Genomic DNA, 56357 nt, shown 5'->3' with positions numbered 1-56357 from the left:
GCTCTACGCGCAGGGCTGGCACATTCCGCGCCTGCCCGGCATGAAGGCGAGCGTGACGCAGACGGTGGAGGACTGGCGGGCGATCCTGGCCGGAGAGGGGCGCCATGCCCGCGTCCTGCCGCTGCCGCACCCCTCCTGGCGCAACAATGCGTGGATCAAGCGCCATCCGTGGTTTTCGCAGGAGTTGCTGCCGGAACTGAAGCGGCGCGTGGCCCGCCTCGTGGCATGAGAAGGCATGGCTGCTATAAGGGGCCGTGACGAGGGGCGCCGGAGGGTATCGGTGGACAGGCTGGACAAGAAGATCCTGAGACTTCTGCAGGAGGACGCGACGCTGGCGGTGGCCGACATCGCCAAGCGCGTGGGCCTGTCGACGACGCCCTGCTGGCGCCGCATCCAGAAGCTGGAGGAGGAGGGCGTCATCAAGCGCCGCGTCGCCATCCTCGACCCGGCCAAGGTGAACGCCCGCGTCACCGTCTTCGTGTCCATCCGCGTCGCCTCCCACTCCGCCGAGTGGCTGAGGCGCTTTTCCGAAGTGGTGGGGGAATTTCCCGAGGTGGTCGAGTTCTACCGCATGAGCGGCGACGTGGACTATCTCCTGCGCGTGGTGGTGCCCGACATCGCCGCCTATGACGCCGTCTACCAGCGGCTGATCCAGAAGATCGACATCCGCGACGTCTCCTCCTCCTTCGCGATGGAGCAGATCAAGTACACCACGCAGATGCCGCTGGACTATCTCGTGCTCGACAAGGATTCGCGCGAAAGCTGAACGGCTGGAATCGGTTCGCCCGGTTTCCTGCCGAACCGATTCCGCTGCCTCATGCGATGATTCAAGGCGTCGGCCCTGCCGGCGCGCTCAGCGCACCAGATGGCGCGTGATGCGCCGTTCCACGAAATCCGTCGCGCGGCGCAGCACTTCGACCAGCGCCAGATAGAGCACGGCCGCCCAGATATAGGTCTGGAAGTCGAAGGTGCGCCCGTAGGCACGGCGCGTCTCACCCATCAGGTCGAACACAGTGATGATGGCGACGATGGCCGAGGCCTTCACCAGAAGGATGATCTCGTTGGCATAGGGCCGCAGCGCCACGATCATCGCCTGCGGCAGGATGATCCTGCGGAAGGTCGCCGTGCGCGACAGGCCGAGCGAGCGCCCGCCCTCCCACTGGCCCCGGCCCACGCTTTCGATGGCGCCGCGCAGGATTTCGGCCTGGTAGGCGGCGGTGTTCAGCGAGATGGCGAAGATCGCGCAATACCAGGCCTCGCGGAAGAACCACCACAGGTTCACCGCCTCGAACTCGGCCCGGAAGATTCCGAAGCCGTAATAGACGAGGAAAATCTGCGCGATGAGCGGCGTGCCGCGAAAGAAGCTGACATAGGCGAAGGTCAGCGCCCGAGCGGCGCGGTTGCGCGACATGCGCCCGAAGGCGACCGGCACGGACAGGGCCGCGCCGATCATGAACGATATCGCCACCAATGAAACGGTCGTCCAGAGGCCGGACAGATAGACCGGCGCGAACCGCTCGATCAGCGCAGGATCGTACCGGCTGGCGAGATAGGCCACGAGCGCGAGGCCGGCGGCGAGCCAGAAGCCGAGGAAGATGAGGCCCGCAAGGCCGGGGCGCCGGGCTGCGGCGGGGGCGGGGGCCGGCGCCCCGGCGGTCATCGCGGCACCTCGCCGCGCTTGGTCCAGCGCTCGATCCGCCCGATCACGGCGACGGAGGCGAAGGTCAGGACGAGGAAGAGCACGCAAGCCAGAAGGTAGAAGAGGAAGGGCTCGCGCGTGACGCGCGCGGCTATGCCCGTCTGGCGCATGATATCCGCCAGCCCGATGACCGAGACGAGGGCCGTGTCCTTCAGGAGGTTCAGCCAGACATTCGACAGGCCGGGCAGGGCGATGCGGATGAGCTGGGGCAGGGTGATGAACCAGAGGATCTTGAAACGCGACATGCCGAGCGCACGCCCGGCCTCCTCCTGCCCGGGTGCGATGGCCCGGAAGGCGGAGAGGAAGACCTCCGATGAGAAGGCGGCAAAGACAAAGCCGAGCGCCAGCATTCCCGACAGGAAGGCCGAGAGCGAAAGCTGCGGCAGGCCCGCCGCCCCCGTTGCCGCGTTGATGAGCGCCTGCCCGCCGTAGAAGACGAGAAACAGCGTCAGAAGCTCCGGCAGGCCCCGGAAGATCGTGGTGTAGATGTCGGCAGAGAGGCGCAGCGCCCAATCGTGCGAGCGCTTGGCCAGCGCGAGGGCAAGGCCCGCCGCAAGGCCGAAGGGCAGGGTGGAGAGGGCGAGCGCGACCGTGACGAGGAACCCGCTTGCGAGCTCGTCGCCCCAGCCGGTATCGCCGAAGGACAGAAGGGTGAGATAATCGGTCATCGCTTCGCCGCGTTGCGCGGCCGGGGGCCGGCGGGCTGCCGATCAGCCCTCCGGCCCATCCGCGCGATCACTCGCCGTAGACGTCGAAGTCGAAATACTTGGCCTGGATCTCGGCATAGGTGCCGTTCTCGCGGATGGCCTGGATGGCGGTGTTGAAGCGCTCGGCCAGCTCCGTCTCGCCGAGCCGCAGCGCGATGCCGGCGCCCTCGCCGTAGATCGCCGGGTCGGGCGTCAGCGTGCCCAGAACCTGGCAGCAGTCGCCTTCGCCTTCCACCCATTGCGACAGGACGACCACGTCGTCCATCACCGCGTCCAGCCGCCCGTTCTCGATGTCGAGCTGATATTCCTCGGCCGTGGGGTAGATGCGCACGTCAGCGTCGGGGAAATAAGCCTGCGCGGCTTCCGAATGCGTGGTGGAGCCCTGCACGCCGATGGCCCGGCCGGCGAGCGCCTCGGGCGTGGCCTCCGCGATGTCGCTGTCGGTCGGCACGGCGATGGCGGGGGGCGTGTTGTAGTACTTGTCGGTGAACAGAACCTGCTGGGAGCGCTCGGCCGTGATCGACATGGAGGCGATGATCGCGTCGAAGCGGTTGTTCTGGAGGGCGGGGATGATGCCGTCCCAGTCGGAGGTCACGAACTCGCACGTCACCTCCATCTCCTCGCACAGGGCGCGCGCGATATCGATGTCGAAGCCGACCAGCTCGCCCGCCGCGTTGGTGTAGTTGAACGGGGCGTAGGCGCCTTCCGTGCCGATGCGGACGACCTCCTGCGCCAGCGACGCGCCGGTGAGGAAGACGGTGCCCGCGAGGGCGAGGGAAAGGGTCCGGATGGATGCCATGGGCTGCGGATTCTCCGTTGAAGGACAGAAAGGCGGGCGCCCCCGCGCAATTGGGAAGCAAGATGAAAGATGAGGCGATGTTGCCCGTTTCGTGGCAAATGGCAAGCCGGCGAACCGTTTATCCCAGAACGGTTCGTGCCTTTGCGAGATCATCGGGCGTGTTGACGTTGAAGAAGGGATCGCCTTCCGGCGCCGTCCGGGACGGCGGGAAAACGACCTCCTCGTGGCCCGATTTCGTCAGGAACTGGAAGAAGGAGCCTTTCGCGCCCGGCTCGTCCAGATAGGGGCCGAGCGCCGCCAGCGTGGCGCGCGGCCAGAGCGAGGCGGTGGGGTGGCGGCGGCCGAGGCATAAGGCGATGCGCGGCCGGTCCCCCGCGCCCTCGCAAAGGCGCGCGACGAGGTTCGCCGGCAGGAAGGGCGTGTCGCCGGCTAAGCAAAGAAGATGCGTGGCCGTGTCCCGGCGGGCGGACAGGAACGCCGCCGCTGCTTCCAGGCCGGCGAGGGGGCCCGCGCGCCCCGCCCGCAGGTCGGGCAGGATCGGCAGGCCGAGCCCGGCGAAGGGCGCGGGCTCGTTGGCGCTGAGGAGGAGGGGAGCGCAGAAGGGCCGCAGGCGCTCGATGACATGGGCCAGGATCGGCCGGCCGGCGAGATCGAGCAGGGGCTTGGGCACCGGCGCGCCCATGCGCGAGCCCGCGCCGCCGGCCAGGATGACGGCGGCCGGCCTCACTCGCTCCGCTCGCGCCGGACCGAAAGGGCCGCCAGAACCCCCGCCAGCCCCATGAACGCCATCAGCGCGGCGGCGGCCACGGGGGTGCCGGCAAGGCCGGCCGCCAGCACGGACATGACGGCGCCGAGGCCGATCTGAAGGGCGCCGAGAAGCCCGGCGGCCGCACCCGCGGCGTCCGGCCGCACGCTGACGCCGCCGGCCGTGGAGGTGGGAACCGAAAGGCCGCTGCCGAGGCCCACCAGCATCATCGGGCCGAACAGGGTGAGCGGCGTAACCCAGCCGATGGCGAAGAAGGCGAGGATCACGAGCCCCGCCAGGAAGGTGACGCCCGCGCCGGCGCGCATCAGCGGCCGCAGGCCGATGCGTTGCGACAGGCGGCCCGTGATGAAGTTGCCCGTGATGTAGCCGACCGAGCAGAGCATGAACCAGAGCCCGTAGCCGGCCGGCGACATGCCCAGCTCATCCACCGCGATGAACGGCGCGCTGCCGAGGAAGGCGAAGAACACGGCCGAGACGAAGGCCGCGACGCTCGCGTGCGACCAGAAGGCCCCGGCGCGCATGAGCTGCCCGTAAGCGCGGAACTGCGCCGCGAAGGGCGCGCCGCGCGTGCGGTTGGTCTCCGACAGGTCGAAGAACAGCAGCACGGTTGTCAGGACGCCGGCCATGCCGAGCATCCAGAAGACGGCGCGCCAGCCGAAGGCGGTGTCGATCGCCCCGCCGATGGCCGGCCCCAGCATGGGCGCGACGGCAAGGCCCATCGTCACATAGCCGAGCATCGAGGCGGCCTGGTCGCGCGCGTAGAGGTCGCGCACGATGGCGCGCGAAAGCACGATGCCGGTGGCGCTCGCCGCCTGGATCACCCGGCCGATGAGGAAGGTTTCGATGGACGAGGCCATGAGGCACAGCCCCGTGCCGAGGAGAAAGAGCACCATCCCGCCGAGGATGACAGGCCGGCGGCCGAACCGGTCGGAAAGCGGGCCCGCGATGAGCTGGATGGCGGCGGTCGCGGCGAGATAGAGCGACAGGCCGAGGCCCACCGCTGCCGGGCCGACCGCCAGGTCCCGCGCGATGGAGGTCATGGACGGCAGGAAGACGTTGATGGCGAGCGGCGAGAGCCCCGATGCGATCATCAGCGTCGCCAGCATGGGGCGGCGCGGAGCGCGCGGCAGCGTCGTCATCGGGGCGCCGGACATGGCTCAGTGCCCCTGCGTCGGCGCGAGTTTGACGCGCGAGACGCGCCGCTCGCGATAGATCATGTAGATTCCGCTCCCCACCACGATAGCCGAGCCCACCATATCCCAGAAGGCGGGCAGCTCTGCGAAGATGAGAAAGCCGAGCACGATGGCAAACAGCAGGATCGTGTAGCGGAAGGGCGCCACGAAGCCGACCTCGCCCACGCGCGTGGCCGCCACCACGCACACATAGCCGAACGCGATGGCCAGCGCCGCGCCGCAGAGCGCCGCCGTGGTTTCCACGCTCATCGCGCGCCACCCCACGAAGGGCAGCAGCGCGAGGCCGAACACCGTGATGCTCAGGGCACCAACGGCCGCCACCAGCACGGAGGGCAGGCCCCGCGACATCTTGCGGGTGAAGATGTCGCGCGCGGCCGAGCAGACGACGGAGGCGAGAACCGCGAGCGAATAGACGGTGAACCCTTCCGTGCCCGGCCGCACGATGATGACGACGCCCAGGAAGCCCACGAGGATGGCCAGCCAGCGGCGCCAGCCCACCTTCTCGCCCAAGAACAGGACCGCGCCGAGCGTGATGGCGAGCGGCAGGGCCTGGAAGATGGCGGACGCGTTGGCGAGCGGAAGCTGCGTCAGCGCGGTGATGTAGCTGATCGTCGCCAAGAGGTCGAAGACCGTGCGCCACGCCACGGGGGCGGAAAGGATGGGGCCGGCCGGGCGCAGCATCCCGCGCCACCAGGCGAGAGCGAACAGCAGCACGCTCGCCATGGCCCCGCGCACGGCCATGATCTGCGCCGGCTCGATCTCCTGCGTGGCCAACTTCACCATCGCGTCGTTGAGGGCGAACCCGCACATAGCCGCGACCATCAGGCCTGCTGCGCGCAGATTGTCCGAAAGGGGAACGGCACGGCGAAAGGCGAGGAAGGACACGGGGAACGCAATCGCTTGGCGTGATGTGGGCACCCGAACGGGCGATAAGCCTGCCTTACGCTTCCCGGCGGCGCATGGCGAGATGGGAAAAGGCGAGGAAACGAAAGAGGCCGCCGCGAGGAACGCGACGGCCCGGTCCGTGCCGTGAAGGAAGCGTCTGGCGCAAGGCGCCGACCGACCCTTGCGGGCCCGGCCCGCCCCGGCCTTAGCGCGTGTTGCGGCCGATCAGGGCGCCGGCCGTGCCGCCGGCGAGACCGCCGATCACCGCACCGCCCGAACCGCCCACGGCATCGCCGACCACCGCTCCGCCGACACCGCCGATGCCCGCGCCCGCAAGCGTGCGCTCCGTCTGCGTGCAGCCGGTCGCGATGAAGAGGGCAGCGGTCACGGCGAGAAGGGATTTGGCTGTCGTGTTCATTGCGCGAAAGTCTCCTGCAAGAGCCCGTTCCAAGGGCGGTCGTCATCAATGCCTGCTATCTGTGGCAGCGTCTGGGCAAGACAAGGCCGATGGCGAGCTTCGCGAATGGCCCATGCAACGGGGCGGCGACCGGCAGGAAGAGGCAGGGGGCCGTCGCGCAGGACGGCGGCTATCCGCCGGTCATGCTCATATGCCTTGCGACGGCCGGCTTCCTCGTCAGCCGGTCGATCACGAAATCATGGCCCTTCGGCTTACGGGCGATGGCCTCGTCGATGGCCTCGCGCAGCTTCTCGTCGCCTTCGGAGGCGCGCATCGCAGTGCGCAGGTCGGCGGCGTCCTCCTGGCCCAGGCACATGAAGAGCGTGCCGGTGCAGGTCACGCGAACGCGGTTGCAGCTCTCGCAGAAATTATGCGTCATCGGCGTGATGAAGCCGAGCCGCCCGCCGGTTTCCTCCACGCGGAAATAGCGCGCGGGCCCGCCGGTCTTGTAGGGGATGCCGGTCAGCGTGAAGCGCTCCGACAAATCCTGCCTCACCTGCGAAAGGGGCAGATACTGGTCCGTGCGGTCCTCGTCGATCTCCCCCATCGGCATGGTCTCGATGAGGGTGAGGTCCATGCCCTCCCCATGCGCCCAGCGCAGCATGGAAGGAATCTCGGCATCGTTGAAGCCCTTCAGCGCGACGGCATTCAGCTTGATGGCGATGCCGGCCCGCTGCGCGGCCCGGATACCGGCCATGACGACGGACAAATCCCCCCGCCGGGTGATGGCGCGGAACTTGTCGGCATCCAGCGTGTCGAGCGAGACGTTCAGCCGCTTCACCCCGCAATCGGCCAGATCGGCGGCGAAGCGCGAGAGCTGCGAGCCGTTGGTCGTAAGGGTCAGCTCCTCCAGCGCGCCGGACGACAAATGGCGCGAGAGCGAGCGCACGAGCGACATGACGTTGCGACGCACCAGCGGCTCGCCGCCCGTCAGCCGCAGGCGCTTGACGCCCTTTTCCACGAAGGCGCTCGCCAGGCGGTCGATCTCCTCCAGCGTCAGGAGGTCGCGCCGGGGCAGGAACGTCATGTCCTCGGCCATGCAATAGGTGCAGCGGAAGTCGCACCGGTCCGTCACGGACACGCGCAGATAGGTGATGCGGCGTCCGAAGGGGTCGATCATCGCTTGCCGGGACGAATCCTGCGAAAGCGTCTTGATGTCGATCGCGGAACTCATGACAAGAACGGGCCTTCCAGGATGCGGTTCATGCAGGCGAATGTGGAAGCGCATACCCCAAGGGTCAAGGCAATGCGAATGAGGGCTCCGTGATGGGCGAGAACGACGTGCCTGTGGAAATCCGGGTTTCGAAGGATCGGCGGACGCTCACGCTGCGGTGGGAGGAGGGGCCGCCGGAGGCCTTTCCGGCCGAGATGCTGCGTGTCCTTTCCCCTTCCGCCGAGGTTCAAGGCCATTCGCCGGAGCAGCGGGTGACCGTGGGCGGCAAGAGCGCGGTGGAGATCAGCGACATCCTGCCCGTCGGCCATTACGCGATCCGCATCCTGTTCGACGACGGGCACGATACGGGCCTGTTCTCCTGGCGCTACCTCGCCGCGCTGGCGCGCGAGCGCGAGGCGCGCTGGGCCGAATATCTCGCCGAGCTGGAGGCCAAGGGCCTCAGCCGATAAGGCGCAACGGCCCGGCCGGCTCGTCGTCCGGGGTCTTCGGCACGAAGGGTGGCAGGCGGTCGAAGGCCGCCTTCAGCGATTCGGACCAGCCCTGCGAGATCGTCTGGTAATAGGGGTCGCGCTCCTCGAAGCGCTGCCGGTGGCCGGGCCTCAGGCTGCCGGCCTCGTAGATCTGGAGGTCGAAGGGCAGGCCGACCGAGAGGTTCGACTTCACGGTGGAATCGAAGGAGACGAGCAGGAGCTTGGAAACGTCCTCCAGGCTCATCTGCGGATCGTAGGTCCGCACGATGATCGGCCGGCCGTATTTGTGCTCCCCGATCTGGAAGAAGGGGTTGTCCGGCCCCGCCTCGATGAAGTTGCCTTCCGGATAGATCATGAAGAGGCACGGCTTGCCGCCCTTGATCTGGCCGCCGAGGATGAAGGTGCCGGAAAAGACGCTGTCCGCCTGCTGGCCGCTTTGCGCGGTGAAGGCGATGGCCTCCTTCAGCGTCTCCCCCACCAGCCGCGCCGTCTGGAACATGGAGGGCTGCGTCAGGATGGAGGGGCGCCGCTCGGCGGGCGCCAGGGCGCGCTCCTCCAGAAGCGAGATCGCCGACTGGGTGGTGGCCAGGTTGCCGGCCGAAAGCAGGCACAGGAAACGCTCTCCCGGCACCTCGAAGGTCTTCATCTTGGTGACGGTCGAGATGTTGTCGATGCCCGCATTGGTGCGGGTATCGGACATGAAGACGATGCCGTCCTCGACAAGGAGCCCGACGCAGTAGGTCATCGATTCTTTCAGCCTGGCCCTCGATCGGCGACGTTTCAGCCAACATGATGCGCGCCGAAGCTTGCCGCAAGACGGCCGCGCGCATTCTCACCGCTTTTGCCACCCCGGAAGGCTCAGGCGTGGAACCGATAGCTCTTGGCGATCTCGTTGGACAGGCGGTTGTTGTCGAGGATGATGCCTTCCAGGAATTCGTGGAAGCCGTAGTCGATCACCTTCGCCACGTCCGTCTCCTCCAGCCTCCGGACGATGGCGCTCGCCGTCTCGTGCGCCTCGTTCCGCTCTCCGTAGACGCGGGCGATATAGCCGAGGCTCTCCTCGATCATCCGGTAGGAATAGGCCAGCGAGCGCGGCATGCGCTTGTTGAAGACGAGGAAGTCGATGATGTCGTGCGCCTTGAAGTCGGCGTCGTACTCCCAGGCGAAGGAGCGCAGGGCCGAGACGGAACGCAGGATGGAGCCCCACTGGAAATTGTCGAGCGGCGAGCCGACGGAGGAGTGCTCGGGCAGGAGCACCCAATATTTCACGTCCAGGATGCGCGCCGTCGAATCGGCCCGCTCCACGAAGGTGCCGAGATTGCAGAAATCGAAGATCTCGTTGCGCAGCATGGTGCCGTAGAAGGTGCCGCGGATGAGGGCGGTGCGCTGCTTGACGAGGTCGAGCACGGCGGGAAGATCGTCCACCGGCTTGGACATGCGGCGTTTGAGGACCATCCAGCTCTCGTTCAGCGCTTCCCATGTGTCGCGCGTCAGCGCCGTGCGCACCATGCGCCCGTTGGTGCGGGCCACCTCGATGGAAGAGAGCACGCTGGACGGGTTGTCGAGGTCGCGAATCAGGAAGTCGGCGATCTTGTCGGGCTCGTAGGCCGGGTATTTCGCGCTGTAGGCGGCCTCCACGCCGGCCGAGACCAGGACGGAGTTCCACTCCTCCGGCTCGGCGGACAGGTTGGTCAGCGACAGCCGCAGGCCGGTGTCGACGAGGCGGGCCATGTTCTCCGCGCGCTCGATATAGCGCTGCATCCAGAAGAGGCCGTTGGCGGTGCGTCCAAGAAGGGGCATTCGAAGGTTCTCTCGTCAGGCTTCGGGCAGGGCGCGGGAAACGGGGCGGGGCCCGGTCAATCCTCCAGCACCCAGGTGTCCTTCGTGCCGCCCCCCTGGCTCGAATTGACGACGAGAGAGCCCTCCTGAAGCGCCACGCGCGTCAGCCCGCCGGGGATGATCTTGACCGTGTCGGAAACCAGGACGAAGGGGCGCAGGTCCACATGGCGCGGGGCGAGCCCCTTCTCCACCAGGATCGGCACGGTGGAGAGCGCGAGCGTGGGCTGGGCGATGTAGTTGCCGGGCCGCTCGCGCAGCTTGGCGCAGAAGGTCTCGCGCTCCTCGCGCGAGGCGGCCGGGCCGACCAGCATCCCGTAGCCGCCCGAGCCGTGCACCTCCTTGACCACCAGCTCCTCGATATTGTCGAGCACGTAGGAGAGGCTGTCCTCCTCCGCGCAGCGCCAGGTGGGCACGTTCTCCAGGATGGCTGGCTGGCCGGTGTAGAACTGCACGATCTCGGGCATGTAGGAATAGATCGCCTTGTCGTCCGAGATGCCGGTGCCCGGCGCGTTGGCCAGCGTGATGCCGCCCTTCTTGTAGACCTCCATGATGCCGGGCACGCCCAGCACCGATTCGGGATTGAAGGCCAGGGGGTCGAGATAGGCGTCGTCGACGCGCCGGTAGAGAACGTCGATCGGCAGGTAGCCGCGCGTCGTGCGCATGGCGATCCGCCCGTCGATCTCCTTCAGGTCCGAACCCTCCACCAGCTCCACGCCCATCTGGTCGGCAAGGAAGGCGTGCTCGTAATAGGCAGAATTATGGATGCCGGGGGTGAGGATGGCCACGCGCGGGACGCCCTCGCAGGCCGGCGGCGCGACGGCCGAGAGCGAGCGGCGCAGATGGCGGGGATAGGTTTCCACCGGGCGCACGCGGTTCTGCGCGAACAGCTCGGGAAACATCTGCATCATCGTTTCCCGGTTCTCGATCATGTAGGAGACGCCGGACGGGGTGCGGGCGTTGTCCTCCAGAACGTAGAACCGGTCCTCGGCCGTGCGCACGATATCCACGCCGATGATGTGGGTGTAGACGCCGCCGGGCGGGCGGAAGCCCACCATCTGCGGCAGGAAGGCCTCGTTGCCGTCGATCAGCCGCGCCGGGACGATGCCCGCCTTCACGATCTCGCGGTCGTGATAGATGTCGGCGAGGAAGGCGTTGAGGGCCCGCACGCGCTGCTCGATGCCTTCCGCGAGGCGGTTCCATTCGGAGCCCGAGATGATGCGCGGCACGAGGTCGAAGGGAATCAGCCGCTCGGCCGCCTCCTTCTGCCCGTAGACGTTGAACGTGATGCCGGTGCGCCGGAAGAAGCTCTCCGCCTCGCCCGCCTTCTCCGCCAGGGCCTGCGGATCCTGGCTCTCGAACCAGGACTGGAAGCGGCGGTAGGGCGCGCGCACGCCGTTCCCGGCGGCCAGCATCTCATCGAAGGGCATCGGCAATCTCCTCGGCGCGCACAACTTACCCGATAGAATGCCGCTGCCGGTGCGAATGCCAAGGGCGAAGATGCCTCCAGACGCGCTTCACCGTGCGAATTGTGCCCGGCGCGGCGGGTTTTCCCCTACGGAATGCGCCGGCGGGGTGAAAACCTACCAGATCAGCCCCGAGACATAGGCATAGGCCGCGCGCCCCGCCTCGCGCGCGTAGCCCCGCGCCATGTCCCAGCTCCGTTGCAGGAAGGGCGCCTGCTCCACGGCGCGCGCGGCCACCAGCGGCACCTCGATCACCGTTTCGCCGCCGCGCGTCACGCGCGCGATGCCGGCCGGCTGCCCCTGCGCGACCGGGGCGGTGAGGGGGGTGAGGTCGGCGGCGACGATCTCGAATTCGCCCTCCGTGCCGCGCGAGGCCAGCACCTCCACGCTTTCCGCCGCCGTCAGCTCCACGCTCGGCTCGACGCCGCCCAGCACTTCGGCGCTGGCCGGGCTGGCGCCGGCTTCCAGCAGCGTCACGGTCTGGAAGCTGCGCAGCCCGTAGGTCATCATCTTGCGCGCCTCCTCGGCGCGCTCGCCGGCCGTCTGCATCCCGCTCATGCCCAGGACGATGCGCCGGCCGTTCTCCTGCGCCGAAGCCACCAGCCCGAAGCCCGCCTCCGAGGTGTGGCCCGTCTTCAGCCCATCCGCTCCCAGCGCCAGCAGCGGGTTGCGGCTTCGCTGGGTGATGCCGTTGAAGGTGAACTCGGTTTCGCTGAAGAGCGGGTAATATTGCGGGTAGTCGCGGATGATATGCTCGGCCAGCACCGTCAGGTCGCGCATCGTCACGCGCTGGTCGGGGTCCGGCAGGCCGTGGGGGTTGGCGAAAGTGGAGCCGGTGAGGCCCAGCTCGGCGCCCTTGCGGTTCATCATCGCCGCGAAGGCCTCCACCGATCCGGCGATGCCCTCGGCCGCCACGATGGTCGCGTCGTTGCCCGACTGGATGATGATGCCCTTGATCAGCTCGTCGACCGACACCTGCGAGTTGAGCGGCAGGAACATGGTGGAGCCGCCCGAGGAGGCCCCGCCCGTGCGCCAGGCATATTCGGAGACATGGAACTCGTCGTCGAGGCTCAGGCGCCCGGCCTCGATCTCGCCGAATATGACGGCGACGGTCATCAGCTTGACGAGGCTGGCGGGGGGAATCTGCTCGTCCGCGTCCTTTTCGAACAGAACGGTGCCGGTGGCGAAGTCCTTCAGGATCGCCGTCGGCGCGGTCGTGACGAAGCCCTGGGCGCCGGCGCCGCCCGCCCAGAGGCAGGCCGCCGCGAGAAACGCCGCACGTGCGAAGGAGTTCGTCGGCCATCCCGTGCGTATCGTCATGCCCTGCTTCCTCAAAATCACCGCTTTCCCGGCAAGCTGTCTTCCAAACCGCGCCGGGTCAACAGCGCGCAAGGCCTGCTGACGCGACGGTGATGAGCTTGGGGCATACTGGTGCGCGCAAACTCAAGTCTCGGGCAAGCTTGCTCTTGCCACGGCCATCTTCCGGGTCGATTCTGCATTTAAACGCATTATCTTACGAGGTTCGGAAGAGAGGTCGGAGAAACGATGGCGCGCAGCGGGGCGAAGAAGCGGAAGGATGTGGAGCGGCAGGTCGCGGCGCTTCCCGTCCGCCTTTCGCCGGGCGGCGGGCTGGAGGTGCTGCTCGTGACCTCCCGCGAGACGCGCCGCTGGGTCATTCCGAAGGGCAACCCCATCAAGGGGCTGAAACGCTTCGAGGCCGCCGCCGTGGAGGCGGAGGAAGAGGCGGGGGTTCACGGCAAGATCATGCCGGACCCCTATCGCCGTTTCGACTACTGGAAAAGGCGGCGCGACCGCTTCCAGTTCTGCCGGGTCGATGTCTTCCTGCTCCTCGTCCGCGAAGAGGAGGACGACTGGAAGGAGCGCGGCCAGCGCCACCGCGCCTGGACGAGCCCGCGCCAGGCCTTCGACCTGGTGCTGGAGCCCGGGCTCCAGTCCATCTTCGCGGAACTGGCCCGGGACGGGCACGTGGCCGAGCTGCTGGCGAGCGACGAGGCGGCCCGCCGCCGCCCGGAGGCGCAGGCCCGGTTGAGCGCCGAGACCGGCAACGCCTGAGCCTCGGGGGGCGGTCCTGCCGCGCTGGCCCTCGCATCGAAGGCGGGCGACACACTGTCCACGCTTTCGCGCTCCTTCCGCCTCGCGGGGGACCGTGGCCGTGGCCGCCGGCTTGTTGTGCTGAGCTGATATAGGCCTGTGCGCCCGGCGATGCGGGCCGCACGGCAGCCTCGCCTTGTCGTGCATCTCGCCTTTGGGGTGCACGAGACGGCCCGGGCTCCGCGCCGAACTCGAATTTGCGTCCAGCCGCGCTCATCCCATATGGAGAAGCGATGAAGGCCGCGCAGGGAGGCGAGACGCGGCGCGCGTGGGCCGGTGCAGGAGAAGGCGTTGAACCGGATCGAGAGAGTGGAGGCTTCGCCCAGCGAAGCGCCGGTCGAGACCCTCTTCGGCCAGCCCTCGGCTGTGCGCGTGGAGCGCGCGGCGGCGGAACTGCGCGCCGGGCGCCCGGTGCTGGTGGAGAACGGGGGCGAGGCCATCGCTGTCCTTGCGCCCGACGCCGCCACGCCGCAGACTTTCCGCGCCTTTGCCGAGGCGGCGGATGGGCGCCATTCGCTTTATCTCTCTCCGGCACGGGCCGGGGCCTTGGGGCTTGTCACCTCGCAGGGCGCGCTCGTGCCGCTCGGCGGATCGAGCCCGGCCGAGGCGAGGGCGCTCGCCAATTCCCCCGCCGCCTCCCTGCCGGCCGGGTCGGCCGCCGCGCCCGCCCTGGCGACGGGGGCTTCGGAGCTGGCGCGGCTCGCCCTGCTGCTGCCGGGCGTGATGGTGGCCCCCCTCGACCCGCGCACGCGGCACCTGTTCGGCAATTGTGCGCGTGTGTCCCTCGGCGACCTTGCGGAGGCCCGCTCGCGGGCGGCCGGGGCGTTCGAGATCGTGGCGCGCACGCCGGTGCCGCTGAAAGGCATCGAGGCGGCCGAGTTCGTGGTCTTTCGCGGCGGCCTTGCGCAACGCGACCAGCTCGCCATCGTCGTCGGCGCGCCGGACGGCTCACGGCCCGTGCCGGTGCGGGTGCACTCGTCGTGCCTCACCGGCGATCTGTTCGGCTCGCTGAAATGTGATTGCGGCGACCAGCTTCGCCTGGGCCTGAAGACCTTGCAGGAGAAGGGCGGGGGGGTCCTGCTCTATCTCGACCAAGAGGGCCGTGGAACCGGCATCGCCTCCAAGATGCAGGCCTACCGTCTTCAGTGCGACGGGCTGGACACGGTGGATGCCGATTCGCAACTCGGCTTCGGCCTGGACGAGCGCCGCTACGAGGCGGCAGTGGCGATGCTGCTGGCGCTCGGCTACCGGACGGTCGATCTGCTGACCAACAATCCGCTCAAGATCGCGCTCCTGCGCCAGGGCGGCATCGAAGTCGTCGGCCGGACGCCCGTGATGGGGGAAGTCACGCCCGAGAACCGTGACTATCTGCGCACCAAGGCCGAACGCGCCGGCCACCTCCTCGACATCGGCGAGCCGCCCGCGCGCACTTGAACGTTCCGTAAACGTGAAAAGGCAGGCGCCGGGAAAGCGCCTGCCTTTCGCAACCGGAACGAAACGACGTCAGTTGACGGTCGTCGCATCCTGCTCCTGGTCGGGAGCCGTGGGCGAGTCCTCCGTGGCCGCCGGGGCATCCTCGCCTTCCTCCAGTGGAACAATGCGGGGCTCGGCCGTCGTCGCATCCTGAATCTGGTCCGGATCGCTCGGCGAGGCCTCGCCGCTCTGCGGGGCATCGGTGGAGGTCATCGGAGCCGCTTCCTCGGCGGGCACGGTCGTTGCATCAAGCTCCTGGTCGGTGGTCGTGCCAGGCGGCGGGGTCTGCGCGTGGGCGGCACCGAGGATCGCGCCGGAGGCTGCGAGGGCAAGAATAAGCTTTTTCATGTGATGAAACTCCACTTTAGCTTAGGCGGGCAAATATCGGCCGACCCTTTGCGTTATCTTTCGATGTCTGGGCGAATAACCCGGGGCCCGCGACAAGGTTCCCGCAGCCCGTAAACCGCTTCGTCAGTCATTCTGCCGCCATATAATGTTGTCGAAGCAAGGCTCGGAACGGGCCGTGAGGCTAGATGAAGCGAAGGCGGGCAGCGTTCGAAGAAAAGAGGCCAGGCGTGCGGACGGCGATCATGCGATTTTCCCTGTCGAGGGGCCGGCTCAAGCCGTTCGGGGGCCTGCTTCTCGCCCTCCTGCTCGCCGGCTGCCAGACGAGCGACGTTTTCACTGCCCGGGGCGTCGGCGGCCTGTCGGCGCCGCAACGCTCCGAGATCGTCATCGGCCCGGCCGAGATCCGCGGCCGCTCCGCGCTGGTGATCGACGCCTCGACCGGGCGGGTGCTTCTGGAGGAGGATGCCGACGGCATCCGCTTCCCCGCCTCGCTCACCAAGCTGATGACGCTCTATCTCCTGTTCGAGGCGGTGGAGGCGGGCCGGCTCTCGCTCGACGACCAGTTGCTCGTCTCCGCCGATGCCGCCTCGCGCCCGCCGGCCAAGCTCGGCGTGCCGGCCGGCTCGACGATGAGCGTGCGCGACGCCATCATCGCGCTCGCGGTGCGCTCGGCCAACGATGTGGCCGCCGTCGTGGCCGAGAACCTGGCCGGTTCGGAAGAGCGGTTCGCGCAGGTGATGACGGCGCGGGCGCGGGCGCTCGGCATGAGCCGCACCCGCTTCGTCAACGCCTCGGGCCTGCCGGACGAGCGCCAGGTCTCCACGGCCCGCGACATGGCGCGGCTGGCCGCGACCATCCGCACGCGCTTCCCCCGCTTCCAGTCCTTTTTCGAGATGCGCGAGTTCACCTATGCCGGGCGCCGCTACCTGGCCACCAACAAGCTCCTGGGGGACGTGCCCGGCGTCGACGGCATGAAGACCGGCTATATCCGGGATGCGGGCTTCCACCTCGTGGCGACCGTGCAGGACGCGCGCCGGCCCATGATCGTGGTGGTGATGGGCGGGGCGACGGGCGCCGAGCGCGACCGGCGCGTGAAGGAACTGATCGACCGCTATCGCTGAGGGGCAGGGCTCAGACGGCCCGCTCGAAGACGCCCCAGGCGAAATAGGCCATGGCCGCCGTCATGACGAGGCACATGGCCATGAAGGCGAAGACGAACCAGGACATGCCGCTGCGCGGCTCGGTTTCCTCGATCCTGTCCTCGCTGTCCTCGTTCTTGTCGGAAGATTGCGCCATCGGCGGTTCCACCTCCTTCATTCCTTCACGGCGGCACTGCGAACCCAGATAGGGCGTGGAACGCTTCGGCAAGCGCTCTCTATCTGGGTTTGCGGCGGCCGGCGGGGTTCGTCGGCCCCGGCTCTTGCGGCGGCTAAGGAAAATGCCGCTCGCGGAATGCGCGCAGGGATTGAATGCGCTTATCCCCCCGGCGCCGCTCGTGTATGCCCAATTCATCACCCCCGTGGAGGACGCATTCGATGGCGGCGACGATCATCGCCAAGCTTACGGCGCTGCACCCCCTGCCGGAGGAGGACAAGGCACTGCTCAAGTCGGTCGTCGGGGCCGGCCGTCTCCTGCCCGCCTCCAGCGACGTGGTTCGGGAGGGCGACCGTTCGCAGGTGGTGCATGTGATCATCGAGGGGCAGGCCTACCGCTACAAGTTGTTGCCGGACGGCAGGCGGCAGATCATCGGCTATCTGGTGCCGGGCGATTTCTGCGACCTGTTCGGCTTTCTCCTGAAGCGGATGGACCACTCCATCGCCGCGCGCACGCCTTGCCGCGTGGCGCATCTGACCGAGGAGGACATTCTCGTCCTGCAAAAGCGGCCGATGCTGGCGCGTGCCTTGTGGTGGTCGTCGCTGGTGGACGGGGCGATCCTGCGCGAATGGCTGGTCAATGTCGGGCGGCGCACCGCCGACAAGCGCGTTGCGCACATCCTCTGCGAGCTTCTGATGCGCCTTCAGGTGGTGGGCCATGCGGGGCCGAACTCGTTCCGGCTCTCGCTCTCGCAGACCGAGCTGGCCGATACGGTGGGCCTGACGACGGTTTCGGTGAACCGCGCGTTCCAGCGGCTGCGCCAAACGGGATTGATCTCCCAGACGAGCCGGGACATTACCATTCCCGACGTTTCGGCGCTGATGGATTATGCCGAATTCGACGCGACCTATCTTCACTTCAGGGAGCCGAACGACACGCGGCCCGACGACCGATCTGCCAACCGGGACGAGACCACCGCGCGAGCCGGCCCTGAAACCTGATTGTCCACCGGCCAAGGCGCAGGAGGAGACGATGTTTCAATTCGAGCCGATCGAGGTGGCCACGGGCTCTCAGGACCGCGATGGGCGGCTGGTGCTGCGGGACGGCGCGCTGATGGCCGTGCTGGTGCGGCTCGACGATCCGGCCCACGGCGAGGAGCGGGGACGCTGGCATCTGGAGGCGACGTTCAACGGGATAGGCTGGGCGGGCGCGCCCTTGTTCGAGAACCCGGAGGCGGCCTGCCTCTGGCTGCGGGACCATGCCTCGTAGACAGCGGGGCCCGATTCGCGCCCGGCTCTCGAAATCACGTTCTTTTCTGATGCACGTGGGCGCAGAACCCCTTACATCCTGTCATAGGACGGGTTCATCGGATCAGGACAAGGATTATGGCGAACGTCGATAATTCGGAGAAAATCAGGGACCGGGCCTATTTCCTCTGGGAAAAAGCCGGGCGACCCTGCGGCCGGGAGCACGAATTCTGGGCCCAGGCGGCCCAAGAGATCGAGGGCGACGTGGAGGCCGAGCGGGAGGCGCAGCGCGAAAGCCGCATCGTCGCGCGCTGAGCGCCTGGAGGCCAGGCGCTAGATGCATGAGGCGGGTCTGCCGCCCGGCTCGACAAAAGGGGGCGGCGGTGACGAAGGCTCGGCCCTCGCCATCCTTGCCCGCTCGAGGGTAGGATGCGCCCGGCAGATGCGCTAAGCCGGTCGGACCCCCATCCTCGCAAAGGACGGACCATGACCGAGACTGCATCCGAACACGCCCTCAGCCTGCTGGACCGCTATTGGCGCGCCGCCAACTACCTCTCCGTCGGCCAGATCTACCTACTCGACAATCCGCTTCTGAAACGGCCGCTGGAAGAGGTGGACGTGAAGCCTCGCCTGCTCGGCCACTGGGGCACCACGCCGGGGCTGAATTTCGTCTACGCCCATCTCAACCGCGTCATCCGGGAGCGCGACGCGCAGGTGCTCTATGTCTGCGGACCCGGCCATGGCGGGCCGGGCATGGTGGCCAACACATGGCTGGAAGGCACCTACAGCGAAACCTATCCCGAGATCGCGCAGGACGCGGAGGGGATGCGCAAGCTCTTCCGGCAGTTCTCCTTTCCCGGCGGGGTGCCGAGCCATGTGGCGCCCGAGACGCCGGGCTCGATCCACGAGGGCGGGGAGCTCGGCTATGCGCTCGTCCACGCCTTCGGGGCGGCCTTCGACAATCCCGAGCTCGTCGTGGCCTGCGTCGTGGGCGACGGCGAGGCGGAGACGGGGCCGCTGGCCGCCTCCTGGCATTCCAACAAGTTCCTGAACCCGGCGCGCGACGGCGCCGTCCTGCCCATCCTGCATCTTAACGGCTACAAGATCGCCGGCCCGACCATCCTCTCGCGCATGGAGCGGCCGGAGCTGGAGCAGCTCCTGCGCGGCTACGGCTACGACCCGATCTTCGTGGAGGGCGCCGAGCCCATGCCGATGCATCGGGAAATGGCGAGCGCGATGGACCGGGCCTTCGATACGATCGCGGCGATCCGCCAGGAGGCGCGCGGGGGTGGGCCGCTTTCGCGCCCCGCCTGGCCCATGATCGTGCTGCGCAGCCCCAAGGGCTGGACCGGCCCGGCCGAGGTGGACGGCAAGAAGGTGGAGGATTTCTGGCGCTCGCACCAGGTGCCGGTCTCCAACGCGCGCGGCGACGCGGACCATCGCGCCATCCTCGAGGAGTGGATGCGCTCCTACGACCCGGCCGACCTGTTCGAGGAGGACGGCCGGCTGAAGGCCGAGCTGGCCGCGCTGGCGCCGCAAGGCGAGCGCCGCATGGGCGCGATCCCGCAGGGCAATGGCGGGCTTCTGCGCCAGGAGCTGAAGCGGCCGGACCCGGCCGAGTTCGCGGTGGAGGTGCCCCATCCGGGCGAGGCCATCGGGGAGGCGACGCGCGTTCTGGGCCGTTATCTCAAGGGCGTGATGGCGCTGAACGAGGCGGAGCGCAACTTCCTCGTCTTCGGCCCGGACGAGACGGCCTCCAACCGCCTCGACGCGCTGTTCGAGCTGACCGACCGGCGCTGGCTGGACCGGACGGAATCCTACGATGTCTCTCTCGGGCCGGACGGGCGCGTCTTCGAGGCGCTGAGCGAGCATCTGTGCCAGGGCTGGCTGGAGGGCTACCTCCTCACCGGCCGGCACGGCTTCTTCTCCTGCTACGAGGCCTTCATCCACATCGTGGATTCCATGTTCAACCAGCACGCCAAATGGCTGAAGGTCTCGCGCGAGCTGGAGTGGCGCAAGCCCGTATCCTCGCTCAATTATCTGCTGACGAGCCATGTCTGGCAGCAGGACCACAACGGCTTCAGCCACCAGGACCCCGGCTTCGTGGACCATGTGGCGAACAAGAAGGCGGATGTGGTGCGCGTCTACTTCCCGCCGGACGCCAACACGCTCCTGTGCGTCGGGCACCACGTGCTGGGCACCTGGGACCGCATCAACGTGATCGTCGCCGGCAAGGCGCCGGCGCCGCAATGGCTGACGATGGAGGAGGCGAAGGCCCATTGCGAGGCCGGGATCGGCGCCTTCCACTTCGCCGGCAATGTCGCCGAGGGGGAGGAGCCCGACCTCGTGGTAGCCTGCGCGGGTGACGTGCCGACGCTGGAAGCGGTGGCGGCGGTGGATATCCTGCGCCGCGGCCTGCCGGGGCTGAAGGTGCGCCTCGTCAACGTGGTGGACCTGATGGCGCTGGATACGCCGGCGCACCATCCGCACGGCCTGGCGGACGAGGCGTTCGACGCGCTGTTCACCACCGACAAGCCGGTGATCTTCGCCTATCACGGCTATGCGCCGCTCATCCACCGGCTCACCTACAAGCGGACGAACCACCACAACATCCACGTCCATGGCTATCGGGAGGAGGGCACCACGACCACGCCCTTCGACATGGTGGTGCTGAACGAGGTGGACCGCTTCCACCTCGCCATCGCCGCCATCGACCGCCTGCCGCAGCTCGGGGCCGAGGGTGCGCGGCTGCGAGAGGGGCTGACGGCCAAGCTGGCGGAGCACAGCGCCTATATCCGCGAGCACGGCCGCGACATGCCCGAAATCCGCGACTGGAGCTGGCCCTACGAGACGGCGGCGCGGGCGGGGCAGGACTGACGCGGAAGGGCTTGCGGCAGGCATACCGGCGCAAGCCCCGATGACGAGGGGAGGGAAGCGGCAGCGCGCCGCTCCCCTCGCGGGAACGCCTAGCCCCGCCCGATCAGCGAGCGGCCGGTCATCTCGGCCGGCTGCCCGACGCCCGCCAGTTCCAGGATCGTGGGGGCGATGTCGGCGAGGATGCCGTTGGAGAGCGCCACGTTCCCGGCGCCCGCCACGATGACCGGCACCGGGTTCAGCGTATGGGCGGTGTGGGGGCCGCCGGTCTCGGGGTCGCGCATCATCTCGCAATTGCCGTGGTCGGCGGTCACGAGAAGCGCGCCGCCCCGTTCCAGCACGGCATCGGCGATGGGGCCGAGTTCGCGGTCCACGGCCTCCACGGCGGCGATGGCGGCCGGCAGGCTGCCGGTGTGGCCGACCATGTCCGGATTGGCGAAATTGACGACGACGAGGTCCGCGCCGCCTGCCACCGCCTCGCGCACCTTGGCCCCCAGCTCGGGCGCCGACATCTGCGGCTGGAGATCGTAGGTCGCCACGCGCGGCGAGGGCACCGTCACCCAGCTTTCGCCCGGCCACGGCGTCTCGCTGCCGCCGTTGAGGAAGTAGGTGACGTGCGGATACTTCTCCGTCTCGGCCAGGTGCACCTGGCGCAGGCCGGCCTCGGAGGCGGTCTGGCTGAGCCCGTGCTCCAGCGTCTGCGGCTCGAACAGCGCCTTCATGTGCCGGTCGAGCGTCACGGAATAGGAGACCATGCCCACGGCCGCCGACAGCGCGGCTTGCCGGCGCTCGAAGCCCTCGAAGCCCGGCTCCAGCATCGCGTCGAGCAACTCGCGGATGCGGTCGGCGCGGAAATTGGTGACGAGGATCGCGTCCCCGTCCTCGAAGCCGGCATACTCGCCGATGACGGCCGGCTCGACGAACTCGTCTGTCGTGCCGGCCGCGCTCGCCGCCTCCAGCACCGCCTCCGCGCTGTCGAACCGGGCGCCTTGCGCGTCCACCAGCGCGGCATAGGCGCGCGAGACGCGCTCCCAGCGCTTGTCACGGTCCATGGCGTAGAAGCGCCCGCAGACCGTGGCGATGCGGGCCCCGGCGGGCAGGGCCGCTTCCAGCCGCGCCACGTCCTTTCGCGCGGCGTCCGGCGCGGTGTCGCGACCGTCCGTGAAGGCGTGCAGCTTCACCGCCACGCCGGCCCGCGTCAGAATTCGCGCCAGCGCCACGGCATGGTCCTGATGGGCGTGGACACCGCCCGGCGACATCAGCCCGATGATATGGCAGGTCTTGCCGCCGACGGCCTCGATCAGGCCGCTCGCGCGCACCCGCTCGGCCAGCTCGCCGCCCCTGGCCGCCTTGTCGATGCGCGGCAGTTCCTGCATCACGATCCGGCCCGCGCCGATATTCAGGTGCCCCACCTCCGAATTGCCCATCTGCCCCTCTGGCAGGCCCACCGCCTCGCCGTGCGCGGTGAGGAAGGCATGGGGGAAGCCGTTCCACAGCCGGTCGAAATGGGGCGTCCTCGCCTGGAGGACGGCGTTGTCGGCGGCGTCCTCGCGCCAGCCCCAACCGTCGAGGATGACCAGCATGGTGGGCTTGTGGCGCATGGTTCTTTCTCCTTCGTCGCGCTTTCCTGCCATATGGCAGCATCGCCGGCCGAACCCAAGACCCGGCGTGCGTCCCCTGCCTTCGAAGGGGGGCCGCCGCCCGGCAGGCGCGGTGCCGGAAAGTATATTAGAGCAATTCCAGTAAAGTGACGCCGCCGCCACAGGGGGGTCGCGAAGAACGGGGTGGGCGATAATCCCACTCGCCCCGTGCCGTCATTCTCATCTACTGGCGATCATCGCTCCTCGTTCCCCCGGACGCCACCAATGTCTCCCTTTTCGCGGCTTCTTCTTTCCACCACTGCCTTTATCGGCCTGTCCGCCGCATCCGCCTTCGCGCAAGGGGTGGTGGAGCTCGATACGGTTGTCGTGGAGGGCAGCGGCGGAGCGCCGGCCGGCAGCGCGGCGGCCGCCGCCATCGCGGGCACGGGGCCCGTCGAGGGCTATGTTGCACGCCAGACCACGACCGGCTCGAAGACCACCGCGCCGCTGATCGAGGTGCCGCAGTCCATCTCCGTCATCACGCGGGACCAGATCGAGGACCGCGCCGTCAAGACCGTCGATCAGGCACTGAACTACTCGGCCGGCGTGTTCGCCCAGCCCTTCGGCACCGACAACCGCTTCATCGCGCCGATCATCCGAGGCTTCGCGGCCAGCAACAACATCTTCCTCGACAGTTTTCGCTTCGGCCGCGATTTCGGCGCGCTCGCCTTCGAGCAATACGGGCTGGAGCGCGTGGAGGTGGTGCGCGGGCCGGCCTCGGTGCTCTACGGCAACGCGGCTCCTGGCGGCATCGTCAACCTCGTCACCAAGCGCCCGACCTTCACCGAGTTCGGGGAGGTGGGGCTGTCCTACGGCACGAACGACCGCCTGGAAGGCACGTTCGACATGGGCGGCGTGGCCAACGAGATGATCTCCTACCGGCTGACGGGGCTCGCGCGCGGCAGCAAGGCGCAGCAGGACACGCTGGACGACGACCGCCTGTATCTGGCGCCGAGCGTGACCATCGCTCCGGACGAGGACACGTCGCTGACGATCCTCTCGCGCCTCCAGTACGACAAGGCCGGCTCGCCCTTCGGCCTGCCGCAGGCCGGCACGCTGGACGACAATCCCTTCGGCATCGTGCCGATCGACCGTTATCTCGGCGAACCGGGCTTCGATGATTCCGACAGCCTCTTCGGCTCGCTCGGCTACGAGTTCCGCCACCGCTTCGCCGACGATTGGGAGTTCCGGCAGAACGCCCAGGCCGTCGCGCTCGATTTCGACTACCAGAACCTGTATTTCTCCTCGCTCGGCGCCGATATGCGCACCGTCAACCGGGGTGCCTCGATCCAGACCGAGGATTACAAGCAGTACGGCATCGACAACCAGATCGAGGGCAATTTCACCACGGGCGTGCTGGAGCACGACCTGCTCATGGGCCTCGACTACCGCTACATCTCCAACCGGCGCACCGCGCTGTTCGATTTCTCGGTGGAGCAGACGGACCTTTTCGACCCGGTCTATGGGCAGGCCATTACCGTCGATCCGGGCTCGTCCTTCAGCAATATCAATGCGACCAGCTCGCAGGCGGGCCTCTACGCGCAGGACCAGATTCGCTACGGCAACGCGATCCTGAGCCTTGGCCTGCGCCACGACTGGGCCGAGATCGACTACCGCGCCGACAGCGGCGAGGATCAGAGCGACGATGCCTTCACCGGGCGCGCGGGGCTTAGCTATCTCTTCGACAACGGCATCGCGCCCTATGTGAGCTACTCCACCTCCTTCGATCCGCAGATCGGCACCACGACGGCCGGCGAGACCTTCCGGCCGAGCGAGGGGGAGCAGTTCGAGGTGGGCGTGAAGTTCCAGCCGCAGGGCTATGACAGCTTCATCACGCTCAGCGCCTTCGATCTCACGCGCACCAATGTAAGCGGCAACACGGCGCAGCTCGTGGACGGCGAGCTGCGCTCCGTCACCACGCAGACCGGCCAGGTCAATTCGCGCGGGCTGGAGATCGAGGCGGTGGCGAGCCTTGCGCAGGGGCTGAACCTCATCGGCAGCTATTCCTACACGGATGCCGAGATCGAGCAGGGCGTGGATACGGTCGTGGCCGGCGTCGTCACCGCCACCACCACGGGCAACACGGCGGCGCAGGCGCCCGAGCATCTGGCGAGCCTGTGGCTCGACTACGCCTTCCAGCCCGGCACGACCCTCGAGGGCCTCTCGCTCGGTGGCGGCGCGCGCTATATCGGCAGCCGCTTCGGCAACGATGCCAACACGATCGACCTGCCCTCCGTCACGTTGTTCGACGCGGCGATCCGCTACGAGAAGGACGCCTTCAAGGCGGCGCTGAACGTGAACAACATCGCGGACGAGCGCTATGTGGCGAGCTGCAATTTCGGCTGCTTCTATGGCGAGGGCCGGTCGGTGATCGCCAGCGTCGGCTACAAGTGGTAGCAGCCGGGCCGGCGCTCTTCGAGCTGAGCGGCGTCGGCTTCTCGGCCGGCGGGCGCGAGATCCTGAAGGGCCTCGACCTGACGCTGGAGGCCGGGCGCATCGTCGGCGTCATCGGGCCGAACGGCTCGGGCAAGTCCACCCTCGTCAAGCTTCTCGCCCGTCAGGAGGCGCCCAGCGCCGGGCGCATCCGCTTTCTCGGGCGAGAGATCGGCGCGGGCTCCGCGCGCGGTTTCGCCCGACGGCTCGCCTATCTGCCGCAGTTCATGCCGCCGGCCGAGGGCATGAATGTGGAGGAGTTCGTGGCGCTGGGCCGCTTTCCGTGGCACGGCACGTTCGGGCGCTTCACGGGGCAGGACCGCGCCAAGGTGGAGGAGGCCATCGAGCAGACGGACCTTCGCCCCTTCCGCTCGCGCCTCGTGGACAGCCTCTCGGGCGGGGAGCGCCAGCGCGTGTGGCTCGCCATGCTTTTGGCGCAGGATGCGCGGTGCCTGGTGCTGGACGAGCCGACCTCGGCGCTGGACATCTCGCATCAGGCCGAGATGCTGGAACTCGTGCGCGATTTGGCGCGGGCGCGGGACTTGAGCGTCGTCGTCATCCTCCACGACATCAACATGGCGGCGCGCATCTGCGACCGGCTCATCGCGCTGGGCGGGGGGCAGGTGGTGGCCGATGGACCCCCGGGCGCGATCATGAACCCGCAGACGCTGGAGCGCATCTACGGCATCGGCATGGGGATATTCACCCATCCGCTCAGCGGCGCACCGGTCGGCTACGTGCGGTGAGCGGTTCGCTGACACGGCGCGGCGTGCTGGCGGCGGCGGCCGGCGCGCTCATGCCCTGGCCCGCCCGCGCAAGGGCGCGGCGGGTCGCCATCGTCGACTGGGCGCTTCTGGAAACGATGCTGGCGCTGGGCGAGGCGCCGATGGCGGCCGTCGAACTCGTGCTCTTTCGCCAGCTCGCCGTGGAGCCTGCGGTGCCGCAGGGCGTGGTCGATCTGGGCCTGCGCGGCTCGATGAATCTCGAGCTTCTGGCCAGCCTTGCGCCGGAGGTGGTCTATGGCTCGAACTACAGCGCCTGGGCGCACGAGCTGATCGAGCGGATCGCGCCCGTGCGCTCCCTGTCCATCTACGAGCGCGGCCAGTCGCCCTTTCCCAAGGCCGAGGCAGCGATGCGCGCCCTGGGCGCGGATCTGGGGCTGGAGGGGCGCGCGGCCGATACCATCGCGCAGACGCGCGCCGAGATCGCGGCGCGGGGGCGCGCCTCGGCGCGCCACCGTAGCCGGCCGCTCTTCGTCATCAACATCGGCGATCCGCGCCATTTCCGGGCCTTCGGCGGCGATTCCATGTTCGGCGACGTGATCGCGATGATGGGCTTCGAGAACGCCTGGGGGCCGCAGACGAGCTACAGCGCCAGCGCGCCGGTGGGCATCGAGGCGCTGGCGCGCGCGCCGGAGGCCACCGTCGTGATCATCGGCCCCGTGCCGCCGGATGCGCGCCGCGTGCTGCCGCAAAGCGCCCTCTGGCGGGCCATGCCGGCGGTAAAGGCGGGGCGCGTCGTCACGCTCGACACGGTGAACCCGTTCGGCGCGCTGCCGGCGGCACGGCGCTTCGCCCGGCTGCTGGAAGCGGGCCTGGAGCCGCTTGCGGCATGAGCGCGGCCAGCCTTCCCGTGCGCCTCGCCGCGCTTGGCTGGGCGCTGATGGCCGGCCTTGCGGCCGCCCTGTTCGCGCGGCAGGTCTGGCTGGGCTGGCCGGCGGCGGGAGACGAACTGGCCGGCATCGTCCTTGCCTATTCGACCCTGCCGCGCGCAAGCATCGCCCTTCTGGCGGGCGCGGCGCTCGGCCTTTCGGGCGCGCTTCTGCAACGCACGCTGCGCAATCCCATCGCGGACCCGTCCACGCTGGGCGTCGCGGCGGGCGCGCAGCTCGCCATGACGGCGGCAACGATCTACGCACCGCTCCTGATGGAGACGGCGCGCGAGCCCATCGCGTTCGCCGGGGGCATGGCCGCGCTTCTCATCATCCTGTCGCTGTCCTGGCGGCGGGGGCTCGATCCGGTCACGGTCATTCTCTCGGGAATGCTCATCTCGCTGGTGGCCGCTTCGCTCAGCGCCACCATCGTCCTCGCCAATGGCGAGTACATGATGTCGCTGTTCATCTGGGGCGGCGGCTCGCTGGAGCAGCAGGGATGGGCGCCGAGCCTGTCGCTTCTCCTGCGGCTCGGCCTCGCCGGCGCACTGGCGGCCGCGTTGATCCGGCCGTTGCAGCTTCTGGGGCTGGAGGATTCCAGCGCGCGGGCGCTGGGGCTCGGCATCACCGGCGTGCGCTTGCTGGTGCTGACGCTGGCCGTGGCGCTGGCGACGAGCGTGACGGCGGAGGTGGGCGTCATCGGCTTCATCGGGCTTGCCGCGCCCAATCTGGCGCGGCTGGGGGGCGCGCGCACGCTTTCGCAGCTCCTTATCGCCTCCGTGCTGATCGGCGCGCTCATCCTGTGGCTGACGGACGGGCTGGTGCAGGCGTTTTCGCTGGGCGACAGCGAGATCGTGCCCACCGGCGCGGCCACGGCGCTTCTCGGCGGGCCGATGCTCCTGTGGCTGCTGCCCCGGCTGCGCCCCTCGCTGCGCCCGGCGGCGGCATTGGCGGCCGCGCGCCGCCGCCTGCCCGCGCGGCCGGTGCTGCTCGGGCTCGGCGCGGTCGTCCTCGTCCTGGCCGCCCTTGCGCTGGGCCTCGGGCGGGGCGGGCAGGGCTGGTTCCTGGCCACGGGCGCCATGTTCGAGACGGTGGCGCCCTGGCGCTGGCCGCGCATCGTTTCCGGCGCGGCGGCGGGCGCGATGCTGGCAACCGCGGGCTTCGTCATGCAGCGCGTCACCGGCAATGCGATGGCGAGCCCCGAAGTGCTCGGCGTCTCGTCCGGCGCGGGGGTGGGGCTCGCTGCCGTGCTCATCCTCTGGCCGGGCGCCTCGCGCTCGCTGGAGCTGGCCGGTGCGCTGGGCGGGTCGCTCGCGGCGCTCGTGCTGGTGCTCGCCATCGCGGCGCGAAACCGCTTCGGCGCGGACAAGCTGCTGCTGGCCGGCATCGCTGTGGGCTCCCTGTCCGGCGCGGCCGTCACCACCGTGGTGGCGCGGGGCGGGCCGGAAGCGATGCAGCTCCTGAACTGGGTGAGTGGCTCGACGCAGCGCCTGGCGCCCTCCGATGCGCTCTCGGCCGGCGTGCTCGCCATCCTCATCATCGCGCCGGTGCCGTTCCTGTCGCGCTGGCTCGGGCTCCTGCCGCTGGGGCCCTCCGTCTCACGCGCGCTGGGGCTGGGGCCGGAGATGGCCGGCGGCGTGCTGGTGCTTCTGGCCGCGCTCCTCTCGGCCGCCTCGACGCTGATCGTCGGGCCGCTGTCCTTCGTCGGCCTGATGGCGCCTCATCTGGCCCGGCTTGCCGGCATCGCGCGCCCGGTGCCCCAGCTCGGCGCGGCGATCCTGATCGGCATGGCGCTGATGATCTTCTCGGACTGGATGGCCCGCACGCTGGCCTTTCCGTACCAGCTTCCCCTGGGCCTCTTCGCCGCGCTGATCGGCGGGCCCTATCTCGTCTTCCTTCTCAACCGCAAGGCGCGCTGAGGGTCAGAAGAAGTCCACCTCGCCGGAGGGCGCGGCTTCCTCCTGCCTGCCGGCCAGCCGGGCGGCGAGGGCGGAGAGGCGCACCTGCGCCAGCGCGTTCGAAAGGTCGCAGGCCGGCAGCGCGTCCATGGGCACGGCGGCGCGCTCGAGAAAGAGGGACAGCTCGCCCAGCGTCTGATGCAGGAGGTCCTGCCCCTGCGCGCGGACGATGTCCTGCGCGCTTCCGGCGCCGATCTCCTCCGACAGGGTCGCGGCGGCGGCCAGCTCGGCCGCGAGGCGCCGCAGGAGCAGGGCAGGGGGAATCGGTAGGGCGAAAGGCTCGTCCACGGGATCAGAACAGTTCGAGGTCGCCGCCGCTGGGAAGCGCGGATGCCGGCAGGGGGCGCGAAATCTCGATAGGCGTGCTCGTGCGCTCCATCAGGATCTGCCGGGCGCGGCCCGAGGCCGGCCAGTACTCGATGCGGCGACCCTGGTCGCCGCCGGTCGAACCGCCGACATGCGCGATGCCTTCCATCTGCAGGAATCGCAGCGCGAACTGCGCGTTCTTGGCGCCGATGTCCGACAGCCCGTCCATGGTGCGCGCGCCGCCGAAGATCTTGGCTTCCAGCGCATGGCGCCGCGCGCCCCGCTTCAGGAGGCCGTTGATCAGAAGCTCCATCAAATAGAGCCCGTAGCTCTCCATCCGCGCGGTGCTGGAGCCCTGCGCGTCGCCGGGCAGGAGGAAATGGTTCATGCCTCCGACGCCGGCCTGCGGATCGCGGATGCAGGCGGCGACGCACGAGCCGAGCAGGGTCGTGAGCACGACCTCCTCGCCGCTCTCGACGAGCGCCTCGCCCTGCACCACGTGAATGCGGCGCCGTGGCTTTTCCAGGGATGCGGTGGGAGAGATCGCTCTCACTGAAGCCGCCCGACCACCGCTTCGAGGGTCTTCTTCAGGACAGGCACGGAGATGGGCTTGGCCAGGATGTTGTTGGCGCCGGCGGCGGCGGCCTTCTGCACCAGCTCGCGGTCGCCCTTGCCGGTCAGGATGATGAAGGGCGTGCGGGCCGTGGGCGCGTAGGAGCGCAGCGCCTTGAGGAGCTGGATGCCGTCGAGCTTGGGCATGTTGAAGTCGGAGATGACGATGTGGCACGGCGTGCTCATCATCGTCTTGAGGGCTTCCTCACCGTCGCACGCATAGGTGATCTGCGTCAGTCCGAGCTGGGCCAGCGCATCGCAGATCAGCAGGCGGCTGGTGCGGTGGTCGTCGACGATCAGGACCTTCAGGTGCTGCTTGATGCTCATGTTCTCAAATCTCTCGGATGCATCCTGGGCGTGGGATGGGAGCTTGCCGTCAAAAGGAAAAGATTCGCTCTACGCCGAGCCATGAAATGCGCTCGTCATACGAAGATTTCGCGCACGATCCGCCCGAGCGGCACGCGCTTCTGCGCTGCGCCGATCTCGTGCGCCACGCGCGGCATGCCGTAGACGAGCGAGGTGGCCTCGTCCTGCGCCAGGGTGCGAAAGCCCTTGCGGCGCATGTCGAGGAGGCCCTCCGCGCCGTCGCGCCCCATGCCCGTCAGGATCACGCCGGTGCAGCTCTTCTCGTGGACCTCGGCGATGGAGCGGAACAGGACGTCGACCGAGGGCCGGTGCCCCTGCACCGTGGCGTCCTCGTTGAGCCGGCAGTGCAGCTTGCCCAGCATTTTCCGCACGGTCAGGTGGTGGCCGCCGGGCGCCAGATAGACATGGCCGGGCAGGATCGGCAGGCCCTCCCTGGCCTCCACCACCCGCGCGCGCGAGGCGCGGTCGAGCCGAGCGGCGAAGGAGCTGGTGAAGGCGGCCGGCAGGTGCTGGACGATCAGCGTCGGGGGGCCGTCGGCCGGCCAGTCCGCCAGGAGCTGGATCAGCACCTCGACACCGCCGGTGGAAGAGCCGATCGCCACCAGTTCGGGCCATTCGGGATTGGGGGCGGCCAGGGGCGCGGGCGCGCGCGGGGCAGTGGCGCCGCGCGCCATGATCCTGTGCCGGGCGCGCCCCGCCTCGTGGATGAGGTTGGGCAGGAGGGAAAGCGTGTCGCGCGCCGCGCCGCCCGGCTTGCCGATGCAGTCGAAGGCGCCCAGTTCCAGCGCCTCCAGCGTGGCGCTCGCGCCCGGCTGGGTCAGGGTCGAGACCATGATGACGGGCGTGGGGCGCAGCCGCATGATCTTCTCGAGGAATTCGAGCCCGTTCATCCCCGGCATCTCGATGTCGAGCGTCACGACGTCGGGGTCGAGCGCCTTGATCTTCTGGCGGGCTTCCATCGGGTCGGCGGCCTCGCCGGCGATCTCGATGCGCTCGTCGGCGGCCAGCGCGTGCTTGATCAGCGCGCGCATGGTGGCCGAATCATCGACCACGAGGACACGAGTCGCGCTCATCGGGCTTTGGCGCCGATACGGCGGTAGGCGGTGGTGCCGCCATAGACGAGATGGGCGCCGGCCGGGCCGGCCAGCCGCTCGGAATGGCCGATATAGAGCCAGGCATCCGGCTCCAGATAGTCGCAGAACCGCTCCCAGATGCGCTCGCGCGTGGGCGGGTCGAAATAGATGGTCACGTTGCGGCAGAAGATCGCGTTGAAGCGCCCCTTCATCGGCCATTCGCCGATGAGGTTCAGCTCCCGGAAGGCGACGAGCTCGCGCATCTCGTCGGAGACGGCAAACCCCTCGCCCTCGCGGTGGAACCACCGGCGGCGCAACTCCTTGGGCACGGGCTGGAGAGCCTCGTCGCCATAGATGCCCGCCCGGCCGAAGGCCACCACGTTGGGGTCGATGTCGGAGGCCAGCACCCGCACGTCGTACTCGGCCGCGTCGGGCATCAGGGAGAGGATGGTGAGCGCGATGGAGTAGGGCTCGTGGCCGTTGGAGCAGCCGGCCGACCAGATGCGCACCCGCCCGCCGCGCTTGGCCTGCGCCAGGAGCGGGGGCAGGAGCGTGGTCTTCAGATGCTCGAAATGGTGCGGCTCGCGGAAGAAATTCGTGACGTTGGTGGTGAGCGCGGCCAGCATGGTCATGCGCTCGCCCGCCCCGCCGGAGGAGGTGATGTGGGCGCAATAGTCCTTGAAGCTCGCCAGCCCCAGCGCCCGCAGGCGCTTGGCGAGGCGCGAATAGACCAGCGCGGACTTGGAGGCCGGCAGCGCTATCCCTGAATCCTCGTGCAGGATTCGGGCGATCCGCGCGAAATCCTCCTCGGTCAGGTCGAACTCGCCGGCCGGCGGCTCGGCGCGGCCGGAAGCCCGTTCGTGTCGTTTTTCAAGCGGAAGGGTCGACATGCGGGCTTGTCCGATGCGCGGGAGGAGGGGCTCAGGCGGCCAGATCGTGCTGCTGGGGCAGGACGTTGTCGGTTCCGATGAGGGAGATCATGCGCCCGTCGAGGGCGATGACGCCCTTGACGAAGGAGCGGGCCATCTCGGAGGAGAGGTCGGGCGTTGGCTGGAGGTTGTCGTCGGTGACGGTGAGGATGTCGGAGACGGCATCCACGAGCAGGCCGACGAGCTGGGCGCCGACGGTGACGACGATGATGACGGAGCGCTCGGTGGGTTCGGTGCGTCCGAAGCCGAGGCGCAGGGAGAGGTCCACGATGGGCAGGACCGTGCCACGCAGGTTGATGACGCCGGTGACGTAGGAGGGCGCATGGGGGAGGGGCGTGGCGGCGGCGAAGCCGCGGATCTCGCGCACCGAGGTGATGTCGACGCAGAATTCCTGCTCGCCGACGCAGAAGGCGATCAGCTCGCGCGCCCCGTCCTGTCCGTTTCCGTTGCTCATGCCCGTCACTCCGCCGCCTGCAATGCGCCGCTGGTAAATCCGGTCTCGAAGCGCGAGGTGGCGGCCACCACATCGACGTCGAGGATGAGGGCGACGCGGCCGTCGCCCAGGATGGTGGCCGCCGCGACGCCCGGCACGCGGCCGTAATTGGCCTCGAGGCTCTTGATCACGACCTGCCGCTGGCCCTGGATGCCGTCCACCAGAAGGGCGGAGCGCTGGCCGTTCTCCGTTTCCACGAGGATCGCCACGCCGTTCATCGGGTCGGTGGGCTCGGCGCGGTAGCCGAGCTCGCTCGCCACGTCGATCAGCGGCAGGAAGCTCTCGCGCACATTGATGACGCGCGCGCCGTCTCCGAAGGCCTTCACCTCGCGGCTCTTGGGCCGCAGCGTCTCGATGATGGCTGTCAGCGGCACGACCAGCGTGTGCTCGCCGGCCGAGACGATCATGCCGTCGAGCACGGCCAGGGTCAGCGGCAGGCTCATGGAGAAGAGCGAGCCCTGGCCGGGCCGGGAGGTGATGGAGACGCGCCCGCCCAGCGCCTGGATGGAGCGCTTCACCACGTCCATGCCCACGCCCCTGCCGGACAGCTCGGACACCTCCGTCTTGGTGGAGAAGCCCGGCAGGAAGATGAGGTTGTCCATCTCGTCGTCCGAGAGGGTCGCGTCGGCCGGGATGAGGCCCTTGGAGACGGCGATGTCGCAGACGGCCTTGCGGTTGATGCCCGCACCGTCGTCCGAGATTTCGATGACGATGCGCCCGGAGCGGTGCATGGCCGCCACGCGCACGGTGCCCTCTTCCGGCTTGCCAGCCGCAAGGCGCTTCTCGGGGGTTTCCAGCCCGTGGTCGATGGCGTTGCGGATCATGTGCGTCAGCGGGTCGGACAGGCGCTCGATGACCGTCTTGTCGACCTCGGTGTATTCGCCCTCCGTCACCAGCTTGACGCTCTTGCCGGTGCGCTCGGCCACCTCGCGCACGAGGCGCGGCAGCTTCTGGAACACAGACTTCACCGGCTGGGCGCGGATCGCCATGACGCTGTCCTGCATCTCGCGGGTGAGCTGCTCCAGCTCGTCGAGGCCGATGGCGATGTCGGAGGCGCGGGCCAGCCCCGCCTGCATGACGCGCTGGGAGAGCATCACCTGATGGATCACCAGCTCGCCCACGAGGTCGATCAGCCGGTCCACCCGCTCCAGATCGACGCGGATCGTGGCCGGTGCGGCGCCGGCGGCGGACTTCTCCGCATTGGCATTGGCGGGAGCGTTCACCGCGACGGGCGGGGCCTTGGCCTCCTCGCGCTCAGGTCGCGATTCCTGAACTGCCACGACAGGCTCGGGCGCCGCCTCGTCCTGCGTCTCGCCTTGGATGCGGGCGAGAAGGGCGGCGATATCGTCATCGACCGCCCCGGCCACGTCCGCCACCGGGTCGAGCAGGCGCTCGACCGACAGGTCGCAATCGCCATCCACGAATTCGAAGATCTCCTGGATCGCGGCCTCGCCGACGCCCGTCGTCAGCTCGACGGTCCAAGAAAGGCAGGCGCCTTCCGGGTCGAGCTCGGGCAGGGAGGGAACGTCCTGCGCATGGCAGAGCACCGTGCCCTCGCCCAGCGCCAGAAGCTCGCGGATCAGCCGGGCGCTTTCGTTGGCCTTGGCATAAAGCTCGGCGCGCGGCGTGAAGCGGATGCGGTAGCGCGCCTCCTGGCCGGCCGGGCCGAACATATCGTCGAAATCGACCGCGACGGGCACGAACTCGAACTCTTCCTCATCCTCGGCCGGAGCCGGGGGAGGCGGCGCCGCGGCGAGGACGGGCGCGGGCATGGGGGAGCCGCCCTCGGCAAGCACGCGCAACTCGTCGGCCAGCCCCACGGTGCGGGAGGGATCGACGCTCTCCTCGTCACGCGCGGCGGTGACGAGGTCGGTCAGCACGTCGGCCGAGCGCAGGAGGACGCGCACGACGTTCATGTCCGGGTCGAGCTTGCCCGAGCGCACGAGGTCGAGCGTGGTCTCGAAGACGTGCGCGAACTGCACGAGGTCGGTGAGGTTGAAGGCGCCCGCACCGCCCTTGATGGAGTGAACGGCCCGGAAGACGGCGTTCACCGTCTCCGAATCGGTTTCCCCCGCTTCCATGGCGAGGAGGCCCTGCTCCAGCTCTGCGAGCTGTTCTGCGCATTCCTCGAAGAAGGTGGCGCGGATTTCGGCCATGGCGTCCATGGGGGATGTCCTGTGGTATCGGGGATGCGGGAGGGGCGGTTCAGGCGGAGACGCGGTTGACGGCGTCGACGAGCTTGACGGGGTCGAAGGGCTTGACGATCCAGCCGGTGGCGCCTGCGGCCCTGGCCCGCGCCTTTTTCTGCGCGTCGCTCTCGGTGGTGAGCACGAGGATGGGGATGGCCCGGCGCTCTGCGTCCTTGCGCACCTCCTCGATGAAGGTCAGCCCGTCCATGCGCGGCATGTTGACGTCGGTCACGATCACATCGGGCGCGCAGGTGCCCAGCACCTCCAGCCCGTGCACCCCGTCCTCCGCCTGCACGACGTGGAACCCGCCATCCCCCAATGCACGGCGCAGCATCTCGCGCATCGTGCGGGAATCGTCCACCGTCAGAACCGTCTTCATGCCGCCAGATCCTTGCGCGCTCATCAGAACTCTTCCCAACCGTCATGGGCGGGATTGGGGGCGGCGCCGCCGCGCCCCGTGTTGCGCATTTGGACCACAGGAGCGCTTACGGAAGCTTTAATCGCACTGGCCCGCGGCGCCGTCCTGGCACCGGCGCGCCTTGCCTGCTCGGCATGGCCCTGGGTGGCGGCGGTCTTGAATCGCTCGATGAGGGTGGCGAGCTGGTCGGTCTCGCTGGCCAGCGCCTGGGCGGCGGCTGTGGCCTGTTCCACCATGGCGGCGTTCTGCTGGGTGACCTTGTCCATCTGGTCGGCGGCGGTGGAAACCTCCTTCAGGCTCACCGCCTGCTCGCGGGCCGAGCGGGCGATGGCGGTGACGGTGGCGCTCATCTCGGCCACCTGCGCCACGATCTCCTGCAGGCTGCGGCCGGAGGCCGAGACCAGCTCCACCCCGCTGCCCACCTGGGTGCGCGAGGCCGAGATCAACTCCTTGATCTCCTTGGCGGCCTCGGCCGAGCGCTGGGCGAGCCCGCGCACCTCCTGCGCCACCACCGCAAAGCCCCGGCCCGCCTCGCCCGCACGCGCCGCCTCGACGCCCGCGTTCAGCGCCAGAAGATTGGTCTGGAAGGCGATCTCGTCGATCACCCCGATGATGCGGCCGATCTTCTCCGAAGACTGCTCGATGGCGTGCATGGCCTCCACCGCCCGGCCAACGATCTCGCCGCCCTTCTCGGCGCTGGCCTTGGTGGCCTCGGCCGAGGACTGGGCGCGGCCGGCGCCCTCGGCGGTCTCGTTCACCCCGCGCGTCACCTCGGCCAGAGCCGCCACCGTCTCCTCCAGGCTCGCCGCCTGCTGCTCGGTGCGCTGCGCCAGGTCATTGGACGCCACGTTGATCTCCGAAAGGCCGGTGCGGATGGAGGAGATGGAGCCGACGACCGAGCCGATGGTCTCCTCGAGCTGGCCGATGGAGCCGTTGAACTGGGCGCGGATGGGCTCGTACTCGGCGGCCACCGGGCGCTCCATGCGCACCGTCAGGTCGCCCTGCGACAGCCGCTGGAAGCCGCTCTCAATGTCCGAAACGAAGCCGCGAAGCTCGTCCGCCTTCACGCGCTCGGCCTCGGCCACGCGCAGGCGCTCGCTCTCCTGGCGCTCGCGCAGCGCCGCCGCTTCCACCTCCAGCCGCTTCTGGTCGATGACGGCCAGGCGCAAATTCTCCACCGCGCGGGCGATGCCGCCGATCTCGTCGCTGCGCGCCGTGCCCTCCACCGTCACGTCCGTGCGGCGCTCCGCGACCGCGGCGATGACCGTGACGAGGCGCTGCAAGGGGGCGAAGGTGCGGCGCGAGAGCCAGAAGCCCAGCGCGCCCATGCCCACCAGGATCAGCGCGGCGATCGTTGCAATCTGCACGAGCAGGTTCTCGATCGAGGCGAAGAACTCCGCCTGCGGAATGCCGACATAGAGGACGCCGATCGTCTGGCCGGCCGCGTCCTTGATGGGGTCGTAGGCCGTGAAATAGGGCACGTCGAGGATCGTCGCCTCGCCGCGATAGGGGCGCCCCTCGCGCAGCACCGCGTCGTAGGCCGGACCGGCGGTCAGCGTCGTGCCCACGGCGCGCGTGCCGTCCGGCTTCAGGACGTTCGTGCTGACGCGCGTGTCGCCCATGAAGATTGTGGCGGTGCCGGCGACCAGCTCGCGGATGCGGTCCACGGGCTGCGTCAGGTCGTTGAGGCGGGTCGTGCCGGCATAGAGGGAGCCGTCCGCGACGCTAAATTCGCTGCCGTAGCGGCCCAGCACCTCCCAGGCCACGCCCATGTTCACTTCCTGGCGCTCCATTGCCTGGCGCTGCCCGTCGGCCCTCAGGATGGCGAAGCTCGCGGCCATGATCAGCACAGCCAGGACGAGAAGGCTGGCCAGCATCATCCCGACCACCTTGCCGGGCAACGACATCTTGAAATTCATGCTGCGTGTATCCGTATCGGCGTCCGCGCGGCGCGGACGGGAAGGCCTTGGATCTGGAGGCCGGGCGCGCGGAACCCTTCGTCTCCGGGCTACGTGGGCGCGGAAACGGAGGGCGCGGACCTGTTCTCCGGCTGATGGGGAATGCTTCGCCCAATAGAGCAAGCAATCCCTTCCAACAGGTTAGAGATGTTCCAATCCTACAATCTACGGAGGAGTTCACGCGCCATGGTTTGCGAAGGATGAACGCCGCGCCGGTCAGCGGGAGGGGCGGCTCACCAGATAGGCGCCGACGCACACGAGAATGGCCCCGACCAGAACGAGGACGGGCGTTCCGGGCCCCGAGAGCCAGAGAAGCGCGAAGCTCAACGCCATGGAGGCGACCGCCAGCGCCTTTGCGCGGGGAGGCACCACGCGCCTCTCGCGCCAGTTGCGCAAGGTCGGCTCGAAGCGGGGGTGGGTCTCCACACGGCGGGCCAGCTCCGGCGCCCCGCGCCGCAGCGCCCAGACGGCCAGCAGCAGGAAGGGCGTGGCGGGCAGGCCGGGCAGGATGACGCCCGCGATGGCGAGCGCCAGCGCCACGCAGCCGAGCGCACGGTAGAGGAGGGCGGGTAGGCTGGCGCGCTGGCGCCCTTTCGCGCCGTCCGTCATCTGCCCATGCCGCCGTGCACCCCGCCTCGGTCCCCGGGCCGGACCGCCGGCCCCGAAGCGCAGATGGGCCTTCCGCCGTGCAATGGAAGGGGCGCGGGAGCCGCGCGCCTTCCGCCGGGGATCAGTCGGCCATGGCGCCGGGGCCGGGCCGGGCGCCGGGCGGGCATTTGCCGAGGATGATCATGCCCAGCACCTCGTCCTTCGTGACGGCCGAGGTCTGCGCCTCGCCCACGACCTTGCCGTTCTTCATCACCACCACGCGGTCGGCCAGCTCGAAGACGTCATGGATGTCGTGGCTGATGAGGAAGATGCCGATGCCGTCCTTCTTCAGCTCCTTCACCAGCTCGCCCACCTGGGCCGTCTCCTGCGGGCCGAGCGCGGCGGTGGGCTCGTCCATGATGAGGATGCGGGCGTTGAAGAGGATGGCGCGGGCGATGGCGACGGACTGGCGCTGGCCGCCGGAAAGCGCCTTCACCGGCTCCTTGAAGCGGCGGAAGTTCGGATTGAGCCGGCCCATGACCTTGCGGGCCTCGGCTTCCATGGCCGCGTCGTCCAGCGTGCCCCAGGGCGTGAGAATCTCGCGCCCGAGGAAGAGGTTGGCCGCCGCGTCCACGTTGTCGGCGAGCGCGAGCGTCTGGTAGATCGTCTCGATGCCCAGCGCCTTGGCATCGCGCGGGTTGGCGATGGCGGCCGGCCTGCCGCCGACGCGGATCTCGCCGCCGTCGCGCCTGTAGGCGCCCGAGAGGATCTTGATGAGGGTGGACTTGCCCGCGCCGTTATGGCCGAGCAGGGCGACGACCTCTCCGGGAAAGAGGTTCAGCGAGGCTCCCTCCACGGCATGGATGCCGCCGAAGGCGATGGAGATGTCCTCCATCTCCACCATGGGCGTGCCGCTGCGGTCTATGGGGTCCGAGGCGCCCCGGCCGTGATCGGCGATGATGTCCATCGAGACGGCGATCATGCGGTCCTCCTGCGATAGGCTCCGTCGATCCATACGGCGATGACGAGGACGATGCCCACGATGATGGCCTGGAGCGGCGAATCGATGCCGAGCAGCACCATGCCCGATTGCAGCGACTGCATGACGAGCGCCCCGATCATGGCCCCCGCCACCGTGCCGACGCCTCCGGCGAGCGAGGTGCCGCCGATGACGGCCGCCGCGATGACGTAGAGTTCGTCAAGCGTGCCCTGCGCGTTGGTGGCGGCGTTCAGCCGGGCGGTGGAGATGGCCGCGCCCAGCGCCGCCAGGCCGCCCATGAGCATGAACACCTTGGTCAGCACCCAGCGCGTGTTGATGCCCGCCAGCTCCGCCGCCTCCGGGTTGCCGCCGATGGCGAAGACGTAGCGCCCGAAGCGCGTGCGCCGGGTGACGAAGGTCATGACGATGCCGACCACGATGGCGATGAGGACGGGGATCGCCAGCCCGTAGCCGATGGAGAGGCCGCCCTCGGGAATGGGGATGCCGTTGGCCTGCGCATATCGGTTGGCGATGGCCGAGGGCCACTTATAGGCATTGAGCACGGCTGCGGCGCCGAGGATGCCGGCAAAGGAGACGAGCGCCAGCGTCGCCTCCGCCCAGACGGGGCGAAGGGCGAAGCCGAAGCGGCGGCGCCTCCGGCGCGCGAAGACGAAGGAGACGGCCACCGCCGCGCAGGCGAGAAGGGCCAGAACCCAGGTCCATGTCTCGCCGAGCGAGCCTTCCGCGCCCCCGCCCATCAGGCGGAAGGTCTGGTCCATGGGCGCCACGGTGCGCCCGGCCGTGAGCCACCACGCGCCGCCGCGCCAGACGAGCAGCCCGCCCAGTGTGACGATGAAGGCGGGAACGCCGAGATAGGCGATGATGGCGCCCTGAAGGCCGCCGATGGCCACCCCCACGGCCACCCCCACCGCCAGGGCGATGAGCCAGTTGAAGGGGCCTTCGAAGCCGAGCATCGGGGGCAGGTACTGCACCTGCGTGACCGCCATGACCATGCCGGTGAAGCCCAGGATCGAGCCCACCGACAGGTCGATGTTGCGCGTGACGATGATGAGAACCATGCCGGTGGACATGACGGCGATGGAAGCCGTCTGCACCGAAAGGTTCCACAGATTGCGCGGCGTGAGGAAGACGCCGCCCGAGAGCGTGTGGAAGATCAGCCAGATGACGAGAAGCGCGCCGAGCATCCCCAGCATGCGCGTGTCGACCTCGGTCGCGCGCATGAAGCGGGAGATCGCGCCCTCGCGGGGGCCGGCGCGCGCCCCGGCGCGGGTCGTGGCGGTGGTGTCGGACATGGCAGGGCTCCCGCGGGAAGCTGGGCCGGCGTGAAGGGCGGCAGGGAGGACCCCGCCGGCCGGCGCGTCGAAAAGAGGGGCCGCCCGTGGATGGCGGGCGGCCCTTCGAAGGCGCTCAGTCGCAGGCGGCGACGGAGCCGGCCGCCACGCCCTGGCAGACGACGTCCTTGGCCACCCAGCCGGCATCGATGATCTCGCCGAGATTTTCCTGGGTGATGGCGACGGGGGTGAGGAACAGAGAGGTCATCTCCACCCCGTTCGGGCCGCCGTCGAAGGTGGTGACGCCCTCCACCTCGCTCATCTGCGTGCCGCCCGCCAGTTGCAGCGCGATCTCGGCGGCCTGGCGGCCCAGCTCGCGCGAGTCCTTCCAGACCGAGACGGTCTGCGTGCCGCGCGCGATGCGGTTGAGCGCGGCGTGGTCGGCATCCTGGCCGGAGACGGGCACGGAGCCTGCCAGGCCCTGCGCCTCCAGCGCGGCGATGGCGCCCCCGGCCGTGCCGTCATTGGCGGCGACGACGGCGGCCACCTCGTTGTTCGCGGCCGTGAGGAACTGCTCCATGTTGGCCTGCGCGTTCTCGGGCAGCCAGCCATCCGTATAGGCCTCGCCGACATTGACGATCTCGCCGGCATCGATCTTCGGCTGGAGCACTTCCATGGCGCCGGAGAAGAGGAAGTCGGCGTTCGGGTCGGCCGAGGAGCCCTTGATGAAGACGTAGTTGCCCTCCGGCGCCACCTTCTCCACCTCGCGGGCCTGGATGCGGCCCACCTCCACATTGTCGAAGGTGATGTAGAAGGCGTCCTCGTTCTCGATCAGCCGGTCATAGGCGATAACGGGAATGCCCTCGTCCACCGCGCGCTGCACCGCCGGGCCGATGGCGCTGGAATCCTGCGCCAGGACGATGAGGGCATTGGCGCCCTGCGAGATCAGGCTCTCCACATCGGTGAGCTGCTTGGCGGCCGAGGACTGGGCGTCGGCCGAAACGTAGCGCGCGCCGGCCTCCTCCAGCGCGGCGCGGATCGCGGTCTCGTCCGTCTTCCAGCGCTCCTCCTGGAAGTTCGACCAGGAAACGCCGACGACGAGGCCGTCCTGCGCCCGCGCCGCGCCCGCCAGGACGAGCGAAAGGGCTACGCCCGCAAGGGCGATGCGTGTCGTTTTCATATGATCCTCCCATGGCGCGCACGGCGCGCCGAAATCCTCGAACCGGGGACTCCCAACCCCAATTGCCCGGCTTTATTCCAAGCCGAGGAAAAAACGGTGACAGACATTAACAGGCATGTCAACTTGCGGTTTCAGGGAGCGCATGGGAAGGCACGGGGCTGGCTTGGCGGCAGGGGGGAAACGGCGAAGGCATGTTGTCCAAAGCGGATGCGGAGGCCGTCCGGTTGCAGAACCGGCGCCTTGCGATCGATCATTTCCGGCACTTCGCTCTCTCGACACGCCGCCGCATGAGCGAGGAGACGGGCCTTTCCCTCTCGGCCGCCTCCTCCATCGCCAGCGACCTCGTGCGCGAGGGGGTGCTGGCCGAGGCGGAGGCCGCGCCGGCGCCCTCGCGGCGGGGCAGGCCCGAGGTGAGTCTTTCGCTGCGGCCGGGCATGGCGCGCATCGCCGCCATCAAGGTCACGGTGGGGGAGATCGGCGTCGCTGTCGCCGACTATGCCGGCGCGGTGCAGGCGCGCGCGCGGGCGGACCTCGATCTCGGCGGTCTCGACCGCGAGGCGTTCGTAGCCGGGATGGTCGCGCTCATGGAGGAGGCGCTGGCGGGCTGCGCCGGATCGGCTCCTCTGCGCCGGATCGTCGTGGCCGTGCAGGGCGTGACCGATTCCACCAGCCGGCGGCTTCTCTGGTCGCCCATCCTGCGGGCGCGCGGCATCGACATCGCCACGCCGCTGGAGGCGCGCTTCGGCGCGCCGGCCACCGTGCTCAACGATTGCGGGCTGATGCCGGAGCGCTTCCGCTGGAGCGGGGAGATCGACGTGGCGAATTTCGCCACCCTCTTCATCGGCTTCGGGGTGGGCATGGGGCTGAAGCTCTCGGGCATCACGTTTCGCGGCGCGCAGTCCTCGGCGGTGGAGTTCGGGCATCTCAACCATATTCCCGGGGGCGATCTGTGCCGCTGCGGCAATCGCGGCTGCATCGAGGCCTATGCCGGCGACTACGCCATCTGGCGCGCCGCGCGCGGGCCGGACGACGACCATTTCGGCCGGCGTGTGCGGGACGCGGAAATGCGCGAGCTGGCCGAAAGCGCGCGGGCTGGCGAGGCGCGCTCGCGCGCCGCGTTCGAGCGGGCGGGGGAGGCGCTCGGCTACGGGCTGGGGCGCATGTTCACGTTGATCGACCCCTTGCCCGTCGTCTTCGTGGGCTCCGGCGCGCTGGCGATGGACCTTCTGGAGCCGGCGATCCGGCGGGGCATCGCGGAAAGCGCCATCGAGGGCGTGGGCAGCGATACGCCCTTCTTCGTGTTTCCCGATTCCGACGAGCTGCTGCTCGACGCGTCTCTCGCCTTCGGCCTCGCCTGCGTGGATGAGGCCGTCTCGAAGGCCGCGCCGGCGCTGGACGAGGCGGCGGCATGAGGGACGGCGTGCCGGGCTTTGCGACCCTGCGGGATGTCGCGCGGCACGCCGGGGTGAGCCTTGCCACGGCCGACCGCGTGGTCAACCGTCGCGGTGGGGCCTCGGCGCGGTCCACCGCGCGGGTGGAGGCGGCCGTCGCCGCGCTCGACTTCCGGCCGGACCCGCGTGCGGCCGACCTTTCACGCAAGCGGCTGACGCGGCTCGGCCTCGTGGTGCCGCGCGGGGAGAACCCGTTCTTCTCCGATATCGCGCGGGAGGCGCGATGCGCGGCCGCTGATCTCGGCGGGCGGCGCGTGCTGGTGGAGGTGGTGGAGACGGACATCTTCTCGCCGCGCGCCCTGGCGCTGGAGCTTGTGGCGCTGGGCGAGCGGATGGAGGGCCTTGCGGTCGTCGGCTTCGATCATCCGCTCGTTGCCGAGGCGGTGGACGCGCTGGAGGCGAAGGGCGTGGCGGTGGTCACGCTGGTCTCGGACGTTCCCCGCTCGGCCCGCCGCCGCTATATCGGCATCGACAACCGTGCCGCCGGGCGCGTGGCGGGCTCGCTCGTGGGGCGCTTCCTGGGGCGGGGCGGCGGGCGCGTCGGCGTTCTCGTCGCCTCCCTCGGTCTCACCGACCATCTGGAACGCCTTGCCGGCTTTCGAGATACCATCGCCGGCCGGTTCCCCGCTGTCGAGATAGCGGACGTCCTGGAAGGGCGGGACGAGCGGGGGGTGACGCGGGCGAAGGTGTCCGCGCTGCTGGCGGGCGGCGCCATCGACGCGATCTACAATGCGGGCGCGGCCAATGCCGGCGTCGCGGACGCATTGGGGGAGGCGGGAGCGGCCACGATCTTCGTGGGGCACGAGCTGACGCAGGAAACGCGCCCGCTCATCCTCTCGGGCGTGATGGACGCGGCCATCGTCCAGAGTGCCGGCCACGAGGCGCGCTCGGCCTTGCGGCTGCTTCTGGCGGAGCTGACGGGCGCCGCCGTGGTGGAGGACCAGGAGCGCATCCGGATCGAGATTCTCATGGCGGACAATCTGCCGGGCTGAGAGCGCCCTCGCTTGCCGCGGCGCGCCGGTTTGAGGTACGTATCTCAAACGCCGGCTGGAGGGCCGGCGCATTCGGGAGGAGCGCAGCCATGTCTGCCACGAATTTCTTCGCCCATGGCGATGCCGTGCGGTTCGAGGGCGAAGGGTCGCGCGATCCGTTCGCCTTTCGCCATTACGACAGAAAGCGGATGGTGATGGGCCGGACGATGGAGGAGCAGCTTCGCTTCGCCGTCTGCTACTGGCACTCCTTCACATGGCCGGGGGGCGACCCTTTCGGCGGCGAAACCTTCCTGCGCCCCTGGATGCACGGGGCGGACCCGCTGGCGCTGGCCCGCCGGAAGGCGGACGTCGCCTTCGACCTCTTCCGCATCCTCGACGTGCCCTTCTTCACCTTCCACGACGTGGACGTGGCGCCGGAGGGGGCGACGCTTTCGCAGTCGCTCGACAACCTCAAGGCGATCACCGACCTGTTCGAGGAGAAGATGGCCGGTTCGCGGGTGCGCCTCCTCTGGGGTACGGCGAACCTCTTCTCCCACCGCCGCTACATGGCGGGCGCGGCCACCAATCCGGACCCGGAGGTGTTCGCCTATGCCGTGGGGCAGGTGAAGGGCGCGATGGACGCGACCCACCGGCTGAAGGGCGAGAACTATGTCTGCTGGGGCGGGCGCGAGGGCTACGAGACGCTGCTCAACACCCGCATGGGGCAGGAGCTGGACCAGCTCGGCCGCTTCCTTTCCATGCTGGTCGACTACAAGCACAAGATCGGATTCAAGGGGCCGATCCTGATCGAGCCCAAGCCGCGCGAGCCCTCCAAGCACCAGTACGATTTCGACACCGCCACGGTCTACGGCTTTCTCCAGCGCTACGGGCTGGCGCAGGACGTGAAGCTCAATATCGAGCAGAACCACGCAATCCTCGCCGGCCATTCCTTCGAGCACGAGGTGGAGCTGGCCTATGCGCTCGGCCTCTTCGGCTCGCTCGACATCAATCGCGGCGACGACCTCCTGGGCTGGGATACCGACCAGTTCGCCATGAACGTGAAGGAGATGGCGCTGGTCTTCCACGAGATGCTGAAACATGGCGGCTTCACCACGGGCGGGCTCAATTTCGACGCCAAGATCCGCCGCCAGTCCATCGACCCGGACGACCTCATCATCGCCCATGTCGCCTCCATGGACGCCTGCGCGCGGGCGCTGCTGGCGGCGGAGGCGATGCTGGCCGACAAGGCGCTGGAGGGCCCGCTGGAAGAGCGCTACGCCGGCTGGGACGGCACCGAGGGCAAGGCGATCCTCGCCGGGCAGCGCTCGCTGGAGGAGGTGGCCGCGCGCGCGGCCTCGCTCGACCCGCAGCCGCGCTCGGGCCGGCAGGAGCTTCTCGAAGGCATCCTGAACCGCTACGTCTGAGCGCAGGCGGCGAGGGGGACTTCATGGCGCACTATCTCGGGCTCGACCTCGGCACGTCTTCGCTGAAGGCGCTTCTCATGGACGACGGGCAGCGCGTCGTGGCCAGTGCCTCGGCCGGGCTTCACGTCTCGCGCCCCGCCTTCGGCTGGTCCGAGCAGGACCCGGCCGACTGGATCGAGGCGGCGCGCACGGTGCTGGGCCGCCTGCGCGAGGGCCACGGCGCCGCGCTGGCCGATGTCGAGGGCATCGGCCTCTCGGGCCAGATGCATGGCGCGACGCTTCTGGACGCGGCCGGCGCGGTGCTGCGCCCCTGCATCCTGTGGAACGACACGCGCGCCCATGAGGAGGCGCGCGCTCTGGACGACGCGCAGGCCCGCGACATCACCGGCAACATCGTGTTTCCCGGCTTCACCGCGCCGAAGCTCGAATGGGTGCGGCGCAACGAGCCGGCGCTGTTCGAGCGCGTGGCGAGCGTGCTCCTGCCCAAGGACTACGTGCGCCTGTGGCTGACGGGCGAGGCCGTGTCCGAGATGTCGGACGCGGCTGGCACGGCGTGGCTCGACACGGGCGCGCGAGACTGGTCGGACCGGATGCTGGAGCGCACCGGCCTGTCGCGCGCGCACATGCCGCGCCTCGTGGAGGGCACTGAGGCGAGCGGCGGCCTGAAAGGGGCGCTGGCGGCCGAATGGGGCCTGAAGCCGGGCATCGTGGTGGCGGGCGGGGGCGGGGACAACGCCGCCTCGGCCTGCGGCGTGGGCGTGGTGAGGCCCGGCACGGGCTTCGTTTCGCTCGGCACCTCAGGCGTGCTCTTCACCGCTTCGGCCGGATACGAGCCGGCGCCTGAAACGGCGCTCCACACCTTCTGCCACGCGCTGCCCGGCCTGTGGCACCAGATGGGCGTCACGCTCTCGGCCGCCGGTTCGCTGGAATGGCTCTCCGGCGTGCTGCGGGAGACGCCGGGCGCCCTGGTGGCGAGCCTCGGCGAGGAACTGCGCGCGCCGGGCCGGCTGGCCTTCCTGCCTTATCTCTCCGGCGAGCGCACGCCGCACAACGATTCTGCGATCCGGGGTGCGTTCGTCGGGCTTCAGGCCGATACGAGCCGGGAGGACATGGCGCGCGCCGTCATGGAGGGCGTGGCCTTTTCCATGCGCGACTGCCTGGAAGCGGGCGGCGCGGTGGAGCGGCTGGTGGCGGTCGGCGCGGGCGCGCGCTCCGCCCTCTGGCTCAAGATGCTGGCGAGCGTTCTGAAGACGCCCGTGGCGCTGCCGGCGGCGGGCGATTTCGGCGCGGCGTTCGGCGCCGCGCGCCTCGGCCTCGTGGCCGCGACGGGCCTCGAGCCGGCCGGCGTGATGACCGAGCCGCCCATCGCGCGGACCTTCGAGCCCGATCCGGGGCTCGCCGAGCCCTTCATGGAGGCATATGGGCGCTATCGGGCCCTCTACCCCGCGCTGGCGGCACTGGCGCGATGATCGAGGCGCTGGAAGCCATGGCCGTGGAGGCCGGGTGCATCATCATGGCGGTTGCCCGCGCGGGGCCCTCCGTCACCCTCAAGGCGGACGCCTCGCCGGTGACGGAGGCGGACGCGCGCGCGGAGGCCTCCATCCTCGCCGCGCTGCGCGCAGCCTTTCCCGAGATTCCCGTGGTGGCCGAGGAGGAGGTCGCCGCCGGCCTTTCCCCCAAACGGCCGGGAGAGCGCTTCTTCCTCGTCGATCCGCTGGACGGCACGCGCGAATTCATCGCCGGGCGACCGGACTTCACCGTCAACATCGCGCTGGTGGAACAGGGCGTGCCGGTGCTCGGCATCGTCCATGCGCCCGCGCGCGGCACGCTTTACGGCGGCGGGCGCGAGGGCGCCTTCGCCGTGGATGTGGACGGGCGGGGCCGCGCCTCCGGCCGGCGCCCGATCCGGGCCCGGCCCGCGCCGGAGGGCCTCGTGGCGGTGGCCAGCCTCTCGCACCCCACCCCCGAGACCCATGCGTGCCTCGCGCGCTTTCCCCTCGCCGAATGCGTGGAGATCGGTTCCTCGCTAAAATTCTGCCTGCTGGCCGAAGGCAAGGCCGATCTCTATCCGCGCCTCGGCCCGACCATGGCATGGGACACGGCGGCGGGCGATGCCGTGCTGCGCGCGGCGGGCGGTCATACGGTGACGCTGGACGGCCGGCCGCTGGCCTATGGCGCCGGGGCCGGCGGCTTCGCCAACCCCTTCTTCATCGCCCACGGCCCCGGCGTGGCGCTGCCGGCCTTCTAGCGCTCCTGCGAAGGCTCCGTCAGCCGGATCGGCGGCAGGGACTTCTCGATCCAGCTACGGCGCGCCTCGAAGAAGGGCGGCAGTTGTAGGGTCTGCCCGAGGCTTTCCATCGGCTCGTCGATGCTCATGCCCGGCTGGTCGGTGGCGATCTCCAGAAGGACATGGCCCGGCTCGCGGGCGTAGACCGAGCGGAAATACTTCCGGTCCTTCACTTCGGTCACGTCCAGATCGTGGTCCTGCGCAAGCTTTCGTGCCATCTCCGCCTGCGCCGCATCGTCCTCGGCGCGGAAGGCGATGTGGTGAACCGAGCCGCCGCCGGGCCGGGGCTTGAGGAAGCCGCCCACCGCGTGCAGGTCCACCACCCCGCCGATCGTCGCACCGGGGATGCCATAGCGCGTCCTCGTTCCCTCGCTGCCCATCTCCACGAAGCCGAAGGCGTGGGTGAGAACCGCAGCCGTGGGGCCGGCTTCCTCCAGAAGCAGGCTGACGCCGTGGAAGCCGCGAATCGCGTGTTCGGGCGCGATGGCGCCACCGGCCGGCTCGTCCTCGATCCCGGCCAGGCCGACAAGCGCCAGGCGTGTGCCGTCCGGGTCGCGGAAGGGCAGGAGGCTCTGGCCGAAGCGCTTGACGATGCCCTCGTGGACGACGCCCTTCTCCAGAAAGCGGTGCATCCAGAAGCCGAGCGATGCTGCGGGCACGCGAAGGCCGATCTCTTCCACCTCGCCAACTCCGAGGCGCCCCGGCGCGATATGCGGATAGGGGAAGAAGGTCAGAAGCGTGCCCGGCCGCGCCGCCTCGTCGCCGAAATAGAGATGATAGACGCCGGCATCCTCGAAGTTGACAGTCTTTTTCACCAGCCTCAACCCGAGAACCGCCGTATAGAACTCGACGTTGCGGCCCGGATCGCCGGCATGGATCGAAACATGGTGGAGACCGGTGGTGATGCTCATCGAACTGCCTCTGAAAACTGCCCTTGCGGCACATAGGGGGAAGGGGCGGCAGGCACGCCGTGGCCAGCCGAAAACACAACTTTAAGTTTTGCGCGCAACCTTCACTCAAGGCGCTTTCGGTTCAGAAAGCGGAAAGATTGTAGGTGCACAAGCACTCGTGCACTGGACGTGGAGAGGGACTGCACCATGGACGCGAAACCCAACGAGACCGAGACGCTGGAGGAGCGGCTCGCCTTCATCGGTCTCGACGCCGAATCGCGCGCGCTGCTTCTCGAGCTCCAGCCTACCATTCGCTCCTCGGCGGGCGAGGCGCTGGACCTCTTCTATGCCCGTGTGAAGTCGCATCCCCATACGCGGACGTTCTTTTCCGGCGACCAGCATGTCGCGGCCGCCAAGGGGCGGCAGGAGAAGCATTGGGACACCATCGCCAGCGGCAGGCTGGACGCGGACTATGTGAAGGGCGTTTCGGCCATCGGCCGGGTTCACGCCCGGCTCGGCCTCGAACCGCGCTGGTATATCGGCGGCTACGCGCTGGTGCTGGAAAGCCTGATTGCCCAGATCGTCAAGAAGCGCTGGCCCTCCCGCTTCGGGCGCGGCGGAGCGGACAAGCTCGGCCGCGAACTCGGCGTGGTGGTGAAGGCCGCCCTGCTCGACATGGACTATTCGATCTCCGTCTATCTCGAAACGCTGGCCGAGGAGCGGCGGCGCGTGGAGGAGGAGAAGGCGAGGGCGGATGCGGAGCGGACCGAGGCGCTGGCTGCCTTCGCTCGTGCCTTCGCCCGTCTTCGGGAGGGCGATCTGGTGAGCCGGGTGGAGGACGGGCTCGCCGGCGAGTTCCAGGGCATGGCAGGTGATTACAATTCGGCCGTCGCGGAGATGGAGAGCACGCTTTCGCGCCTCGTCTCCAGCATCGGCGCCATCCGCACCGGCCTTTCGGAGATCAACGTGGCGTCCAGCGACCTGGCGCAGCGCACCGAGCAGCAGGCGGCGAGCCTGGAGGAGACGGTGGCGGCTCTGGCCGAGGTGACGCGCGGGGTGGGCGAGACGGCCAAGAGCGCGGTGAACGCGCAGGAGACGGCGCTGACGGCGCAGGAGAATGCCCGCAAGGGCGGCGAGATCGTCGGCCGGGCGGTGGAGGCCATGCACGCCATCGAGCAGTCTTCGGAGAAGATCGGCCGCATCATCGGGGTGATCGACGAGATCGCCTTCCAGACCAACCTTCTGGCGCTGAACGCGGGCGTCGAGGCGGCGCGCGCGGGCGAGGCGGGCCGGGGCTTTGCGGTGGTGGCGCAGGAGGTGCGCGGGCTCGCCCAGCGCTCGGCCGAGGCCGCCAAGGAGATCAAGGAGCTGATCTCGGCCTCCGGGCAGGAGGTGGAGAGCGGCGTCGACCTGGTTTCGGCCTCGGGGCGCTCGCTGGAGGCCATCGTGGCCCACGTCTCGCAAATGGGCGGCGTCATCGACTCCATTGCCGGCGGAGCCCGCGAGCAGGCGGTGAGCCTGAAGGAGGTTTCCACCGCCGCCGACCAGATGGACAAGGTCACCCAGCAGAACGCCGCCATGGTGGAACAGGCCACCGCCGCAGCCCAGGCGCTGACGGGGGAAACGGACGAGCTGGCCGAGCTGGTCGGGCGTTTCCGCACCAGCGCCTCGCCCGCGCCCGGCGCACGCAAGCCGGCCCCCGCCGCGCGGTCCGTGACTCAGCTTCGCGCGGCCGGGGGCGGGGTGGCCCTGCGAATGGCGCCCGCGCAGCCGGAGGCGGAGAACTGGGAGGAGTTCTGATACGCCCGGCGTTGACCGGATCGGAAAGCCGCGCTCCCGCCAGCAGGACACTGCCCGAGCCTTTGCCGCTAAGGGCGGCGGGCCGGCTCAGGCCAGTTCCACGAGCCGCCCCACGCTTGGCGAAGGGCTTTGCGTACGCCAGAGGAGGCCGGTCTCGATCTGCGGCGCATCGCCCTCCAGCGGCACGTAGGCCACGCCGGACCGGGCGAGATTCTCCAGCGAGCGCGGCACCAGCGCCAGCCCCATGCCGGCCGAGACGAGGCTGATGATCGTCTGCATCTGGATCGCCTCCTGCCCGATGCGCGGGGCGGCTCCCGCCTTGGCGAACGTGCCGGTGACGATATCGTGCAGCACGGGCGCGATGCGGCGCGGGAAGATGATGAGCGGCTCGCCGCCGGCATCCTCGACGCGAAGGCGCCCGCGCGCCAGCGCGATCCGCCCCGCGTCCAGCCAAGCGCGGGGGACGGCGGCCACCAGCGGCTCGCTCGTCAGGGCCCGGTAGCTCAGCGCCGGATGAAGGCTGGCGCGCGGCAGCGCGATGACGATGCCCGCATCGATCGTCTCAGCCAGCAGCGCCTCGATCTGGAGGTCGCTCGTCATTTCGGCCAGGGCCAGGTCCACATCGGGGAAGGCCGCCTTGAAGCGCGCGACGAGGGGCGGCAGGACGCTGTAGTCGGCGGTGGAGACGAAGGCGAGGCGCAGCGAGCCGCGCTCGCCCCGCGCCAGCCGCCGTGCAAGCTCGGGCAGCCCGGCGGCGCTCGCCAGAAGCGCGCGCGCCTCCGGCAGCCAGCCGGCGCCGGCTGGCGTAAGGGCCACGTTGCGCTTGTCGCGCAGGAACAGCGCCACGCCCAGTTCCTCCTCCAGCGCGCGGATGCTCTGGCTGAGCGGAGGCTGCGTCATGGCCAGCCGCGCGGCGGCGCGGCCGAAATGAAGCTCCTCGGCCACGGTGACGAAATGGCGAAGCTGGCGCAGGTCCATCATTCTCTCATATCAAAAACAACCTAATGGCGCTTGAATAATATATTTCCCCGCAGGCTGGAAACGCTCTAAGGACGCCGGCAGAACAAGGCGCGGCACGCGCGGACGGCAGAACGAGGGAGAGGAAGCAGCGATGGCCTATAACGAGCGTTCCAAGCACATCACGCAGGGCGTCGCGCGCTCCCCGAACCGGGCGATGTATTACGCGCTGGGCTACGAAGCGGCCGATTTCGACAAGCCGATGATCGGCATCGCCAACGGCCATTCCACCATCACGCCCTGCAATGCCGGGCTCCAGCCGCTGGCCGATGCCGCCGTGGCGGCGGTGAAGGCGGCGGGCGCCAATCCCCAGATCTTCGGCACGCCCACCATCTCCGACGGCATGTCGATGGGCACCGAGGGCATGAAATACTCTCTTGTCTCCCGCGAGGTGATCGCCGATTCCATCGAGACCTGCGTCCAGGGCCAGTGGATGGACGGGGTGCTGGTTCTGGGCGGCTGCGACAAGAACATGCCCGGCGGCCTCATCGGCATCTGCCGCGCCAACGTGCCGGCCATCTACGTTTATGGCGGCACCATCAAGCCCGGCCGCTGGAAGGGGCAGGACCTTTCCATCGTCTCCTCCTTCGAGGCCGTGGGCGCCTTCATGGCCGGCAAGATGAGCCAGGAGGATTTCGACGGCATCGAGCGCAACGCCTGCCCCACCACGGGCTCGTGCGGCGGCATGTACACTGCCAATACGATGAGTTCCTCCTTCGAGGCGCTCGGCATCTCGCTGATGTTCTCCTCCAACATGGCCAACCCGGACCGGGAGAAGATCGATTCCACCGCCGAGTCGGCGCGCGTCCTCGTGGAGGCGGTGAAGAAGAACATCCGCCCGAGCGATATCGTCACGCGCAAGTCCATCGAGAACGCCGTGGCGCTCATCATGGCGACGGGCGGCTCCACCAACGCGGTGCTGCATTATCTAGCCATCGCCCATGCGGCGAATGTGGAATGGACGCTCGACGATTTCGAGCGCATCCGCCGCAAGGTGCCGGTGATCTGCGACCTGAAGCCCTCCGGCAAGTACATGGCGGTGGATCTGCACGCGGCCGGCGGCGTGCCGCAGGTGCTCAAGCTGCTGCTGAACGCCGGCCTGCTGCACGGCGAGTGCATGACCATCACCGGCCGCACCATGGCCGAGGAACTGGCCGACGTGCCGGACCAGCCGCGGGCGGACCAGGACGTCATCCGCACGCTCGACAAGGCGCTCTACCGGGAGGGGCATCTGGCGATCCTGAAGGGCAATTTGGCGACCGAGGGCGCCGTGGCCAAGATCACGGGCCTCAAGCAGCCCGTCATCACCGGGCCGGCCCGCGTGTTCGAGGACGAGCAGTCGGCGCTGGAAGCCATCCTGGCCGACAAGATCGTGGCCGGCGACGTGCTGGTGCTGCGCTATCTGGGGCCGAAGGGCGGGCCGGGCATGCCCGAGATGCTGGCGCCGACCTCCGCCATCATCGGCCGGGGCCTTGGCGACAGCGTCGGCCTCATCACCGACGGGCGCTTCTCGGGCGGCACCTGGGGCATGGTCGTGGGCCATGTCACGCCGGAGGCCTACGAGGGCGGCACCATCGCGTTGGTGCAGGAGGGCGACGAGATCACCATCGACGCCCACAGGCAGCTCATCCAGCTCAATGTGGAGGAGGCGGAGATCGAGCGCCGGCGCGCGCAATGGGTGCGCCCGCCGGAGCGCTACACGCGCGGCGTGCTGTCGAAATTCGCCAAGCTCGCCCGCTCGGCGAGCGAGGGCGCGGCAACGGGCTGAGGGGGCCGGGGAGTTTCACAACCCGGCTGAAAGTGCTCTCTACCACCCCTTGAGAATCGTGGCAGAGAGGACGGCATGTCGAACAGCGCGAGCACCACCCCCATCGTTCCCGTCATCATGGCGGGCGGGTCCGGGACGCGGCTTTGGCCCGTCTCGCGCGAGACCATGCCCAAGCAGTTCATCGCCATCGTGGAGGATGGGATGTCCACCTTCCAGACCGCGCTGCGCCGCGTGAGCGGGCCGGAATTTTCGGCCCCCATCGTGGTGACGGGCGAGGAGTTCCGCTTCGTCGCGGCGGTGCAGATGCAGGCGCTGGGCATCACGGGCGAGATCGTGCTGGAGCCCGAGCGGCGCGATTCGGCGGCGGCTGTGGCCGTGGGCGCGCTGATCGCCGCGCGTCAGGCCCCGGACGTCGTGTGCCTCGTCATGGCCGCCGACCATGTGGTGCACGACGATGCGGCCTTCGTCTCGGATTGCCTGGCGGCGGCCGAGGCCGCGCGCGACGGACGCATCATGACGCTGGGAATCGTGCCGACGCGCGCTTCCACCGCCTATGGCTATATCGAGCTCGGCGAGCCGCTGGCGAGCCCGGGCGCGCACGCCCTGGCCCGCTTCGTGGAAAAGCCCGACAGCGCGCGCGCCGAGGCCTATGTCGAGGCGGGCTTCCTGTGGAACTGCGGCAACTTCCTCTTCGCCGCCGATACGATGATCGAGGAGCTGGCCGAGCGGGCGCCGGAGGTTCTGGAGGCCGCGCGGGAGGCGGTGGCCAGCGGCGCGAGGGACCTCGACTTCCTGCGCCTCGACGCGCAGGCCTTCCGCGCCGCGCCGAAGATCTCGATCGACTACGCCGTGATGGAGAAGACGGCGCGCGCCGGCGTGGTGCGGGCGAGCTTCGGCTGGTCGGACGTGGGCACGTGGGATTCGCTCTACGAGGTGAAACCGGCCGATGAGCAGGGCAACGTGCTGGAGGGGCCGGTCTCGGTGCTGGGCACCCGAAACAGCATGGTGCGCTCGGAAGGTCCGCTGACGGCGGTGGTGGGGCTGGAGGATCTGGTCGTGGTGGCCACGCCCGACGCGGTGCTGGTGGCGGCGCGCGACGAGGCGGGGCGGGTGAAGGACCTCGTCGCCCAGCTCATCGGCCAGGGACATGCGCAGGCGACGGAGCATCTGCGCATCCACCGCCCCTGGGGCTGGTACCAGCGCATCGACATCGGCGACCGCTTCCAGGTGAAGCATATCTGCGTGAATCCCGGCGGCACGCTATCGCTCCAGCGCCATCATCACCGCGCCGAGCACTGGGTGGTGGTGCACGGGACCGCCGAGGTGACGATCGACGGCGAGGTGAAGCTCTACCATGAGAACGAAGCCGCCTACCTGCCCATCGGCTGCGTCCACCGGATGCGCAATCCGGGCAAGATCGCACTGAAGATCATCGAGGTGCAGGTGGGAAGCTACACCGGCGAGGACGATATCGTGCGGATCGAGGATGTCTATGCAAGAGCCTGACGCGGCCGGCAGCAGCCTGAAATTCGGCACCAGCGGGCTGAGGGGGCTGGTGGTCGATCTCCTCGGCGCGCCGACGCGCGCCTGGACCGCGGCCTTTCTCGCCCATCTGGAGCGCACGGGCTCGACCGAACGCCTCCTCCTTGTCGGCCGCGACCTGCGCGCCTCGAGCCCGGACATCGCGGCCGACTGCGCGGCGGCGGCCCTGGCGCGGGGCTGGCGCGTCGGCGATTGCGGCGCGCTGCCCACGCCCGCGCTGGCGCTGGCGGCGCTGGAGCGCGGCGCCGCGGCGGTGATGGTGACGGGAAGCCACATTCCGGACGACCGCAACGGGCTGAAATTCTACGCACCGGGCGAGATCACCAAGGCCGACGAGCCGGCGATCCGCGCCGAGTTCGCGCGCGGTGCGCGGCCGGCGGGCGCGGGCGGCGGGCAGGCGCGGGATCTGGCCGACGCCGTGCTCTCGGCCTATCGCAGGCGCTATCTGGAGACGTTTCCCTCCGATGCCCTGGGGGGCCTCAGCGTGGGCGTCTACCAGCAAAGCTCGGTGGCGCGCGATCTTCTGGTCGATGTGTTGCGGGGGCTGGGGGCGCAGGCCGTGCCGCTGGCCCGCGCAGAGCGCTTCATACCGGTGGACACGGAAGCCCATCGCCCGGAGGATATCGCGCTCCTGCGCGAATGGGCGGGCGAGGGTCGTTTCGACGCGCTGGTCTCCACCGATGGCGATGCGGACCGCCCGCTGGTGGCCGACGCGACGGGCGCCGTGCTGCGCGGCGACCTTCTGGGCCTCCTCAGCGCCGCCTATCTGGGGCTGGAGACCGTCGTGACGCCGGTCACGTCCAGCGCCGCGGTGGAACGCTCGGGCATTGCCGCCCGCGTGGTGCGCACCAAAGTCGGGTCGCCCTTCGTGATCGAGGCCATGGAGCGCGCGGCGGCCGAGGGGGCGGTGGGTATTCTTGGCTTCGAGGCCAATGGCGGCGTGCTTCTGGGCAGCGACGTTCCGCTCTCCGGCGGAACGCTGAGCGCGCTGCCGACGCGCGACGCGCTGCTGCCGATCCTCTGCGCGCTGGCAAGCGCGCGCCAGGAAGGGCGCAGCCTCCGGGAGATGGCGGACCGGCTGGGCGCCGGGCACGCGCTCTCCGACCGCCTGAAGGAGGTGCCGGCCGAGGCGAGCGGCCCTTTCCTGCGGAGGCTGGCCCGGGATGACGCCTTCGCCGCCGCCTTCATGATGGAGGCCGGGCCCATCGCGCACAAGGACGATCTGGACGGGGTGCGGTTTCGGCTGGAGGAGGGCTCGGTCGTGCATTTCCGCGCCTCCGGCAACGCGCCGGAGTTGCGCTGCTATGTGGAGGCGCCCGGCCTGCATCGCGCCGAGGAGCTGCTGCGCTGGGGCCTGATCGCGGCCGGGCGGCAAATGCGCGAGGGCTGACCCGCCACGCCGGCCGCCGATTGTGACCGATCGGCAACCAAAAGCTGTGGTTTTCATGATTGGATTTCTTCCAGAGGGTGGAAGAAGCATCGCGGGGCGCGACGCGACGGCCGTGGCAGCGGGTGTCGTCTTGCGGGCAGGGCCTCGTCGTCGCTCAGCCGCTTGACCGGGAACCGCCGGTGAATTGTTGCAGTTGCAGGATATGACAGAAAGGCCCGAACCGCTGCCACATTGCCGATCCTTGGCCGCAGTTCGCGCGCATGGAACCGTTCCGGCCCTCACCAGAGGGCAAGGAACGGAGAAAGGCGGCGAGTGACGAGATTGAGGGTCCATTTTTCCCGGGCGCTTCTGCTGCGCGGGCTGGCGTCGATCCACGACGTCCTGATGGGCGGCGCCTCGCTGATGCTCGCCTTCGTCCTGCGCCTCGACATCGAACGGGTTCTGGCCAACCCCGTGCCCTACGTCTTCGCCTCGGGCATCTTCGGCCTGATGGTGGGGATCGTCGGCCTCCTCCTGGGCATGAATCGCGGCGTCTGGCGCTATGCCTCGCTTCCCGATCTCGTGGCGATCCTCAAGGTCGCGACCATCTCCGTCATGTTGTTCGTGGTGGCGCATTTCCTGCTGGTGCGGCTGGAATCGGTGCCGCGCTCCTCGGTGCTCATCGCCTGGTCGTTCCTGGTGGTGCTGCTCGCGGCCCCTCGCGCGATCTACCGGCTCTACCGCAACCGCGTGGACCGCCGCCGCGACATTCGCAGCCATCCCCATGCGCAGCGCAAGCGCGTGCTGCTGGTGGGGGCGGGGGACAATGCGGAATCGTTTCTCAAGACCCTCAACGAGCAGGGCGCCTCGGCCTTCGAGGTGCTGGGCATCATCGACGAGCGGGGGCGGCGCACCGGCCGCTTCATTCGCGGCGTTCCCATTCTGGGCGACGT

At 69.2% G+C, this 56357-nt stretch carries 54 protein-coding genes (2 of these 54 cut by a window edge); 24 read left to right on the top strand and 30 right to left on the bottom strand.

The features are described 5' to 3' along the window. Nucleotides 1-229: the 3' end of a uracil-DNA glycosylase family protein gene (locus J7654_RS16320; RefSeq protein WP_209736911.1), read on the top strand. The gene continues 398 nt to the left of window position 1, outside the view; 229 of the gene's 627 nt are visible here — the last part of the coding sequence; the start codon falls outside the window, past its left edge; its stop codon occupies nt 227-229. Nucleotides 230-280: 51 nt separating this feature from the next. Further along, a complete protein-coding gene (locus J7654_RS16315; protein WP_209740627.1) occupies nt 281-766 on the top strand; it encodes an Lrp/AsnC family transcriptional regulator in 486 nt (161 codons plus the stop codon). A gap of 87 nt (nt 767-853) precedes the next feature. Here J7654_RS16315 and J7654_RS16310 read toward each other — a convergent pair whose 3' ends face one another. The 8 genes from J7654_RS16310 to moaA form a co-directional block, all read right to left on the bottom strand. Beyond that, nucleotides 854-1660, bottom strand: a complete 807-nt coding sequence (locus J7654_RS16310; protein WP_209736910.1) for an ABC transporter permease — start codon at nt 1658-1660, stop codon at nt 854-856. Beyond that, entirely contained in the window at nt 1657-2367 is a 711-nt protein-coding gene (locus tag J7654_RS16305; protein ID WP_209736909.1) for an ABC transporter permease, read from the bottom strand. Before J7654_RS16305 ends, J7654_RS16310 begins: the two co-directional genes overlap by 4 nt. Before the next feature lie 67 nt (nt 2368-2434). Continuing rightward, a complete protein-coding gene (locus J7654_RS16300; RefSeq protein WP_209736908.1) occupies nt 2435-3205 on the bottom strand; it encodes an ABC transporter substrate-binding protein in 771 nt (256 codons plus the stop codon). A 118-nt stretch (nt 3206-3323) separates the two neighbouring features. Next, nucleotides 3324-3932: a molybdenum cofactor guanylyltransferase gene (gene mobA, locus J7654_RS16295; RefSeq protein WP_209736907.1), complete on the bottom strand. Its 609-nt coding sequence runs from the start codon at nt 3930-3932 to the stop codon at nt 3324-3326. Further along, on the bottom strand, nt 3929-5125 hold the full coding sequence (locus J7654_RS16290) for a multidrug effflux MFS transporter (RefSeq protein ID WP_245195538.1): 1197 nt from the start codon (nt 5123-5125) through the stop codon (nt 3929-3931). The genes mobA and J7654_RS16290 overlap by 4 nt, the downstream gene beginning before the upstream one ends. Before the next feature lie 3 nt (nt 5126-5128). Then, complete coding sequence (locus J7654_RS16285; protein ID WP_245195537.1) at nt 5129-6049, bottom strand: DMT family transporter; 921 nt, start codon at nt 6047-6049, stop codon at nt 5129-5131. 205 nt (nt 6050-6254) lie between these two features. Further along, nucleotides 6255-6467, bottom strand: a complete 213-nt coding sequence (locus J7654_RS16280; protein ID WP_209736906.1) for a glycine zipper domain-containing protein — start codon at nt 6465-6467, stop codon at nt 6255-6257. Nucleotides 6468-6636: 169 nt separating this feature from the next. After that, entirely contained in the window at nt 6637-7680 is a 1044-nt protein-coding gene (gene moaA / locus J7654_RS16275; RefSeq protein WP_209736905.1) for a GTP 3',8-cyclase MoaA, read from the bottom strand. A 92-nt stretch (nt 7681-7772) separates the two neighbouring features. On the opposite strand from moaA, the gene J7654_RS16270 reads away from it, so the two are divergent. Further along, complete coding sequence (locus J7654_RS16270; protein WP_209736904.1) at nt 7773-8129, top strand: gamma-butyrobetaine hydroxylase family protein; 357 nt, start codon at nt 7773-7775, stop codon at nt 8127-8129. Here the strand turns inward: J7654_RS16270 and J7654_RS16265 are convergent. The 4 genes from J7654_RS16265 to J7654_RS16250 all read right to left on the bottom strand — a co-directional run bounded on the left by J7654_RS16265 (nt 8119) and on the right by J7654_RS16250 (nt 12772). Then, nucleotides 8119-8895, bottom strand: a complete 777-nt coding sequence (locus tag J7654_RS16265; RefSeq protein WP_209736903.1) for a proteasome-type protease — start codon at nt 8893-8895, stop codon at nt 8119-8121. The two genes, J7654_RS16270 and J7654_RS16265, sit on opposite strands and share 11 nt — an antisense overlap. Nucleotides 8896-9008: 113 nt before the next feature. Then, complete coding sequence (locus J7654_RS16260) at nt 9009-9950, bottom strand: alpha-E domain-containing protein (RefSeq protein WP_209736902.1); 942 nt, start codon at nt 9948-9950, stop codon at nt 9009-9011. Between the two features lie 56 nt (nt 9951-10006). Next, complete coding sequence (locus J7654_RS16255; RefSeq protein WP_245195536.1) at nt 10007-11416, bottom strand: circularly permuted type 2 ATP-grasp protein; 1410 nt, start codon at nt 11414-11416, stop codon at nt 10007-10009. A gap of 153 nt (nt 11417-11569) precedes the next feature. Beyond that, nucleotides 11570-12772, bottom strand: coding sequence for a D-alanyl-D-alanine carboxypeptidase family protein (locus J7654_RS16250; RefSeq protein ID WP_209736901.1), 1203 nt, complete (start codon nt 12770-12772; stop codon nt 11570-11572). 225 nt (nt 12773-12997) lie between these two features. Between J7654_RS16250 and J7654_RS16245 the strand changes: the two genes are divergently transcribed. Both J7654_RS16245 and ribA read left to right on the top strand, forming a co-directional pair. Next, nucleotides 12998-13525, top strand: coding sequence for an NUDIX hydrolase (locus J7654_RS16245; RefSeq protein WP_209736900.1), 528 nt, complete (start codon nt 12998-13000; stop codon nt 13523-13525). Nucleotides 13526-13855: 330 nt separating this feature from the next. After that, entirely contained in the window at nt 13856-14998 is a 1143-nt protein-coding gene (gene ribA, locus J7654_RS16240) for a GTP cyclohydrolase II RibA (RefSeq protein WP_342451389.1), read from the top strand. A gap of 69 nt (nt 14999-15067) precedes the next feature. Here ribA and J7654_RS16235 read toward each other — a convergent pair whose 3' ends face one another. Further along, on the bottom strand, nt 15068-15385 hold the full coding sequence (locus J7654_RS16235; RefSeq protein WP_209736899.1) for a hypothetical protein: 318 nt from the start codon (nt 15383-15385) through the stop codon (nt 15068-15070). Nucleotides 15386-15612: 227 nt separating this feature from the next. On the opposite strand from J7654_RS16235, the gene J7654_RS16230 reads away from it, so the two are divergent. After that, nucleotides 15613-16506 (top strand): D-alanyl-D-alanine carboxypeptidase family protein, encoded by an 894-nt coding sequence (locus tag J7654_RS16230; protein WP_245195535.1) that lies wholly within the window; start codon nt 15613-15615, stop codon nt 16504-16506. 10 nt (nt 16507-16516) lie between these two features. Here the strand turns inward: J7654_RS16230 and J7654_RS16225 are convergent, their stop codons facing one another. Further along, nucleotides 16517-16681 (bottom strand): hypothetical protein, encoded by a 165-nt coding sequence (locus J7654_RS16225; protein ID WP_209736898.1) that lies wholly within the window; start codon nt 16679-16681, stop codon nt 16517-16519. 239 nt (nt 16682-16920) lie between these two features. Between J7654_RS16225 and J7654_RS16220 the strand changes: the two genes are divergently transcribed. The 4 genes from J7654_RS16220 to J7654_RS16205 all read left to right on the top strand — a co-directional run bounded on the left by J7654_RS16220 (nt 16921) and on the right by J7654_RS16205 (nt 20823). After that, the gene (locus tag J7654_RS16220; protein ID WP_209736897.1) at nt 16921-17700 is read left to right on the top strand and encodes a Crp/Fnr family transcriptional regulator; all 780 of its coding nucleotides are present in this window, start codon (nt 16921-16923) and stop codon (nt 17698-17700) included. Between the two features lie 31 nt (nt 17701-17731). After that, the gene (locus J7654_RS16215) at nt 17732-17968 is read left to right on the top strand and encodes a hypothetical protein (RefSeq protein WP_209736896.1); all 237 of its coding nucleotides are present in this window, start codon (nt 17732-17734) and stop codon (nt 17966-17968) included. Between the two features lie 116 nt (nt 17969-18084). Next, nucleotides 18085-18261: a DUF2934 domain-containing protein gene (locus J7654_RS16210; RefSeq protein ID WP_209736895.1), complete on the top strand. Its 177-nt coding sequence runs from the start codon at nt 18085-18087 to the stop codon at nt 18259-18261. 171 nt (nt 18262-18432) lie between these two features. Beyond that, complete coding sequence (locus J7654_RS16205; RefSeq protein ID WP_245195534.1) at nt 18433-20823, top strand: phosphoketolase family protein; 2391 nt, start codon at nt 18433-18435, stop codon at nt 20821-20823. A gap of 89 nt (nt 20824-20912) precedes the next feature. Here J7654_RS16205 and gpmI read toward each other — a convergent pair whose 3' ends face one another. Then, nucleotides 20913-22421 (bottom strand): 2,3-bisphosphoglycerate-independent phosphoglycerate mutase, encoded by a 1509-nt coding sequence (gene gpmI, locus J7654_RS16200; RefSeq protein WP_209736893.1) that lies wholly within the window; start codon nt 22419-22421, stop codon nt 20913-20915. A gap of 264 nt (nt 22422-22685) precedes the next feature. Between gpmI and J7654_RS16195 the strand changes: the two genes are divergently transcribed. From J7654_RS16195 to fhuB, 4 genes are read left to right on the top strand one after another with little or no spacing between them, the layout of a single operon-like run. Continuing rightward, nucleotides 22686-24857: a TonB-dependent siderophore receptor gene (locus J7654_RS16195; protein WP_209736892.1), complete on the top strand. Its 2172-nt coding sequence runs from the start codon at nt 22686-22688 to the stop codon at nt 24855-24857. Then, nucleotides 24851-25639 (top strand): ABC transporter ATP-binding protein, encoded by a 789-nt coding sequence (locus J7654_RS16190; protein WP_209736891.1) that lies wholly within the window; start codon nt 24851-24853, stop codon nt 25637-25639. Before J7654_RS16195 ends, J7654_RS16190 begins: the two co-directional genes overlap by 7 nt. Continuing rightward, nucleotides 25636-26508 carry an ABC transporter substrate-binding protein gene (locus J7654_RS16185; protein ID WP_245195533.1) on the top strand — a complete coding sequence of 291 codons (873 nt, stop codon included), beginning with the start codon at nt 25636-25638 and terminating at the stop codon, nt 26506-26508. Before J7654_RS16190 ends, J7654_RS16185 begins: the two co-directional genes overlap by 4 nt. Beyond that, nucleotides 26505-28463 carry a Fe(3+)-hydroxamate ABC transporter permease FhuB gene (fhuB, locus tag J7654_RS16180; protein ID WP_209736890.1) on the top strand — a complete coding sequence of 653 codons (1959 nt, stop codon included), beginning with the start codon at nt 26505-26507 and terminating at the stop codon, nt 28461-28463. The genes J7654_RS16185 and fhuB overlap by 4 nt, the downstream gene beginning before the upstream one ends. 3 nt (nt 28464-28466) lie before the next feature. On the opposite strand, the gene J7654_RS16175 is transcribed toward fhuB, so the two are convergent. From J7654_RS16175 to xylF, 13 genes are all read right to left on the bottom strand, one after another. Further along, a complete protein-coding gene (locus J7654_RS16175) occupies nt 28467-28790 on the bottom strand; it encodes a hypothetical protein (RefSeq protein WP_209736889.1) in 324 nt (107 codons plus the stop codon). A gap of 4 nt (nt 28791-28794) precedes the next feature. Continuing rightward, on the bottom strand, nt 28795-29361 hold the full coding sequence (locus J7654_RS16170) for a chemotaxis protein CheD (protein WP_377946382.1): 567 nt from the start codon (nt 29359-29361) through the stop codon (nt 28795-28797). Continuing rightward, entirely contained in the window at nt 29358-29747 is a 390-nt protein-coding gene (locus J7654_RS16165) for a response regulator (RefSeq protein WP_209736888.1), read from the bottom strand. The genes J7654_RS16170 and J7654_RS16165 overlap by 4 nt, the downstream gene beginning before the upstream one ends. A gap of 95 nt (nt 29748-29842) precedes the next feature. Beyond that, a complete protein-coding gene (locus J7654_RS16160; protein WP_209736887.1) occupies nt 29843-30859 on the bottom strand; it encodes a protein-glutamate methylesterase/protein-glutamine glutaminase in 1017 nt (338 codons plus the stop codon). Further along, entirely contained in the window at nt 30856-31749 is an 894-nt protein-coding gene (locus J7654_RS16155; protein WP_209736886.1) for a CheR family methyltransferase, read from the bottom strand. The genes J7654_RS16160 and J7654_RS16155 overlap by 4 nt, the downstream gene beginning before the upstream one ends. Before the next feature lie 31 nt (nt 31750-31780). Then, nucleotides 31781-32242 (bottom strand): chemotaxis protein CheW, encoded by a 462-nt coding sequence (locus J7654_RS16150; RefSeq protein WP_209736885.1) that lies wholly within the window; start codon nt 32240-32242, stop codon nt 31781-31783. A 5-nt stretch (nt 32243-32247) separates the two neighbouring features. After that, a complete protein-coding gene (locus tag J7654_RS16145) occupies nt 32248-34446 on the bottom strand; it encodes a chemotaxis protein CheA (RefSeq protein WP_209736884.1) in 2199 nt (732 codons plus the stop codon). Nucleotides 34447-34486: 40 nt separating this feature from the next. Then, a complete protein-coding gene (locus J7654_RS16140) occupies nt 34487-34849 on the bottom strand; it encodes a response regulator (protein WP_209736883.1) in 363 nt (120 codons plus the stop codon). Nucleotides 34850-34872: 23 nt separating this feature from the next. After that, nucleotides 34873-36807 (bottom strand): methyl-accepting chemotaxis protein, encoded by a 1935-nt coding sequence (locus J7654_RS16135; RefSeq protein ID WP_209736882.1) that lies wholly within the window; start codon nt 36805-36807, stop codon nt 34873-34875. A 255-nt stretch (nt 36808-37062) separates the two neighbouring features. Continuing rightward, nucleotides 37063-37455 (bottom strand): YbaN family protein, encoded by a 393-nt coding sequence (locus J7654_RS16130; protein WP_209736881.1) that lies wholly within the window; start codon nt 37453-37455, stop codon nt 37063-37065. A gap of 121 nt (nt 37456-37576) precedes the next feature. Further along, nucleotides 37577-38338, bottom strand: coding sequence for an ATP-binding cassette domain-containing protein (locus tag J7654_RS16125; RefSeq protein WP_377946375.1), 762 nt, complete (start codon nt 38336-38338; stop codon nt 37577-37579). Between the two features lie 74 nt (nt 38339-38412). Further along, nucleotides 38413-39726: a sugar ABC transporter permease gene (locus J7654_RS16120; protein WP_209736880.1), complete on the bottom strand. Its 1314-nt coding sequence runs from the start codon at nt 39724-39726 to the stop codon at nt 38413-38415. Between the two features lie 115 nt (nt 39727-39841). Beyond that, nucleotides 39842-40885, bottom strand: a complete 1044-nt coding sequence (gene xylF / locus J7654_RS16115) for a D-xylose ABC transporter substrate-binding protein (protein WP_209736879.1) — start codon at nt 40883-40885, stop codon at nt 39842-39844. Between the two features lie 191 nt (nt 40886-41076). Between xylF and J7654_RS16110 the strand changes: the two genes are divergently transcribed. The 5 genes from J7654_RS16110 to cysQ all read left to right on the top strand — a co-directional run bounded on the left by J7654_RS16110 (nt 41077) and on the right by cysQ (nt 46979). Beyond that, nucleotides 41077-42297 carry an ROK family protein gene (locus tag J7654_RS16110; RefSeq protein WP_209736878.1) on the top strand — a complete coding sequence of 407 codons (1221 nt, stop codon included), beginning with the start codon at nt 41077-41079 and terminating at the stop codon, nt 42295-42297. Continuing rightward, nucleotides 42294-43328, top strand: coding sequence for a LacI family DNA-binding transcriptional regulator (locus J7654_RS16105; RefSeq protein WP_209736877.1), 1035 nt, complete (start codon nt 42294-42296; stop codon nt 43326-43328). The genes J7654_RS16110 and J7654_RS16105 overlap by 4 nt, the downstream gene beginning before the upstream one ends. Nucleotides 43329-43417: 89 nt before the next feature. Next, entirely contained in the window at nt 43418-44731 is a 1314-nt protein-coding gene (xylA, locus tag J7654_RS16100) for a xylose isomerase (protein WP_209736876.1), read from the top strand. A 23-nt stretch (nt 44732-44754) separates the two neighbouring features. Beyond that, complete coding sequence (xylB, locus tag J7654_RS16095; RefSeq protein ID WP_209736875.1) at nt 44755-46200, top strand: xylulokinase; 1446 nt, start codon at nt 44755-44757, stop codon at nt 46198-46200. After that, nucleotides 46197-46979 (top strand): 3'(2'),5'-bisphosphate nucleotidase CysQ, encoded by a 783-nt coding sequence (gene cysQ / locus J7654_RS16090; RefSeq protein ID WP_209736874.1) that lies wholly within the window; start codon nt 46197-46199, stop codon nt 46977-46979. The genes xylB and cysQ overlap by 4 nt, the downstream gene beginning before the upstream one ends. On the opposite strand, the gene J7654_RS16085 is transcribed toward cysQ, so the two are convergent. Beyond that, entirely contained in the window at nt 46976-47929 is a 954-nt protein-coding gene (locus J7654_RS16085) for a ring-cleaving dioxygenase (RefSeq protein WP_209736873.1), read from the bottom strand. The genes cysQ and J7654_RS16085 overlap by 4 nt on opposite strands. A gap of 186 nt (nt 47930-48115) precedes the next feature. Here J7654_RS16085 and J7654_RS16080 point away from each other — a divergent pair, with 186 nt between their 5' ends. Next, nucleotides 48116-49708, top strand: a complete 1593-nt coding sequence (locus J7654_RS16080; RefSeq protein ID WP_209736872.1) for a globin-coupled sensor protein — start codon at nt 48116-48118, stop codon at nt 49706-49708. Between the two features lie 87 nt (nt 49709-49795). On the opposite strand, the gene J7654_RS16075 is transcribed toward J7654_RS16080, so the two are convergent. After that, nucleotides 49796-50689, bottom strand: coding sequence for a LysR family transcriptional regulator (locus J7654_RS16075; RefSeq protein WP_342451387.1), 894 nt, complete (start codon nt 50687-50689; stop codon nt 49796-49798). A gap of 130 nt (nt 50690-50819) precedes the next feature. Here J7654_RS16075 and ilvD point away from each other — a divergent pair, with 130 nt between their 5' ends. From ilvD to J7654_RS16055, 4 genes are all read left to right on the top strand, one after another. Beyond that, complete coding sequence (gene ilvD / locus J7654_RS16070) at nt 50820-52493, top strand: dihydroxy-acid dehydratase (protein WP_209736871.1); 1674 nt, start codon at nt 50820-50822, stop codon at nt 52491-52493. Nucleotides 52494-52568: 75 nt separating this feature from the next. Then, nucleotides 52569-53999: a mannose-1-phosphate guanylyltransferase/mannose-6-phosphate isomerase gene (locus tag J7654_RS16065; protein WP_209736870.1), complete on the top strand. Its 1431-nt coding sequence runs from the start codon at nt 52569-52571 to the stop codon at nt 53997-53999. Beyond that, entirely contained in the window at nt 53986-55425 is a 1440-nt protein-coding gene (locus J7654_RS16060) for a phosphomannomutase (protein ID WP_209736869.1), read from the top strand. Before J7654_RS16065 ends, J7654_RS16060 begins: the two co-directional genes overlap by 14 nt. Nucleotides 55426-55737: 312 nt before the next feature. Continuing rightward, nucleotides 55738-56357 carry the 5' end (the start) of a nucleoside-diphosphate sugar epimerase/dehydratase gene (locus J7654_RS16055; protein WP_209736868.1) on the top strand. 1360 nt of this gene lie beyond the right edge of the window, so 620 of the gene's 1980 nt are visible here — the first part of the coding sequence; its start codon is at nt 55738-55740; its stop codon lies off the right edge, out of view.

This window comes from Aureimonas populi (genome assembly GCF_017815515.1).
GTDB lineage: Bacteria > Pseudomonadota > Alphaproteobacteria > Rhizobiales > Rhizobiaceae > Aureimonas > Aureimonas populi.
Note: the sequence above shows the minus strand (reverse complement) of the source record. Positions and strands in the feature narration are given on the sequence as shown.

Coding starts and splice junctions, on each gene's coding strand:
- J7654_RS16310 (WP_209736910.1), bottom strand. CDS start 1,660: ATGACCGCCGGGGCGCCGGCCCCCGCCCCCGCCGCAGCCCGGCGCCCC.
- J7654_RS16305 (WP_209736909.1), bottom strand. CDS start 2,367: ATGACCGATTATCTCACCCTTCTGTCCTTCGGCGATACCGGCTGGGGC.
- J7654_RS16300 (WP_209736908.1), bottom strand. CDS start 3,205: ATGGCATCCATCCGGACCCTTTCCCTCGCCCTCGCGGGCACCGTCTTC.
- J7654_RS16290 (WP_245195538.1), bottom strand. CDS start 5,125: ATGTCCGGCGCCCCGATGACGACGCTGCCGCGCGCTCCGCGCCGCCCC.
- J7654_RS16280 (WP_209736906.1), bottom strand. CDS start 6,467: ATGAACACGACAGCCAAATCCCTTCTCGCCGTGACCGCTGCCCTCTTC.
- moaA (WP_209736905.1), bottom strand. CDS start 7,680: ATGAGTTCCGCGATCGACATCAAGACGCTTTCGCAGGATTCGTCCCGG.
- J7654_RS16270 (WP_209736904.1), top strand. CDS start 7,773: ATGGGCGAGAACGACGTGCCTGTGGAAATCCGGGTTTCGAAGGATCGG.
- J7654_RS16265 (WP_209736903.1), bottom strand. CDS start 8,895: ATGACCTACTGCGTCGGGCTCCTTGTCGAGGACGGCATCGTCTTCATG.
- J7654_RS16260 (WP_209736902.1), bottom strand. CDS start 9,950: ATGCCCCTTCTTGGACGCACCGCCAACGGCCTCTTCTGGATGCAGCGC.
- J7654_RS16255 (WP_245195536.1), bottom strand. CDS start 11,416: ATGCCCTTCGATGAGATGCTGGCCGCCGGGAACGGCGTGCGCGCGCCC.
- J7654_RS16250 (WP_209736901.1), bottom strand. CDS start 12,772: ATGACGATACGCACGGGATGGCCGACGAACTCCTTCGCACGTGCGGCG.
- J7654_RS16245 (WP_209736900.1), top strand. CDS start 12,998: ATGGCGCGCAGCGGGGCGAAGAAGCGGAAGGATGTGGAGCGGCAGGTC.
- J7654_RS16235 (WP_209736899.1), bottom strand. CDS start 15,385: ATGAAAAAGCTTATTCTTGCCCTCGCAGCCTCCGGCGCGATCCTCGGT.
- J7654_RS16225 (WP_209736898.1), bottom strand. CDS start 16,681: ATGGCGCAATCTTCCGACAAGAACGAGGACAGCGAGGACAGGATCGAG.
- J7654_RS16220 (WP_209736897.1), top strand. CDS start 16,921: ATGGCGGCGACGATCATCGCCAAGCTTACGGCGCTGCACCCCCTGCCG.
- J7654_RS16215 (WP_209736896.1), top strand. CDS start 17,732: ATGTTTCAATTCGAGCCGATCGAGGTGGCCACGGGCTCTCAGGACCGC.
- J7654_RS16210 (WP_209736895.1), top strand. CDS start 18,085: ATGGCGAACGTCGATAATTCGGAGAAAATCAGGGACCGGGCCTATTTC.
- J7654_RS16205 (WP_245195534.1), top strand. CDS start 18,433: ATGACCGAGACTGCATCCGAACACGCCCTCAGCCTGCTGGACCGCTAT.
- gpmI (WP_209736893.1), bottom strand. CDS start 22,421: ATGCGCCACAAGCCCACCATGCTGGTCATCCTCGACGGTTGGGGCTGG.
- J7654_RS16195 (WP_209736892.1), top strand. CDS start 22,686: ATGTCTCCCTTTTCGCGGCTTCTTCTTTCCACCACTGCCTTTATCGGC.
- fhuB (WP_209736890.1), top strand. CDS start 26,505: ATGAGCGCGGCCAGCCTTCCCGTGCGCCTCGCCGCGCTTGGCTGGGCG.
- J7654_RS16165 (WP_209736888.1), bottom strand. CDS start 29,747: ATGAGCATCAAGCAGCACCTGAAGGTCCTGATCGTCGACGACCACCGC.
- J7654_RS16160 (WP_209736887.1), bottom strand. CDS start 30,859: ATGAGCGCGACTCGTGTCCTCGTGGTCGATGATTCGGCCACCATGCGC.
- J7654_RS16155 (WP_209736886.1), bottom strand. CDS start 31,749: ATGTCGACCCTTCCGCTTGAAAAACGACACGAACGGGCTTCCGGCCGC.
- J7654_RS16150 (WP_209736885.1), bottom strand. CDS start 32,242: ATGAGCAACGGAAACGGACAGGACGGGGCGCGCGAGCTGATCGCCTTC.
- J7654_RS16145 (WP_209736884.1), bottom strand. CDS start 34,446: ATGGACGCCATGGCCGAAATCCGCGCCACCTTCTTCGAGGAATGCGCA.
- J7654_RS16140 (WP_209736883.1), bottom strand. CDS start 34,849: ATGAAGACGGTTCTGACGGTGGACGATTCCCGCACGATGCGCGAGATG.
- J7654_RS16135 (WP_209736882.1), bottom strand. CDS start 36,807: ATGAATTTCAAGATGTCGTTGCCCGGCAAGGTGGTCGGGATGATGCTG.
- J7654_RS16130 (WP_209736881.1), bottom strand. CDS start 37,455: ATGACGGACGGCGCGAAAGGGCGCCAGCGCGCCAGCCTACCCGCCCTC.
- J7654_RS16125 (WP_377946375.1), bottom strand. CDS start 38,338: ATGGTGGAGATGGAGGACATCTCCATCGCCTTCGGCGGCATCCATGCC.
- J7654_RS16120 (WP_209736880.1), bottom strand. CDS start 39,726: ATGTCCGACACCACCGCCACGACCCGCGCCGGGGCGCGCGCCGGCCCC.
- xylF (WP_209736879.1), bottom strand. CDS start 40,885: ATGAAAACGACACGCATCGCCCTTGCGGGCGTAGCCCTTTCGCTCGTC.
- J7654_RS16110 (WP_209736878.1), top strand. CDS start 41,077: ATGTTGTCCAAAGCGGATGCGGAGGCCGTCCGGTTGCAGAACCGGCGC.
- J7654_RS16105 (WP_209736877.1), top strand. CDS start 42,294: ATGAGGGACGGCGTGCCGGGCTTTGCGACCCTGCGGGATGTCGCGCGG.
- xylA (WP_209736876.1), top strand. CDS start 43,418: ATGTCTGCCACGAATTTCTTCGCCCATGGCGATGCCGTGCGGTTCGAG.
- xylB (WP_209736875.1), top strand. CDS start 44,755: ATGGCGCACTATCTCGGGCTCGACCTCGGCACGTCTTCGCTGAAGGCG.
- cysQ (WP_209736874.1), top strand. CDS start 46,197: ATGATCGAGGCGCTGGAAGCCATGGCCGTGGAGGCCGGGTGCATCATC.
- J7654_RS16085 (WP_209736873.1), bottom strand. CDS start 47,929: ATGAGCATCACCACCGGTCTCCACCATGTTTCGATCCATGCCGGCGAT.
- J7654_RS16080 (WP_209736872.1), top strand. CDS start 48,116: ATGGACGCGAAACCCAACGAGACCGAGACGCTGGAGGAGCGGCTCGCC.
- J7654_RS16075 (WP_342451387.1), bottom strand. CDS start 50,689: ATGATGGACCTGCGCCAGCTTCGCCATTTCGTCACCGTGGCCGAGGAG.
- ilvD (WP_209736871.1), top strand. CDS start 50,820: ATGGCCTATAACGAGCGTTCCAAGCACATCACGCAGGGCGTCGCGCGC.
- J7654_RS16065 (WP_209736870.1), top strand. CDS start 52,569: ATGTCGAACAGCGCGAGCACCACCCCCATCGTTCCCGTCATCATGGCG.
- J7654_RS16060 (WP_209736869.1), top strand. CDS start 53,986: ATGCAAGAGCCTGACGCGGCCGGCAGCAGCCTGAAATTCGGCACCAGC.